This window comes from Kamptonema sp. PCC 6506, assembly GCF_000180455.1.
Classification (GTDB): Bacteria; Cyanobacteriota; Cyanobacteriia; order Cyanobacteriales; family Microcoleaceae; genus Kamptonema; species Kamptonema formosum.
The window spans coordinates 1-55,346 of the sequence record NZ_CACA01000267.1 but is presented as its reverse complement, the minus strand read 5'-3'; the positions used below and the strand labels follow the sequence as shown (position 1 = coordinate 55,346).

Sequence of the window (55,346 nt, the reverse complement as noted above, 5' to 3'; positions counted from 1 at the left end):
GGGGAAAATTTTTCCTAATTAGCCATTAGCAATTACCCATTAGCAATTACCCATTAGCAATTACCCATTACCAATGCGCCATAATTCATCTACCAATTTCCTAGAAATAGCTGAATATATATCCATAGCGGCCTCAATCTTTGGATTAATTGCGGCTGCGGTTCTCGCTCAGAGTATTTATGCTATCGTACCCATAGTTTTATCACTTTTACTGAACCTCATTAATCGCAACAGATTACAGCGACAAACAAAGACAACAGCAGCCTCCACAACCGATCGCCTCAACCAACATAGAGCTTTAGTAGAGCAACTGATGGAACAGTTAAAAACACCAACTTTATTAGCTACCGTCAACCCCCAAATAGAAGATAACGAGCGAAATGTTGAGCCAGTAGAAAATTTACAATCTATAGTTTCAGCAATTAAGCATTTGCGCCAACGAGAAAATATTTTAGAGCAAACTATTAAACTCGTGCAAGCTGAGTTAGACATCATCAGCAAACAATTCAAGCAGCGACCAGAATTAGAGCAAATTGACAGTTTAACTACAGTAATTCTCGACTTGCAACAGTTTATTAATCAATTGCCACAGTGGGGAAATTTGCAACAACGGCAGTTAATAGAACTTCAAGCAAAAGTAGAGAATGCCTTAGCAAATTTATCTCAAGAACTGGGTAATATACCTAATCAAGTTGAGAGCGCTGTGCAACGTCAAGTGCAGGGAATTAATCAGCAAAATTTAGATCGGTAACGCCGCCAACAGGCGCGGTAAAATCACCCCCAAGATGGCGGCGTTACGTAATCGTGCGTAAGTCCTGTTTAATTAAGATTCAGACAAAACTTTGGCAGCAGCGGCAATACCGGCACCAGAACTAAAGCCTTCATAACCTAATTCTCGGAGAACTGTTTCTAAGGCAGAAATAGCGGCAAGAATATCGCGATCGCACACAAATCCTAAATGACCAATACGGAAAATTTTACCCTTCAAATGGTCTTGACCGTCAGCGAGGAGAATATCAAACCGCTTTTTCATCAGCGATCGCACTTTTTGAGCATCTACCTCTGCGGGTGGTGCCACTGCTGTAATCGCTGGACTTGCGGCCCCGTCAGCAGCCAATAAACCCAGGCCTAAAGCTTTCACCGCTGCATGGGTAGTTTTCATCAATCGCTGGTGACGTGCAAACACATTTTCTAATCCCTCCGCCTTCATCATCCGCAGAGTTACTTGCAGACCAAAAAACATATTCACTGGCGGGGTGAAAGGAGTCGTATTTTTAGCAGCATCTTTGCGGTATTTGCCTAAATCCAGATAAAAACGCGGCAATTTAGCAGTTTTATAAGCTTCCCAAGCTTTGGGACTAACGGCGACAAAACCCAAACCGGGGGGAATCATATAAGCTTTCTGAGAACCAGAAGCAATTACGTCAATTCCCCACTCATCCATCGGTACGTTAGCGGCCCCTAAACTGGTGACGGCATCGACCATAATTAAAGCTTCACCGTGAGCTTTTACGTGGCGGTTGATGGTTTCCAAGTCGTTGAGAACGCCTGTAGAAGTTTCGGAGTGGGTGATAATAACGGCTTTAATTTCTTTGTTGGTATCTGCTTCTAATTTCTCGCGAAATTTTTCTGGATCGAGGGGTTGACCCCATTCTGCGGTGATGATTTCAGCATTTAGGCCGTAAGCTTGGGCGACTTCACCCCAACGTTCCCCGAATTTACCATTATTACCGACAAGGACGCGATCGCCTGCACTTAAGAAATTAATTATCCCTGCTTCCATCGCGCCAGTGCCGGAAACAGTTAAACTTAGTACGTCGCTTTTAGTTTGGTGTAGCCATTTCAGGTTCTCAGTACACTCTGCAAAGATCGCATCAAATTCGCTGCTACGGTGGCCCATCGGGTGCTTGGCCATTGCCAGTAATGCTGCTTCTGGTACTGGCGTGGGGCCAGGAATCATCAGCATTAACTTGTTATCCATGATGTTGTCTGTCCTAATTCAATCGTTAGTAACTATAGCAATCCTAAATCAGTTTTTGCCTAAATTATCGCAACCGCTTTCAGCGGTTAGGGGCTAGGGGCTAGGGGCTAGGGACTAGGGAAGAAGAGGAAGAAGGGAAGAGAATTAAGGGTTTAAGGAAACTAGAATGTCCTAACTACCAAGAAGGTTGCTATATCGTTAAAAAACTTCAATTTATAAATTTTTAATTAAAAATTATTGATGATTGTCATAGCAATTATAATCAAAAATTCCACACTTCTTAGTATTTAATTTTTAATCTTTGAATTTTTAATCTTTAATTTTTACTTCTCCCTCAACTGACTCAGCTTTGATTTCATTGAGTGACCAGAGGTATTCTACTGGTAAGTTAGAGCGTTTGCAACTTTCTTCGAGTTGCTTTTGCTGAGCGACGGCTTTGCGGAGGGTGACTATCAGTTGTTGGACTTGTTCTTGCTGGGGAGATTTTAGGCTGACAGCAAACAATGTTTTGCGCTCTAGAAGTTGCAGTAATAGTTCATAATGTATGTGGGAAGGAAGGGGAATTTGCTCCATGAAAGGCGATCTACCTCAATTAGCGGAAGAGGGGCTAGGGGCTACGATGCTCAGGGCTAGGGAAGAAGGGTAACAAGGGAATAAAATTAGCTTGTAGGGTGGGCGCTCGCCGCCCAAAAATTGTAACTTATCGCTAATAAATGGTTGTCGGCGAGCGCCCACCTTACCTTTAATTCGGTCTATCTACTTAGTAGTCATTGCGAGTTATAAAGAGAGCAGAAATCTTACTCCTTACGATTGCTTTGCTTTGCTTACAATGAAAAATGGCGATCGCTCTTTTTTCTGCTATTAATTGCCATGACAATCGCAAGAATAGGATTGGATATTACCACCTATTACCAGAATTTTAGCTCTTTGTCAAGACTCTCAGGTGGCTGGGCGGGTAAGTTTTGTTAAAGCTTGGGCAATATCGGGCTGTTTCACTAGAGATTCGCCGATCAGGACGGCTTGAGCCCCAGCACTAACCACGAGGGCCAAGTCTGCGGGTACGTGCAATCCTGACTCGCTTACAACTAAGATATCGCGATCGCGGATTTCGCTACCCCGTGCGGCTAAAAGTTGGCTGGTAGTTTCCAGATTGACGGTAAAATCTTCGAGGTTGCGGTTGTTGATGCCTATGAGGTTTACGCCTTCTATGGTCAATACGCGATCTAGTTCTTCGAGGGTGTGAACTTCGATTAGTGCACTCATCCCCAGAGCTTTGACAATTTTGACAAAATACTGTATGTCTTTGTCAGAAAGGATGGAGGCGATTAGCAGTACGGCATCGGCTCCTCGGACGCGGGCGAGGTAAATTTGGTAAGGGTAAATCAGGAAATCTTTGCAAAGTAGGGGCACTTCAACGGTCGAGCGAACAATTGCTAAGTTATCGAAACTACCTTGAAAGAATTTTACATCGGTGAGGACGGATATGCAGCTAGCGCCGCCTTGTTGGTAGGCAAGTGCGATCGCGGCGGGGTCAAAATCTTCTCTAATTACGCCTTTACTGGGTGAAGCTTTTTTGACTTCAGCAATGACAGCGGGTTTAGTTTTGCTATGGCGCAGTGCGGCTAGGAAATCGCGGGGAGGGGATATTTTAGCTGCTTGTTTTTGGAGCTCGGCTAAGGGAGTGCGATCGCGCATCTGGGCAACTTCTATTTCTTTTTGCCAGACTATTTCTTCTAGGATGTGGCGGGGTTTGTCATCGGGTACTGCTACCTGGTAGCTGAGGTAGAGTACGGACACGGCTGGGTTGGGGCGACGGCGGCGGATTTCAATCATAGATATTTAGTTTACCAGGCGATCGCAACAGGTTTCAACGTATTTCTGGACTGGACTTTTATCGTCTGGCGGCATATTTATGTCGGGCGATCGCACTGGTTAAGTTTCGTCTGGGAATTGATGAGTCTAGCGTTGATGAGTTTGGTCAAAACTTATGCACGATCGTAGTACGACCCCTTTCTAAACGCAGTGACTTGACCTCTAGGATGGCGGCGTTACCTCAGTAATGCGTAAGTCTTGACCAAGCTGGCCCCAAATCACCCTAAAATTCCGCCCTCAACCATATCTTTACAAATCTTCATCTAAGTCTATGCCGATATATCGCGATATGTCGTATAGTAAAGAAAGTTGATTTTGGATTCACTTAGATATGTTTAGACGCTTTCGTTTTGACTTTCCGACACTTGTATCCGCAGGAGTCAGTGAAGAGGATCTATCGTTTATCAGTTATTGGTTCCAGCATGGCAAAGAGCGTGGTAGGCCTCATCACGGCCATCATGGCAAACACTTTGGGGATCAAGGATTTGGTCGTGGGTGGGGAGATGAACACCGGACTCGTCGGGGAGACATCAAATTCATCCTGCTGGAATTGTTATCCGAGCACCCGGCTCATGGTTACGATCTGATCAAAGAAATGGAAACCCGCAATGGTGGTTTCCGTCGTCTCAGTCCCGGTTCAGTATATCCAACACTCCAAATGCTGGAGGATGGTGGCTATCTCAACAGCACACAGGAAGGCGGTAAGAAGATTTACACCATTACCGATGAGGGTAGACAACTCTTGGCAGAGCGTACCCAACAGGAAAATTCAGACTCTCCTTGGGAGGCCTTCAAAACCGTAATGATGGGTAAACCCCAAGAGTTAATTGAGTTGCGAAATGTAGCAACAGAATTAGGTGCTGCTGTCATGCAAGTTGCTCGCGGTGGCAATGTGGAGCGAATGAGTCGGGTGCGCGAGCTTTTAGACCAAGCTAAACGAGATATTTATGGGATTCTTGCTGAGAAATAAGTGAGACAGTCTTCTTGGAAGCTGATTGAATTATTCCCTGCGAAATCTCCATATCTTAGGCGCGGGCACCCGCCTTCGCTTCACACACTGGCCAGTTTCAGCTTGAAACTGGCCACTTATCAATCGGTGACAATCACATTGAAAGCGGGATTACTATTTTCAGTTATTTGTTCGATAGTAAATCGCACCTCTTGTCCGTAGGAAATTTCCAGCGTATGACTATCTGGATCGCGGATATAAGCCCAATAACCAACAGGAGCGCCCCAATCATTGGGCCCTTCTAAAAGAATTCCTTCTGACTGAGCGCGATCGCAAAGTTGCTTAACTTCATCGCGACTTTCACAAGCAATACCCAGGTGAGACTGAGGCAAAAGAGATCCTTCTACTCGCTCCGTTTTAATTAACACGATGACAAATGGTCTAGTTAAATCGCTAACCCAAGCTACATCTACTTGAGACATCCGATCTATCCGACGATGGACTACTTGCATTCGAGCGTACTGGGTATAAAAGGCAATGCTTGCATCTACATCTTTAACTGCAAGTGCAATATGTGTAAAACCTAAATCAACCATAGTATAGAGCCTCTGAATTAGCTAAAAATATTGTGGTTTAGGATTTGATTTCTAAGAATCTGCAAAGTTAATCTCCTCAACGCCACCTTGTAGGGTTGCTATTAGGAGAATTAGGGACTATGAATGGGACTAGGAGAGGAGATGATTTCAGTGGGAGTTTCGTTCCAGAAAGATTTAATAAACTTTTTTACATCTGATGGCCAGAGATAAAATACTACGATGGCACCGATTAAACCGAAGAAACAACTATGAGCCACAATTTCAAATATCTTAGGATTCATATTTAAGGTTCCTCCAATAGTCAGTAGATGGTTGTATTTAATATAGCACTATTTTTTTAGAAGAGGAGCAGATCAATATCAAGATTCTAAGACAAATACATTTTGATTAACAGTGATTCTCATTCATCATACCTATTTTTGATTTCAGAAAATTAACTTCACTGTTTAGGAAATCAACTTAAATGTTGAAGATGCGATCGCGATCGCATACCTGTAACTTATTATAATCCGAGATTATCTATTAGTTTTTCTATGGCATTACTTTTTGTTTCTTTATCGGGTAGATAATCAAATACCTTCTGTAAAAGTTCTATGGACGCATTTTGAGCAAACCAATCTTCACCAGGACTTTCCTGAAGATTTAAAAAATACTTTAAACGTTCCTCTATCGCTTCTTTATCTCCTTTATCCAATTGTCCAATTCTGTCTGACCAATTTCCTTGTAAGTCTTTAAAGCAGTTAGCATCAACAGTACATATCTGATGTACTAGAGCAAAGGAATTTGCAGAAAGACCATTTTTGCTTGTAGAGTTAATCGGATATGCTGTTGGTAAACCTTTATAGGTTTCTTGTGAAGTTAATGGAATCACAGTGAAAGTTTGTATATATTCAACATCATCTTGAAATTGGTCACTTGTCCAAATAATATAAGGGTGCTCTCCTCGGAACACCCTACTGGAATTAATTATCTGGGTGCAAGAGTTAGTTTTGCATTCAATTTCCCCTGGCTCATTTAAGTCATAAATATGATTATGCCCTAGTTTGCAACGAATAGATACTCTATAGGGATTGATAAAATAAATCCAACCTTGGCGCGGTTTTTTCCCAGCCACTTGCTCACCCCAATTCACCGATTAACTTTTCTCTTTCTTTAAAAAGATTTAGCCGCACCTTTTCCTCTGGCTTATGGCTATCTTTAACCTCAAGCATTGGAGCAGTGCTATAAACGTAATCTAGTAACTGATTTACTTTATCCTGTCCTGCACCAGCCCATTCTCTTCTGATGTTGTCAAGCATTAGCTTCAGACCTAAAGGCAACTCCAAGTCATTCACATTACCCGAAGTAACAGCGAGTTTAATTAATATCGTTTCTCCCTGTAATTCTAGAGAAATATCTTTGCCATCCATTTGATTTAAAGCTGCATCTATGTCTTCGTTCCAAGGGCCATAGTGATAATAACGCCAATTTAGCTCAGTAAGCTGCTTTCCTGTCCACTTGACAGAATAAAGATCGGCTAAATACAAAAACTTGATTAACTGCGTTTTTGTGATATAGCCTTTTGTTGCATAGACAAAATACTTGATAATAGTTTCCAGCATGGGTTTCCTTATTTGTAATTAATTTTCAAAAAAAAATATGCCGATAATTGATGTTATAATTTTTTCATTCAATTTAACTTTAGTCTCCTTATAATTATCATACTATCGGAACTATAACTTGGCTACAAAGATTTATGCTTCTTATAATAATCATACTATCAGAATGGTAACTTGGCTGTGAAGATGGCGCAACTTGATATGCTATCCAAGCTGCCGATCGCAAGTGCTAAAGACTGAAATCAGCTTAAGCGCTCAAATCTGCTACCAGCAAATTCCCCTGGGAACAGACCACCCAAAACCGAGAGCCCTAACCTCTACAAAATCCCCAAAAAATCCCCCTCAACACTTGACAAAAAACACGATTTACCCATTCTGCCCAAAACAGCCCCAAAAATTATTACTCAAACTTGTAGCGCAAACTACGGGTTTTCAATTGAACCACGCAATCCTACAATGAAGGATGGCATTACTAAATGTTAAGACTGTTTCCGATCGCGGAAAAATAGCATACTAAAACAGGTACTCATGGTATCCACCGCAGAAAAAACAAACGTCGGCTACATCACCCAGATCATCGGCCCCGTTGTAGACGTAAAATTCCCCACCGGCAAACTGCCGCAAATCTATAACGCCCTCCAAATCTCAGGCAAAAACCAAGCAGGTCAAGATATTTCCATCACCTGCGAAGTGCAGCAACTCCTCGGCGACAGCCAAGTGCGGACTGTTTCTATGCTCTCCACCGACGGTCTAGTGCGCGGTATGGAAGTTGCAGACACTGGAGCTCCCATCCAAGTACCCGTCGGCCCCGCCACCCTCGGCCGGATTTTTAACGTTATCGGCGAACCTGTAGACAACCTTGGCCCTGTCGGTGCTTCGGAAAGATTACCCATCCACCGCAGCGCCCCCGCTTTCACCGAATTAGAAACTAAACCTTCGGTATTTGAAACAGGCATTAAGGTGATCGACCTTCTCGCACCCTACCGTCGCGGCGGTAAAATCGGCTTGTTCGGTGGTGCAGGTGTGGGCAAAACCGTGATTATGATGGAATTGGTGAATAACATCGCCAAGGCTCACGGTGGTGTATCAGTATTTGGTGGCGTGGGCGAACGCACCCGCGAAGGTAATGACCTCTACAAAGAAATGATCGAGTCAGGGGTTATTAACGAAGAAGACCGCAGCAAATCCAAAATTGCCCTAGTTTACGGTCAAATGAATGAGCCGCCTGGAGCTCGGATGCGTGTAGGTTTGTCCGCTCTAGCTATGGCTGAATATTTCCGTGATGTCAGCAAACAAGACGTGCTGCTGTTCATTGATAATATCTTCCGCTTCGTGCAAGCTGGTTCTGAAGTATCTGCTCTACTTGGCCGGATGCCTTCTGCTGTAGGCTATCAGCCAACTCTGGGCACTGACATGGGTGACTTGCAAGAACGGATTACCTCGACTAAAGAGGGTTCCATTACTTCAGTACAAGCCGTCTACGTACCCGCAGATGACTTGACTGACCCCGCACCGGCGACAACTTTTGCTCACTTGGACGCTACTACCGTGCTTTCTCGCGGTTTAGCTTCTAAGGGAATTTATCCAGCAGTTGACCCTCTGGATTCTACTTCGACGATGTTGCAACCTGCTGTCGTTGGTGAAGATCACTATGCGATCGCTCGTGCTGTCCAAGCTACTTTGCAACGCTACAAGGAACTCCAAGATATTATCGCCATTTTGGGCTTGGATGAATTGTCTGAAGACGATCGCTTGACGGTGGCCCGTGCCCGTAAGATGGAGCGTTTCTTGTCTCAGCCTTTCTTTGTGGCAGAAGTGTTTACCGGTTCTCCTGGTAAGTATGTGAAGCTAGAAGAAACGATCAAGGGCTTCAAGATGATTCTGTCTGGTGAGCTCGACGCTTTACCCGAACAAGCTTTCTATCTCGTCGGCAATATTGACGAAGCGATCGCCAAAGCTGAAAAGATGAAAGCTTAAGCTAATGGTTAACTGTTAACTGTTAACTGTTAACTGTTAACTGTTAGTTGTTGGTTGTTGGTTGTTGGTTGTTAATGGTTAGTTGTTGGTTGTTAGTTGTTCTTAGAATTAAAGATAGCTAATGACAATGTCATTAACAAAAATAAACTATTAACCACTAACAACTAGCTAACAACTAGCTAACTACTAACCACCAACTACCAACGACTAACCATTAACCAATAACAACTAACCAATAACCAATTTATGACATTAAAGGTGCGCGTAATTGCCCCAGATAGAACTGTCTGGGATTCTAGTGCTGATGAAGTAATTCTGCCTAGCACTACTGGTCAACTAGGTATTTTAAGCGGTCACGCTCCTTTGCTGACAGCTTTGGATACTGGCGTGATGCGCGTGCGCCCCGGTAAAAACTGGGTCGCGATCGCACTCATGGGCGGTTTTGCAGAAGTCGAAGAAAATGAAGTTACTATCCTTGTCAATGGAGCCGAAAAAGGCGAAACCATTGACAAAGAAGCCGCTCGTACAGCTTACACTGAAGCCGAAGCCCGTTTCCAAAAAGCTGATAATGGATCGGCACAAGAAAAAATTCAAGCCAAGCAAGCTCTGAAACGAGCAAGAGCACGTTTTCAAGCCGCAGGTGGCATGATTTAACAAAGTTTGAATATTTCCCAAGTTAGCCCCTGTTGAAGATAACGGGGGCTTTCTGGATTATCAAGACGAACAACGCGATTTAAGAGGGGCTAGGGGCTAGGGGAAGAAGGGGAAAAGAGGGGTTACGAGAGTTAAACAAATTCAAAGCCCAAATAAAGCACAAAATACTAAGATCAAAATTAGTAGAACTAAAGCTAATGTAAGGGTATTTTTTGTTCTCCTATTTAGCAGCAATAGTTAAGAAATTACCAAAAGCTCCGATTGTATGGTACTTTTTACCCACAACTTCAGTGGTGTAAATACTGAAGATGATTAAATTCTGGCGGTGCGTTGAATTGTCAATTAAAAGTTCTATAGTACCGCGTTCCGAAGTTAGTACACTTTTACAAGCGCCAACTAAAGTTTCTGCAAAACTGCCTAAAAATTCAGGTACGCGAGACTCTTTGCACATAGACTTTTGCAGTTCTGTTGCCATTGCGCCTGAAGCATAACTGAGATATTCTTCTCTGGGAGGATTAGTAAATCCCATCACCACAGCAACAATCGCCAGTACGATCGCGCCTTTCCCAAGATTGTGGCTAGAATTAGATGTCTCTTTGCGATCGTTAAAATCTTTATCACTAATCATTTTTACCTTACCTAGTTAAGTTGTACTTTTTTTGACTACACATCTCTGAAGACATATTTCAGGATTCAGATTACGCATGACAATATCCGTTAAATCAGCTAGTATAGCAACTGCCAAGGTGGTTAGGACGTTTTGAGTTCCACCAAACTCGCTGATTCTATTCCCTTCTTCCTATTCTTCCTATTCTTTCCCTTCTTTCCCTAGCCCCTAGCCCCTAGCCCCTAGCCCCTAACCGCCTTGGCGGTTGTAATTCCTCAGCGCGACTTATAACGGTTAATCTCGCGTTGTAACTCCTCAATTTCACGCCGCAGCGCCTCCGTTTCGCTGCTTGGTTGCTCTGATTTCACATCAACTGCACCTTCAGATACCGCCTTTTTATAGTTTCCCAAGCGAATTTGGCGATATTCTTCAGAATTTGCCCAATCCCGGAGATAGCGCAAGCGTTCCACTGGAAAAGGATGGCTCAGCATCACACCCTGTCCGCCATTGTAGAGTAAAAATTTATAAACTTGGTTGAGGTTATCTTGGTCTAGTTCTTGATAGTTATCAGATTGGCGAATAAACTCTTGCAAACTGCATTCGTGAGCGTATTTAGTGCTAACTCCCGAAATTTTCATCATCGTATTCATTACGCAGTTAATATCATCTGTCACTAGCAAAGCAGCACGGTCGGCTGATAATTCTGCCTTCCGCCGCCACTCATAAAAGGCGAAAATTAAACCGCTATTGACGATATTTCCGATACCAAAAGTGACTTCACCAATCATTGAGGCAAGGTTCATCGCCCACATCGCCATTTGAGTTAAAATTGGATGACCGCACTTAATATGTCCCAATTCGTGAGCGATAACTGAGCGCAGTTCTTCCTCATTTACTAAGTCTAAAAGACCCGTATTTAATACAATATAGGGATTATTTTTTCCGAGAGCATAGCTGTTAACTTGGGGATTTTGGGAAACAAATAAAGATGGCTCTGGGAAGATATCTAAATCTTGTACGCATTCCCTAAATATATGATAAATGCTGGCATATTGGCGCGGCCCAACTTGAATGCTATTGCCCATTAGATAAACAAATTGCGGCCGCTCATAGACGAATTCTACAAATTGGCTGGCAATCATGTCAAATCCAGGGACGCTGCGTAAGGCTTCTTCTGCTTGTCGGTCGAGGGGATGCCGAAAAGCTTCGCTAGAAATTCCAGGGTAGGTAGGCATGATCGAATTTGGGAAATTACATTAAATATATCTCACTCTTGCCTCGATCCAGCTATAATTATAAAAATTAGGGTTAAATATTCTTGAGAAATATTAACTAATTTATAGAGAAGGCTAAAGGCTGAGGCGATGACAAAAAATCGGCGGCAATTCTTGCAATACATGGTGACTGGAACGGCGGGAAGCGTGGCAATTGGGTGGCTTTTTCCCGCAGCTAGTCAAAGCGAAAATGTTGACCTGGAAAAGCTCTGTTCTTCGTTTCCCCATAATTCCCAGTGTGAAAATTATTTGCCGGGAGTAAGAGCCGCAGACAGTGAGGGAAAACCAATTGAGGTTTCTGAATTCCTTGCTGATGCGAAAGCTGGGATTCCTGTACTGGTGAAAGGATTGCCAAAAGTTGCTTATTTGGTGATTAATGAGGGGCCAAAAATTGCGGAATATGGGATCAATCCTGTGTGTACGCACTTAGGTTGTACTGTAGAGTGGAAAGCAGAGCGATCGCGCTTTGAGTGTCCCTGTCACGGTTCTCAGTTCGACTCTCAGGGACAAGTCACTAAAGGCCCAGCGAAGCGTTCCCTACCGCTGGTGACAGTGGTAGTTCAAGCAAAATCAAATCCGTTTGGTGGAAAGAAAACCTGCGATCGATCCGCGCGAAAAAATTAAAAATTAAAAATTAAAAGTTCCGAAACTAAATTCTAGCCGTTGCTGACAAATGTGCCAGATATCAGTTACAATTGTTTTCCTGGTAGAGGCGCAATTCCTCGCGTCTTTCGATCGCGTCTAACCGACAATTGGGAGGTGCAGTATGGCTATTTTACGACTAGAAGACGGTACAACTTATACTGACCTGAGCGACATTTCCCGCGAACTCGCTCAACTTAACATTCAGCTTAACCACTGGCCAGTTGGTGAAGATCCAGAAATTCGCAATTTGCTGGCACAAGATGTGCTTAACGACAGCGAGAAAGAGCAAGTTCTAGAAGCTTTAGATGGCTATTTTGAAGAACTGAAGCAAACTGCTGGCTATCATTCCCGCGATTTAATTGTACTGCATCCAGAGGTTCCCAATTTAGATACCATGCTATCTAAATTCGATCGGTGCCATACCCATGCTGATAATGAAGTCCGCTATATTGTAGCAGGTGAAGGCATTTTTGGGTTTGTGCGTCCCGGTGGCGATCAAGTGGAATTGACGGTGCAATCTGAAGAATATATCAACGTTCCTGCTAATAGCGAACATTGGTTTTATTTAACAGCTAGTCGCAGGATTAAAGCTATACGCTATTTTAATGGTACTGAGGGTTGGGTACCGGAGTATACCGATACTGAGATTCGTTCTAAGTTAGCGGCTGTTTAGAGTTTAAAGCTATTAAGAAATTGGGCAATATTAAAAATTGCCCGGTTTCAAAATTTGTTGATAAGCTTGGATGGTTTGCTGCGCGATCGCATCCCAACTGTAATACTTTCTCGCATACTCTCTCCCGTTTAACCCCCGCCGTTTGCGCTCGTCGGCATCTAGGAGTGCTATGGTAATTAGAGATGCGATCGCATCCACTTCCAGAGGCCCAACCCAACCCGCTTCAGCTTGCTGTATATCTTCCCAAATATGCACGCGATCGGAGATTACCACAGGCGTACCAGCGGCCATCGCTTCAGCTACAGCAATACCAAAGTTTTCATAATAAGAAGGTAGCACAAATAAGTCAGCATTTTGCAATAAATATGCCTTGATTTCTCCTGTAACAAATCCTGTCATTGTTGTATGTTTTACCAAGGGTGAATTTTCTATTTGTTCCTTAATTTTCATCTCATAATCTGCATCTTGGGGATTAGAACCAGCAAGGATAAAGTTAAATTTGATTCCTTGTGCTAGGATTTTTTCTAGTGCGGGAATCAGCAGATTTAATCCTTTTTTAGGTTCAATCCTGGACATAAATAATATTTGAGGAATTTGTGCGTCTACCAAGTTCAGAGAAAACTGGTTAGCAAGGGATTTAACAAATAGGGTATCAGTGCTAATTTTAACGCCCAAAGGAATTACTAAGTCTTGCGGTAACGGTATTTTACCTGCGGTAGATATTCCGAATCTTTCTGAGATTTTCGCCTCTTGTTTACTGGTGAAGTGAATAGCAGCCGCGCCTGCTAAATTAGGTCGTTCTAACAAGGCTGCATAAATTTGTTTAAGTTGCTTTTTCTTGCGTAAGTCTGCGGGGTCAAGCATACCGCAGGGACGGATAATATAGGGGAGATGATGATATCTAGCAATGGTAGCAGCAGCGGTACTTATTGGTGAGAATAGAGCATGAATATGGGCTAGATCGAATTCTTTAATATGGTTATTTAACCATTGCAATAAACTCAGAGAAAATTTATATCGACGGAAGGGCGAACAGCGGAAATAAATAATGTTATATCCGTCTTGCTGTATTGGTTGATTCAGGGGAACATCTAAGGGAGTTTGACCGATATCTCCGTTAGAATCTGTGGTGAGGATTGTAACATTAATACCTTGGTTAGAAAGGGCGGCTGATAGTCCGAGTACCATTTGACTAGGGCCGCCGTAGACGAGGGAGATTGAGGGGACAATTTGAAGGATTCGCATTTTTTAAAATCTGTTGATAGGTAGTACCTGTTGTGTTATTATAGAACAGCTAGTAACATTCACAAATTATGTTCGTTTTTATTCTCAGGAAAATGTATGTTAATCGGATTCAGCATTGGCAACTACAAATCCTTTAAAGATATTGTCACCTTCAGCATGGTAGCTTCGCCGATTACTAGCGAAGAAAAAAAGGTTGATGAAAATAATGTATTTGAAGTTAACGAACAACTAAAATTATTAAAAAGTGCAGCAATTTATGGGGCCAATGCAAGTGGTAAGAGCAATTTTGTGGCGGCTATTAAGTTTATGAGATCCTTTGTTCTGAACTCATCGAAAGAGGGACAAATTTCAGAACCTATTGATGTTGAACCTTTCCGGCTAAGTACACAAACAGAAAAAGAACCATCTTTTTTTGAAGTTGTTTTTCGCTTAGAGGGAAAAATATATAGATACGGGTTTGAGGTAAATATAAAGCAGGTTATTTCTGAATGGCTATTTTATCAGCAGAAAACAAAGGAATTTAAGCTATTTGAACGCAAGTTAGATAATTTTCAGCTTACCACTGCTTTTAAAGAGGGTAAAGGAATCACAGACAAGACTAGAAATAATGCTTTGTTCATTTCTGTTGTTGCACAATTTAATGGCAAGATAGCACAAAAAATTTTGATGTGGTTCAGAGGTTTAAAATTAATTTCTGGACTTCACGATTCAGGATATCGCAATTACACAATCCGTAGCTTTGAAAAAAAACAGCATAAAGATGATATTCTGCGCTTCGTAAAAAAACTAGATTTGGGGATTGAGGATATTGAAATTGAGACACTTACACCGATACAATTACAAATGCCATTATTTGAAGAGCTTATAGCCTCCGATCGCCGGGAGGTAAAAAAGATTAAGACAGTTCACAGAAAATACAATTCTGAAGATCAGCAAATTTCCAATGAAATTTTTGATCTTAACGATAATGAATCAGAAGGGACTAAAAAGTTGTTCTATTTAGCGGGCCCTTTGATTGAAGCATTAAAAGCAGGAGACATTTTATTAATAGATGAACTTGATGCAAGATTTCATCCATTAATTACCTGTGCGATTATCAGTCTATTCAATTCTAAGGAGACTAATCCCAACAACGCACAACTTATATTTACAACACATGACACAAATCTACTCAGCAACAACTTGTTTAGAAAAGATCAAATATGGTTCACTGAAAAATACAAGCATGGTGCAACTCATCTTTATTCTTTGGTAGAGTATAAAATAAGTAAAGATGCTTCTTTAGAAAAAGATTATATTCGTGGAAAGTATGGGGCAATCCCTTTTATTGGTGACTTAAGCCGTTTGATAGGTCAAATTAATGAGTAATAAACGTTCATCAAAAAAACGAGAAAAAGGATCGTCCAAAAACTCATATAATACCTATTTTAATAGGTCTGTTGAGACAAAAGAACAGAGAAAATGGTTTTTAATAGTTTGTGAAGGAGAAAAAACTGAACCTAACTATTTCAAAAGCTTTCCGGTAAACAAAGAGGTGATAAATCTTGATATTCAAGGAGACGGGTTAAATACAATAAGTCTAGTAGAAGAAACAATCAAGTTGAAAAAAGAGGGAGAATATAGCGCTGATAATAATGACGAGGTGTGGTGTGTATTTGACCGCGATTCATTTCCTCCACAAAACTTTAATGCTGCTATAACTCGTGCTCAAAGCAACGACATTAAAGTGGCTTATTCCAATGAGGCTTTTGAACTTTGGTACTTGTTACATTTTAATTATTATGATACTGCGATGTCTCGTAAAAACTATAAAAGTATGTTAACTAATTTATTGGGGCATAAGTACGAAAAAAACTGCCCGACAATTTATGATGAACTGAAAGATAAACAGGAAAAAGCAATTAAGCACGCAAAACGGCTTTTGGAGGCATATAATCCGCCCAAACCTGAACAGGATAATCCTTCAACAACAGTACATTTGCTAGTGATAGAACTAAACAAATTTATTCACTGACTATTAATCCATTAAACAACAGTTAAATTATTTAACATTCTAACAAATCCTGATAAAAATCTAACAACTGCCTAGCCAAGGCGTGATTAGTATAATGAACCATCACCCTTTCATAACCCTGCTTACCTAAATCCGCCGCCAACTCCGGCAGTTCCATCAATTGTATCAAACAATCTCGCAAAGCCTCTACATTTCCCTCTGGAAAAACTAACCCTGCATCCCCAATTACATGAGGAATTTCCCCACAATTAGAAGCAATTATCGGAACTCTACAAGCCATCGCCTCAATTAAAACATGACCGAATTGTTCTTTCCAACCAACAGCAGTTAAAGTTTTAAACTTATAACTCGTCTCTGATGGCAATACTAATACGTTCATTAAGTTAATATATTCGGGAACCTGATTGTGAGAAACACTTTCTACCCAGATTAATCTGTCATTTATTCCCCATTCTATTGCTTTATCAACTAGATGCGATCTCAACTCTCCCCGCCCCACTAAAAGCCATTTCCAATTACGTTCTTTTAAACTAGCTAATGCTTTAGCCAGCGTCAACAAACCCTTTTCTTCCACAAATCTACCCACAAATCCTACCACAAAATCTGTAGACTTAATCCCCAATAAATCAGACAATTCAGCATTTTTAGAAGCAGGGATAAATAAGCTTTCATCTACGCCTAACTGTGGCATCACTTTAATTGTCTCTTGGTATCCCCGCTGACGCAATATTTCAGCCCCAGCTAAATTTCCAGCAATAATTCCGTCAGTATACTTAAGGTTATAAGCTTCTAATAAAGAAACTGGAAACTTTAATTTATAAGGCAGATTCCACCAAGTAAAAAATATATTCTTTGCCTTCAAACCTAGCAGTTTATTGAGTATAATTAACTGAGTGTAGGCAAGAGACTTTGAACCCTGTTCTACTTGGATGATTTGCGGTTTAAACTGCCGCAATAACTTAATTAAATCTGTACCAAATGTGAGTAATGCTTGATTATTTTGACTAAAATTTGACAGCGGTACTACCTTAAATGAACCTTCCTGATAAAATTGTGTCTCAATAATCTGATTTTGCACTCCTCCTGGCTTCCAACGTCGCGGTACGACAATTATCACCTCAATACCTGCTTCTAGATTGGCTAAAATCTTGAATTTTTCACGGTTTATATCTACAATGTAGGTGTGACTGACAACTAAAATTCTCATCTTTTAGTAATAGGTGATTGGCAAGGTTACTTGCCAACTAAGTAGTCGGACATAATTAAACGTAGGGTGGCGCTCGCCGCAACAAGCCTGTAAATCATAGCAGAAGATAGTTGTAGGCGAGCGCCCACCTTACAATTACAATTTGCTCGCTAATTGCGTAACCTAGAGTAAATTTGGCCATCAGTCCAAAGGGACATAATTAATGTGAAAATAGCGCTAATAAACCCAAGTATGTAAAAAAATAATCGAGTTATAATCTTGATCGGAGAACCGCTTTTACAGCAAGGCGGATGTCCTAAAACGTGACAATCAAATAACTTGGCAAAAAATCGTAAATTTTGAACAGGCGTTAAATTTTTTAACCCCATTAGGAAGTGATTGTGATAGAATGTAACTTGATAGTTGATCGAACGCTGACTAATATCGTGACAGCCGCCAGTCTCTTCTCCTAAGTGAATTAAATAGGCTTCTGGCTCGTACCAAATTTGATAACCTATAGCTTGTAACCTCAAACAAAAATCCGACTCTTCCCGCACTGCACTACCCATAAATCGCTCGTCAAATCTTAATCCGTGTTCAATAAAAATCTCCCGACGAAAGGACATATTGCAGCCTCTAGCTGATAGTACTTGCTGGGGTTTCACTGTATGTACTAAGTCAATATGATACCAGCCAATACCTGCATCCATTGCTTCTGTTGGCAAATATTCTATTCTTAAGTCGCCCCCAGAATCATCTAATTTCATTCTATCAAAAACTCGCCCTGCTACTGCTCCGATTTGTGGTTTTTCTAAGTAGTTACGAGCATGATTTTCTAGAAAACTATCTGGTAATTGTACGTCATCATCAATAAATAAAATTATATTCCCAAATGCACGCTCTACTGCATAGTTACGAGCTCCAGGTAAACTCGCCCAATTAACTCGAAACCAGCGGATTTTACCTGTGTCTACTAATTCTTTTAAATAGGATTGAGTCTCGTCTTCGTGGCTGCGAGTTTGGTCTACTACTAAGACTTCAAAATGGGGGTAATTTTGTTTGACTACATCGGCTAATGTATCGCGCAAATGTACTTCGCGGTTGTATGTTGGTATGACAACAGAGATGGGAATGGGGAATTTATAATTGGAAATTGGTAATTCGTAAGGGTTCATTGTTATATTTTGGTAATTGCTAATGGCTAATGGCTAATTGCTAATGGCTAATTGCTAATCGCTAATCGCTAATTGGTACTTATTTTATAACCCTTCTTGAAAAGCAGACTTGATTGATTCTTTTAAAGCTATAGTCCGACTGGGGTTGAAACCTCCGCCTCATAGTGAAAGCAAAAAAATTCTTACCCAGCCTGTGATTGAGTCCTTTATTAACAATGGTGAAATATCTCACACGACTTATACGCTGGACTAAAGAAACCGGGTTTTTTAACAAATCTCTGGGTTCTAACGAAGTATTTTCGTAAAAAAACCCGGTTTCTAGGCCCCAATTAGCAATTAGCGATTAGCAATTAGCAATTAGCAATTAGCAATTAGCCATTAGCCATTAGCCATTAGCAATTAGCCATTAGCAAAAGGCGATATGTTGCTGGACTGCTACCACTAAATTTTCCGTCCAATGGTTTACTAATTCGTCACTGGCTGCTTCTACCATAACTCGAATTAATGGTTCAGTACCAGAGGCGCGGACGAGGACTCGTCCTTGTTCTCCCATTGCCTTTGTAGCGATCGCGATCGCACTCTGCAAGGCATCGCACTCTTGCCATCTCATCCGTTTCTCTCGGTCTTCAACTCGGACATTGCGTAATAGTTGCGGGTAGGTTTGAAAGCTACCATCCACTAATTCTGCTAAAGATTCTCCCGACTTGCGAACCAACGATGCTAAATGCAAAGCGGTTAACAAACCGTCGCCGCTGACACCATAATGAGGGCAGAGAATATGACCGGATTGTTCGCCCCCCAATTTCGATCCTGTACGTTCCATTTCGGCGTGGACGTACTGATCGCCGACGGAAGTTCTAATTAATTTGCCGCCTGTTTGTTCCCAAGCACGTTCAAATCCTAAGTTAGCCATTACTGTAGAAATAATCAAATTTTCCGGCAATTTCCCGGACTGGCGCAACCTTTGGCCCCACAGATAAAGAATATAATCGCCGTCAACGGGTCTGCCTTTGGTATCAACGGCTAAAACTCTGTCAGCGTCGCCGTCAAAGGCAAATCCTAAGTCTGCTTGATGTTCTAAAACTGCTGCTTGCAGGCAATTAAGATTAGTTGAACCGCAGTTAACATTAATGCGATCGCCATCGGGATTGTTGTGCAAGCAGATAACTTCTGCCCCCATTTCGGCAAAAACTTCGGGGGCGATATGGGCGGCGGCCCCCCAAGCTAAGTCTAAAACAATTCGCATTCCTTGCAAATTCACTTCTGGCAAGAGCGGGCCGTGTAGCGATGCGGCGTAATCTTTGATTAATTCCGATCTGTGGTAGTGGTGTCCCCAAACGGAGCTCGCGATCGCGACATTTGCCCCACCCCTGATTCCGGCTTCAATTTGTTGCTGTACTGCTGAAGGTAGTTTGGTGCCCCCCGGCCCGAAAAACTTAATGCCGTTGTCCTCTGGGGGGTTGTGGGAAGCGGAAATCATCACTCCGCCTACAGCATGGGAAACGCTGGCGAGATAGGCGACGCAGGGGGTGGGGCATAGTCCCAAGTTCCATACTTCTAAACCGGCGGCGGTTAAACCTGCTGACAAGGCCATTGCCAGCATATCGCTGGAGTTTCTACTATCTTGGCCAAGAATGACTGGGCCCGGTTGGGAAGCGCGATCGCGCAACACTTGGCCCGCCCAAAAACCGATTTGCAACGCTAAGGGGGCCGTTAATAATTCCCCAACTTTGCCGCGAATGCCGTCTGTCCCGAATAGCGGCGTATTCGGTAGGGATATACTGTTTGCTGCGCCTACAGTTTCTATGCTTTTAGCTGGCTGTAGCGAGTTAGCAGCTTTAAGCTGGTAGCTGCGACGGCGCGAAGGTGTCTGTACCATAATCACTCCTCTAAACAATCACACACACACACTGGAGGATAACATTTCCGGACTCTAGATATAACGTTTAATAGTAATAGCGGTTGCCTGACCGGTTTTTTCCCAGCTAAATTGGGCGGATCTAGCTAAGCCAAGGCTGCGAAGGCGCGATCGCAATTCCAAACTATCAGCAATTGCCTGCATTGCCTCAGCAATTTCGCCAATATTGTAAGGGTTTACTAACAATGCCGCATCGCCTACGACTTCTGGCATCGAGGAAAGGTTGGAAGTAATCACGGGTGTACCGCAGGCCATTGCTTCGAGGGCCGGGAAGCCGAAACCTTCCCACAAACTGGGAAAAATAAGTGCGATCGCCTGATTAATTACTATTGGCAACTCAGCCGCAGGAACGTAATCTAAAAATCTTACCTGTTTCTCTAAACCTAATTCTACAACCTGAGCTTTCAGTTGTGGCGTATAAAGTCGATCGCCGGGGCCCGCCAGCCACAGTTCAAGATCGGATTTATGCGGCAAAGTGGCAAAAGCAGAAATCACCCGCTGCAAATTTTTATAATGGTCATGACGACCGATATAAAGGAAGTAATTGCTAGTTGGCAAATCGAGAAAGCGAAATTTATCGGGATTGTAAGCCAAAGGAATAGGTGTAATTTTATTATCCGGTATTTTGTAGAAATCTGCAATATCTTTGGCTGTCGCTTGCGAGTTACAAATTATATGTTCTGCCTGGGATAATACTTGTGGTATATAGTAGCGGAAATAAGCCGTTAAGCGCGAAAACCGTTTAGGAAAGCGCAAAGGAATCAGATCGTGGGCCATCGCTACGTAGCGGCATTTAGAAAATAACGGTGCTTCAGGAAGGGGGGAGAAAAGTAAACTTGCTTGCTGGTTTTTATAAATTTGCGGTAGTTGAAATTGAGTCCATAATAAGCGTCGTAAGTGTCCCTTACTTCCTTGGGCAGGAGTCATGTTATCGGGAACTGGATAGCAGGTATAACCTGGGATTGAATGGGAAACTAGGAGGGTAGGATTGAGAGATTTTAGGTAGGGGAAAACGTTAGTTGCGTAAGTGGAAATTCCTGTAGGTTCTGGAATTAGGAACGAGAGATTAATCAGCAGTGGATTGACCATACTTATAAATAGTTAGATTCAACATTTGTAAGGTCGCCTTCCAGACGGAAATTTACCACCTGGAAGGCGGCGTTATGATTTTTTTACAATACATTAATACCCCTTTTAACTCATTAACAGATATCTTATTATTAGTTGGCAAAGAAATCAATGCTGATACCGTTATCCGACTCAACCTATAAAGTAATACCAATTTACTCGTATGTTTTTCTAAAGTCAAGAGATAACTATAAGTGCTATGTTTAATCTTTGCATCTGGCATAGTTACCGTAATAGACGAAGGCTGATGAACCACAGATATTTCTTTAGTTAAACCGATAATATGTCCCTGTTTAGCATAGCGTCTACAAAAATCAAAATCTTCATAATATAAGAAGTAATCCTCATCAAATTGAGGACAGCAACTAAAATTTCCTAAGTTAATAATTAAACTACAACCCGTTACCCAGGTCATTTCTATATAAGGCAATACCTCTAATTCAGGTGACAAACAATTATCAGCAATAATTGTGCCATTGTCCGCGAAAAATTGCCCATTCCCAAACCAAATTTTACCCGTAGGCTCGTAAACTATTGTACCTAAGATTGAAACCTCTGGATAAGTCTCAAAGAACAGCGATGCTTGCTTAACAGAACTTTCCACCAAATAAGCATCAGGGTTAATTAGCCAGATAATAGCTTCTGAATTTTGACTATAAATCCAGTTTAAACCTAAGTTACAAGCTTTCCCAAACCCTAAATTATCCCCAGCCTCAAGAATGAATATAGATTCAGACTTGAGGCTATGAATTGAGTCATCATCAGGAGAGTTATTAACGATAATAACTTGAGAGTCAATATCCCGATCTAGGAGAATAGAACTAACTAACTTTTCTACAAGTGAAGTTGAATAATAATTGACAGTAAGAAAGTAGATCACGTCAGTTCAATTAGACTATCATCGCCGATCATAAACCGTAGAGCTTTAGGGCGTGCGGGGGCAGGAATTAGTTGAGCACGTTGTCCAATTACACTATCAACAATTCGCTCCTTAATACCAACAATTTTAGCTGATTGTAATATTACACTATGTTCCAGGTCAGCATCAATTAAAGTTGCGCGATCGGCAATACTACTGTAAGGGCCAATGAAAGAATTTTCTATGTGGCAGTTTTCGCCAATAACAACCGGGCCGCGAATGGTAGAATTAATTATCTGACTGCCTTTGCCAATTTGTACCCGTCCAATGATTTTAGTGGTAGCGTCTATTTCTACTTCTACTGCTGGAATTATACAGCTATCTAAGATGATTTGGTTAGCACTTAGCAAGTCATCTTTTTTCCCAGTATCCAACCACCAACCATCTAAATTGCAAGCTTCTACTCGCTTTCGTTCGTTGATGAGTTGTTGAATAGCATCTGTGATTTCTAGTTCCCCGCGAGGAGAGGGTTCAATTTGCGAGATTGCATCGTGAATAGTCTTAGAAAAAAAGTAAATCCCCACGAGTGCTAAATTAGATGGTGGCACTTTTGGTTTTTCTACTAATTCTAAAACGCGCCCGTGTTCGTCTACTGTAGCGACACCAAAAGCACTAGGATTAGTTACAGGTCGCAGTAAAATTAAAGCATCAAGATTGTTATTTTTAAAAGTCTGCAAAAACGGGTCAAGCTGACTTTGAATTAAGTTATCTCCCAAATACATAATAAAGGGAGAATCTCCTAAAAATGGCTGAGCAACTTTAACAGCATGAGCGAGTCCAGCAGGTGTTTCTTGGAGAATATAGGTAATTTTAGCACCGAAGCGATCGCCATTTCCAGTTTTAGCCTTCACCTCTTCCCCAGTCTCAGGACTAATAATAATCCCAATATCTGTAATCCCAGCCGCGACAATTCCCTCAATTCCATACCAAAGTATCGGTTTATTTGCCACTGGTACGAGTTGTTTTGCACCTGTGTAAGTTAGGGGACGGAGGCGCGTACCTTTACCGCCAGAGAGGATTAATGCTTTCATATTTTCCAGGTAATAGTATCAGTTTGAGTGCGTGACGCTGATCGGGTTAACAGGTTCCCCAAGTTCATATTTTCCCACAGATTAGGACAAAATATCACTTGATTTTAGCCAAAATTACCGTCCAAGGTAAAGGGGACTTTAGTTTAATAATCTCAAATTTGGTTTGCACTAATTTTATAAATCCTCTTTTTGACCAGTGTTGAATGTGTCCGGGACTGTTCCCAAATTGAGAAAAGTGAGCTCCCCGGATAAAGTTTAATGTTCTAAATATCGGCTCTCGCGGTACACTCAAAAGGCAGTAAGGTGAAGCAACGTTGTATAATTTTTCCAGTCCCAGCATCGGATTGTCTAAATGTTCTAAGACTTCGCAGCAAACAACAATATCCGAATGGTCTGTTTCAGGCGTTAACTCATAGATATTCTTATTTTCAAAAGAGACGCGGGGAGAGGAAATAGCATCTTTGGCAATATTCAAGATCGTATTAGATATGTCAGTACAGTGAATTTTAGCCTCAGTGTTGTCAACTAAAACTTTAGTGATATGACCTTCTCCACATCCGACTTCTAAAATAGTTTGAGGATTAATTTGTTTGACCATTTCAGCAATTGTGTCAGCAAAATGCTTTAATAATAATTGACCTATCGGATTTCGCATCTGATATTTATTCGATCCTGTTCCGACAACAATACCATTTTCAATCACAGGACTTTTCTGCCTTTGCTTAATCATTAAATACCTCTCTTTTTTCGTAACGCCGCCCTCTGGGCGGTTTAATTAATTACCGCCCAGAGGGCGGCGTTACACTAATTTTAACAATTTTGATCGAGAACTTCCGCAATCTGCTTGTCTACATAATCAGCATCGACATTGCGAGTGATTAACTCTGCTAAGATTCCCAGAGATATCAATTGTACTGATAATATTGTACACAAAATCCCAAAAAATAGAAGAGGGCGAGTGCCGATAGGCCCTAAGTGCATACCACCTAAGTTCAGAAACCATACTATTATTAAGTAAGTCAGCGATAGAAAACCAATTGAACCAAAAAATAATCCTAATCCCCCAAATAAATGACCTGGTTTGTGTAAATAGTGAGTTGTCGCTAAGACAGTTAAAAGGTCAATAAATCCCCTTGCGTAACGTTCCCATCCATACTTTGAGTAACCGTGTTTTCGGAAATGGTGTTCGACAATAACCTCACCAATTTTAAAACCTAGATTGTTCGCTAAAACCGGAATATAGCGGTGCAATTCGCCGTAGACTTTGATAGAATCCAAAACTTCTTTACGATAAGCTTTAAATCCGCAATTTATATCATGCAATTGTACACCTGTCAGGATTGACGTAACTGTATTAAACAGCTTCGATGGTAAGGTTTTAGAAAGCGGATCGTTCCGTTTTTTTCGCCAACCAGAAACTAAATCGAATCCAAATTCTAAATGCTGTAAAAAGTTAGGAATTTCTGCGGGATCGTCTTGTAGATCCGCATCTAGGGTAAAGATAATTTTACCCGTTGATTTGCGGAAACCAGCGGAAAGGGCAGCAGATTTTCCAAAGTTACGTCGTAACTTAATCGCCTTAATTATACTAGGATGTAACTCAACTAACTTGGTAATTTCTATCCAAGAACGATCGCGACTACCATCATCTATAAAAATGATTTCGTAATTATCAATTCTTTCTTGTAACATTACCTCACTAATTTTATCAAACAAGATTTTGAGGGTAGCTTCTTCATTGTGAACGGGAATCACGAAGCTAAGTTGTTTTGGTAAAGTGTTATTGCTAATCAAGGTTAATTCTTCTGTAAAAATTGGGAATTACGCAATGCTATCCAACCTTCGCGGTTTTGAAATGAGGTATAAGCTGTCAACATTTTATCTGCCGATGATATCTCAATATATCCCCTCCAAGCCGAGAATTCGTAGGATGGGCCAAATATTTTAACTAAATCTGGACGGGGAAAACCTGACATGGCAAAACCTCTGACAACATTTTCTTGATTGAGAATGGCGATACATTTAACCTTATTTTCTGGATCTCCCACCCAACCTATGACTCTAGCTGCTGTGGGTGTAAATTTAGTCACTGTATCGAAATATCCCGGCACTCCATCTTTGGGTGATGATAGCAAATTAGGATTGATTTTTTCATCTATTGCTGCACAAAAGTTATGCTGTTTAACATCGCGATTAAAAGGAACTAAATTGTTAGCTTTCAAGGCATCAACCAACCCAATAAAAGCTGCTGGTTTGTTGCCTACTCTTTCTTTAATCAGGCTGACATCAGTTATTCCTAGCTGAAGTGACAGTGCTACTAATGGCTGATAAGTTGCTCTATATGCGATCGCATCTGCCGTCTGTCCCCCTATCCTATACATTGAAATAATAGCAAAAGCCACAACTGCTAGTAGAATTATCAGCAAACGCCCTTGAATTTTAGCAATTAATTGCCATTCCCACAGCCACAATGTTGTTAGTATAATTAAGCTCATCCAGAATAGAGCAGGCAGAGAAGCATAGCGAGAGGCTGTAGCCTGTTCTACACCAAATCCCGAACGGCTGACAGCGGCCATAAATGCAGTTGCGATCGCATAAATTTGAATAGATAGCCAAGGCACCCATTCTATCCGATTAGGATATCTTTTCGACAACAGCCAGTAAACTCCAAAAGCTGTGGTAGCGATCGATCCCGCTATCCCAATTATCAACGAAATAGTAACGTTTTCGCTAAAAATACCTCCTAAATAAACTGGAATATAGGCGATCGCATCGGCAATGTTGAGCTTAGCTAAGGACGGGCTAGTTGAGGGAGTTTTGTATGTGAGAAAGTAAGTACCCACAACTAAAATAGCAGCAGTAATATATGAAATAATAATTTGGCGAGACAACCTTAGTAGCACTGGGAAAATACACAAAACAGGCCATAATGCCAGCGATGTGCTGTAACTTATAGAGGCTAATAGCGCAGAAATAATGCTGCTAATTGCCCATTTAATATACTTTGGTGTAGAGATATCTCCTTCGTCTATTGCCATCACCCGCCGGGGGTTAAAACCCCCGTCTAATAGCCGAAGTCCTCTAAAGAGGACTAAAGATTTATATTGTTTTTCAGTCCTCTTCAGAGGACTTTCGCTATTAGACGGGGATTTTAATCCCCGGCGGATATTGGAAACAGCGAGAGATGATGTTTCCGCAATTTTTGTCAAGCAAAACATAGAAGCTATCGCAAATAAATTAGCACCTATCCATGGCACACCACTAAAGCCACGCATCCAATTGTGGGCAGCAGCAGGTGTGAAATTAAAGATAGAAATACAGAGAATCAAGAAGATAAAGAGAAATGGTGATTGCCGCATCCTTAAAGGTAGCATCGCAATTAGTATATGACACTGAATCCAAGCAAAAATCCAGGTAATTAAGGATAAGCCAATATTTGAACCTTTGGTAACAATAATATTAAGGGCGTACAAAATTGAGGGAATCAGTAGAAAATGCTCGTTTGCCCGAAATATCCAGTTGAAAGGATTAGTAGATAAGCCCTCAACTGAATAAAAATTCCAAGTAATCCACCAATAGTCAAAATTAGATAACTCTCCTGACTGGGATATCAAGTACAAAATATAAGCCGCTGGTATCAAGATAGCAATAATTGCTGAGGCAATCAAAAGAAACTGTGAATTCTGTTTCATCTCGCCTCTCTTGCTAACATTTGTCTGAGTCCTTCCCGCCAGTGTGGGGGATGACTCCCCAAAACTGCTGATATTTTTGTAGACGAAAGAACAGAATAAGCGGGGCGTTTTGCGGGTGTCGGATATTCAGGAGTGGTAATAGGAATTACGCGCTTTACTTTAAGGGAGAATCCTAGTTGTTTCGCTTCTTCAAAAATGGCGACTGCAAAATCATACCAACTAGCAACTCCGCTGTTAGTGTAATGGTAAGTCCCGAAAATTTCAGGTCTAATACTGGAAGTAATTTGAGATATTGCCGCCGCAAGATCGCCAGTCCAAGTAGGACTTCCTATTTGATCTGCTACCACCCGAATTTCTTCCCGATCCTTTCCTAATCTCAGCATAGTTTTGACAAAATTGCCTTTGCCACCATTACCATAAACCCAAGCTGTTCTGATAATAATGTGTCTATCTAAAGCCTTGATAATTGATAACTCGCCAGCTAATTTAGACTTACCATAAACACCCAAAGGGTTAGTAGTATCTGTTTCGCAATAAGGATAACCCTGGCTACCACCAAATACATAATCTGTAGAAATGTGAATTAATGTCGCTCCTAATTTTTCACATTCTTCTGCTAGAATGCCAGGGGCAATTCCATTAACAGCATTTGCCAATTCTGGTTCGCTTTCGGCTTTATCTACAGCAGTGTAAGCAGCACAATTGACAACTAAATTGGGTTTAATTTCTCCCATTAATTGGTGGATGCTGTCTGGTTGGGATAAGTCGAAGAAAGTGCGATCGCCAGCAATAACTTCACCTGCCGATAATAGGATTGGTTCCAATTCTTGAGCGAGTTGTCCGCCGCTACCTGTAAGTAAAATTTTCATTATGAGAAAACTTCCGCTGTTTTCAAAGTTTGTCCCGATCGATCTTTTGCCGATAATATAGGTGTCGCATCTCCTAGCGGCCACGCGATCGCTAAATCGGGGTCATTCCACAGAATACACCTTTCGTGTTCAGGTGCATAGTATTCTGTAGTTTTATATAGCACCTCCGCTACCTCCGAGACAACTAAAAAACCGTGAGCAAACCCCGCCGGAACCCACAATTGCCGCTTATTTTCGGCACTTAGCAAATAGCCAACCCATTGCCCAAAAGTTGGAGAATTTTTCCTAATATCCACCGCCACATCAAATATTTCTCCCATTGCTACTCTTACTAATTTACCTTGAGGTTGCTGCATCTGATAATGAAGGCCTCGTAGGACATTTTGAGCTGATTTAGAATGATTATCTTGCACAAACTCGGCTTTAACTCCCGTTTTTTCGGCAAAAGCGCGATGGTTGAAACTTTCAAAAAAGAACCCGCGATCGTCACCAAAAACGCGAGGTTCAATTATCAAGACTTCTGGTATTTCAGTAAATACAATGTTCATGATTCTAGAAGAAGTGGTAAACTGAGTAGCAATCCTAATAGTATCAGGCTTTAGGCATTTTTGACGCAACACTGCATTTTTAGGCAGCGGCAATTCACCGTAACCAAGTTACCAAAGTTATTTTAGTATGAAACCAGACGAATATCTAAAAAAGTTGTATGCCAATCGTTTTGATGCCAAACAGATGCGATCTAAACTTGGACTCTGGAAAATTTTAATTGACGATTTTTTACAAAAATATGTTTCCTCCGATTCTAGTATTTTAGATATTGGGGGAGGTCACTGCGAATTTATCAATCAAATCCAGGCCAAAGACAAATACTTAATCGATCTCAATCCTGATTCTCAACTATTTGCCAATACTGATGTCAAAGTGCTTAACTTGGATATTTTAAGTGTAAATCAACAAAAATTACTGGCTTACGAATTTGATATAATTTTTATTTCCAATTTTTTTGAACATCTACGCAATAAAGAAGAGCTAATTGAAATTCTCTCCTTTTGTTTAAACTCTCTCAAACCCCAAGGATCTCTCTTAATCGTTCAACCCAATTTCAAATACTCATTCAAAGAATATTACGATTTTATCGACCATCAATTACCCATAACTCATCTATCACTTAAAGAACTTTTACAAACCGTAGGTTTTAAAATAGACTTAATTATACCGAGATTTTTACCATTTTCCACAAAAGGCAGACCAGCCTCACCTCTGCTTCTAAAAATTTACCTAAAACTGCCCTTACTTTGGCAATTTTTTGGAGGACAAATGTTTATCAAAGCTTCCAAAATTTTCACTCCTCCTCCACTATGATTTTAGCACTACCATTTAACTTAACAAACTCCTTACCGTCAGGATTATACACCCAAGCGTTGATTGTTGTTTCGCCAATTGGAAGATAATTAGCTGACAATGTGATTCCCCATCTCGCTTGCTTGTAGCGATTAGAGTTTAAAGCCTTGGCAACATCATTACTATCTAAGTTTACATAAGCGCTGGCAAATAAAGATTTCTGATTGTTGTAGGAAAACAACGCGATTTTTGGCTGTTCCAATTTATCAGGCAAAATCGCCCACCCAGCAACTCGTAATGTACCGCTTTTTTTGATAATCAATGGCTTTTCTGTTGTCGGTGGATTATCAATATAACCGTAAATTTTATTAGGGTTATTAGTAAAAACTACATCTTTTGCTAATTTTCTAAAACCTATTTTATCAATAATTTTTGCTCCTTCCCTCACTAATTGCGTTTTTTCAGTCATTACCCATAAGCAGCTATCGGGTGAATTATCGAAAAAAATTGATGATTCTAGATAGTTGATTAACTCTAAGCAAGTTTTACTGCCTTGTCTGTAAGAAAGTGCAGCTTGAGATTGCGCGATCGCTTGTTGTGAATTAAGAAATATTATACAGATTAGGATTCCAGCAAATACTTTATATATAAGTTGTGACAGCCTTACTTTTACTATATGATTTTCTTTGTTAAACAGTAGCCATAACTGAATTATAGCAATCAATAAAAATATCGAAACTGTTGTATATCTTGACGATTCTATAGCATGATTAGCTCCAAATCTTGCCCTCCCAACCGTAATAAAAATAGCAGATAAAACTGAAAACAAACCTAGCGATAGCCAAGGCGCAGCATCGCGATCGCGATCGTAGTTTGCTGTAATAAAATTTTTGATAAAATGAAATACAAAAAATACAAAAAGTAAAAATATGATTAAGCCTACTAAGCCAGAGATAACAGGTAAACGTACAATTGGAGAACCCAATAGATTAAAAAAATAGTTTACTGTAACTAGCGGTTTTTCCAACAGTGAGATAATACTAAGCTGACGCTTCGGATGATAATCAATAAGATATAAGGTACAAGTTCCTACAAACAGGAGTATCCAGATCGACAATCTTTTTCTTATCTGTGCAATACTTCCCCCAACAGCAACAACAGAAGGGATTACAGCCAACCAAGATAATAAACCCTGTGCCAGTGAGAAACTAGCTATTCCACAACATATAGCAGCAATAGATAATCTAAAGTTAGGCAATAATTTACTCTCGAAACTCAGAATAAAAATGGCAATCGTCACGCATAAATTTACTAAAAACCAAGCCAGTTGAAACCCCCATAGCCAGTTTTCATGCTGAACCAAAGAGAACACCCACAGGCAAGTTAAAAGATTAGCTAAATGAAACAAACTATCCCCTCGATTCTTAGCTTGACTGGAGGATAACTTGTACATAGCAGCAAAAGTTACTATAGAAAAACAAATGCTTAAACAAATTTCATAATTAATGTTCCAGTTAGAAATAAAAGCTAAAATTGTAATAATTATTTTTGGGAATACAATTCGGTGGTTGCTATGTAAAGCCCAAAAATCTTCAAAAGTTGCATTGCCAACAGCTACTTTATCAAAAAGACTAACTAATCTCCATTGATCGTGGACAGGAAAATTGACGCTAAAACTAGCTACAAACCCCATCAGTAAAGCAAGTGGAATCAGATAGATAATCAATAAAGCAGTTTTTTTCATCAGTCTGCGTTGCACCCTTCGATCGTAACGCCGCCCCCGGCGGTTATTTACCACCAGGTGACAGCGTTACGATGGTCTCCCTAATTATCAATTCAAAACCTCAGAGTCAAACCTGAAAACATTACTTGACGTTCTTGAAAGTATCAAGCTTTCCGGTAAACCTGTCAACAAACATCTGCAAGACACTACGCTTGCCGATATTAATATTAGAACTAACAGCCATTCCGGTCTGCAAGGCAACCTCAACTTGATTTTCCTTACCCTTGTTCAAAGTAAAATTTTGACTCTTCAACTTGATTGTAGTTTTGAAGGCATAGTATTTGCGAAGTTCAGTAGGGGCTTCAGCATCCTTACTAATCTTTGTAACTTCACCCTGTACCGTGCCAAACTCCATCGCTGGGAAAGCTTCAACATTAACCTCTACAGGTACGCAGTCGTAGGCATTTAAATCTAGTTTTTGCCTATTTACTTCCTTTTCAGGGCAAATACAGGCTTTCCCTTTTTCACAATCAATCTTCTCTCCATCTAATTCTTTGCCGTTATATTTTTCCAACTTTTCCCGTTTCCGGCGCAAGGAATCCAAGACCAAAGCTACATTACTGTTTTCCAGATAAACTACTGCTTCAATCCCATTTTCATCAGGCAGAATTTTTAGCAGTTTCTCAGTTTGTTGTGCTTCATAGTAAGCCTCCTTACATCTTTGCGGCCGAGGTTCCCCTGGCTTAATCACAGAGGTAATCACGTATTGACAGACATCATCATTCTTCAGCTCTAATTCAGCTTTCTCTTTCGATGAAGGTTTGAGATCGTAGATAATCCCCGATATAGGAGCCTTCATTAATTGAGTGTCGCGAGTTTGTTGAGCCTTTTCCAACTGAGCGTTTACCTCAGACAGTTTTTTCTGGTTTTCGAGTTTTAATCTACTGAGCTGAGAATCGCTACTGGCAATCTGTTTTTGGTTGTCAGCAATTCTGGTGTAAAGCTCTCTAGCCCAGGCATCTTTAGTATTTTGCAACTGTTCCTGTGCGCGGTTAATTGACTCTACAATGCGTTCTTGTTCCCCCTTCTGGCGCTCTATCTCTGCTTGAATTTTCTGGAACTCACCTTCGCGGGCATTGATTTCACCTCTGCGCGAATTGATTTCACCTCTGCGGGTGTTAATTTCGCCTCTACGCGAATTCATTTCACCTTCGCGTTGCTTAATTTGATCTTGCTGTCTGAGAACTTCACTTTCACTTTTCAATACTTCTTGATCTTGGCGTTCTTTTTGAAGTTCCGCGATCGCACCTTCTTGCACCAGTGGGGCAAGCCGATCGAGAATGTTTTTCTGTGACTTAAACACCTCTTGAGATTTCGTTAATTGTTCCTGAGCCAATCTTCTTTGCTGCTCGGCAGATTTTAATTGCTCTTGGGAATAATTTAATTGCTGCTCGGTATTTTCTAATTGTTTCTGAGCATAATTTAATTGTTGGTTGGCTATTAGCAATTGATCTCTAGCTGCTGTTTCAGCATCCACAGCCTGCTTCAATTGTTTTTCCAATTCCTGAACCTGTCCTTGAGCCGCTGCTACGCGAGACAGATATTCAGAGCGATAGTTAATGTAAAGTCCTTGTTGACTTTGGTCAAAACTGCCGCCACCTCCTCTATTTAGGTACAGCTCATCAATCAGGGCTTGCAAAACTTGATTTTGCGAAATTAAGCTCTGCCGATCCTTAATACTTGATTCGAGATTAGATGGTAGAGGGCCTTGAATTCTGCCGTTGACAACATCCTCATAAAATTTATTTTCTTTTTCCAGGGCATCTTTAACTTTCTTGACAGAATCTAAATCAGCGCCAGGAGCAGTAGGGCTAAAGGTAAGTAAGGGTTGATTTTTCTCTACGCGATCGCCATCTTCTACGTGAAGTCTAACCACAGCTCCCGTTGTCGGTGCTTGAATATCTCTGGAGCCATCTTTTAGTTCCAACTGACCCACTGCTGGGACAGCTTGCTCAATTTTAGCAAGATAAGCCCAAACTAGAGCCGAGGTAGTCATCAGCATAATCATCCAGAGAAATACGTGCGACCAAATGGCAGGTTTCTCTAGAATTACGGGTTGTTCGGAAAGTATTACCGATTTCATGGTTAGTTGTTAGTTGTTAGTTGTTAGTTGCTGTTGTTAAGAGTTGCTCGGCGCGAAGCGTTGCGAGGAACGAAGTAAACTGAAGCAATCTCTCAAAACTTTACTGAGCCGCTTCCTGTTGTTGGAACAGACAATAGTAACGACCTTTAAGAGCCATTAATTCATCGTGGGGGCCTTGCTCCACCACAGAGCCTTGATCCATCATAATAATCACATCAGCATTTCTGACTGTAGTTAAACGGTGGGTAATGAAAAACACCGTTCTGCCTTGAAAAGCTTCAGCTAAGTTATTACAAACTTGACGCTCAGAGTGATAGTCGAGGGCGCTCGTGGCTTCATCCAAAATCAGTAGCTTGGGGTTTTGAAGCACAGTCCGCGCGATCGCAATCCGTTGTTTTTGACCTCCAGACAGCGAACCGCCCCGTTCTCCCACCACCGTATTGTAGCCAGCAGGTAAGCCCATAATGAAATCGTGAGCCACCGCTATTTTCGCAGCCCTGATCACCTCATCATCACTAGCATCAGGATTGCTCAGGGCGATATTTTCCCGCACTGTGGTGTTAAACAGCAAGGTATCTTGCAGCACCACCCCGATTTGACTGCGAAGCGAATACAGTTCTACCTTGGCCGTATCATAATCGTCAACGAAAACACGACCACTTAGAGGCGCATAAAGACGCTGCAACAACTTCATCAGCGTACTTTTACCAGACCCGGAACCGCCAACAATCCCCACAAAACTGCCAGCAGGGAATTCTAAATTAACATTCGCCAATTGTAGCGGCCCACTCTCACGAAAACGGAAAGAAAGCTCTTCAAATCTCACCGAACCTCTAATCGCTGGCATCCCGATATTGTTCCGGTCTTCCTCACTCGTCTCCGTCGGCGAGTCAACGACATCTCGGAGCATATCAATAGACATCGAAACTTCTTGGAAACTCTGCCATACGCTCACAAAACGTAGTAGTGCTCCAGTAACGTTACCAGTAATAATTCGGAAGGCAATCAACTGACCCAAAGTCATCTCATTTTTTAACACTAAGTGGGCTCCCACCCATAATTGAGCCAAGTTGCCCACCTGATTTAAAAAACTACTAAAAGTACCAGCCGTCGTACCTGTAAGAATTGTCTTGAAACTCGCCGTGACGTATTTAGCATAACGGCCCGACCACTCCCACCGAGCTTTCAATTCAATATTTTGAGCCTTAACCGTTTGAATCCCGCTGACGACTTCCACTAAATAGGATTGGGCATCAGCAAAGCGATTATTTCTATTCTTGATCAGCCGTAATACCATCGGGTTAATCAAGACGATCATCAGACCCAATACTGGCACAACTGCCAAGGAGACAAAGGTTAGCTGCACGCTGTAAGAGAGCATAACGGCGATATAAACCACCGAAAAGATCGCATCTAGCACCACTGTCAGAGCTGTCCCCGTCATAAATTCGCGGATCTGACCGATCATGCTGAATTTATATACCAAGTCTCCCACCCGCCGATTGTCAAAGTACCCTTGGGGAAGCCGGAGCAAGTGGTCGATCACTTCTGCGCTAAGTTTGACATCGATGCGGTTGGTGGTATCTATAAACAAAAAGGTACGCAGACCATTGAGCAACCCTTCAAATAGGGCAACTCCAAGCAAAAATGCCCCCAGGACATCCAAGGTGTCAACGCTGCGCTGTCCCAGTACCTTATCAATAATAATCTGGCTGATTAGAGGGTTAGCCAAACCGAATAGCTGCACGAAAAACGAGGAAAGTAAGACCTCGAAAAAGACTGTTTTGTGTTCCGAAAGCGCTGGAACAAACCACCAAAAGCTGAATTGCTCTTTTTGTTCAGCTTGGGGAGCCTGTAGTAGCAGGACTTCTCCGCCTTCACCCCAGATTTCCCTAAACTGTGCTACCCGCTTGCGGACAATGCCTTGTTCGGGCACCGCCATCACCAATTCTTGCTCGGTGATGCTGTAGATAATGGCAAAGCTTCCATCCCACTTGATCATCAGCGGAGCTTTCAACCGATTGATGGCATCAGCCGGCACTTGCGCTAATTGGGGAACAATGCCCATGCTTTGGATGATGGCACCGCAGGCTTGCAAGGTAATTGAGCCTGCGGTTTTGTACTGATTTTCTACAGCTTTGCGCGTGACATCCCGACGAAATCTGACCCCAAAATACTTGCTCAACATTTGGAAGCAGGCTAGGGGAGCCTCGATCGTTCCTTTTCCCCGCACAATCGGAAATTTTGACGGTACGGCGGGATCGGGAGTCTGGGGGGCCGCCAGTTCGGGGGCTGCGGGTACTGCGGAGATATCTAAGGGGGCTTTTAAGGCTGTCTGAGAGCCATCAATGGCGATCGCTTGCTCTTGGGAAATTACGGCTTCCCGGAAGCCTACTAACCTAGCTCCTCTTGGGCCTTCTACTTTTAACGATCTGTTGGTTCCGTCCAAAGACAGTCGGCTACCTGTGGGAAAGTCCCCAATAACACCGCTGCTAACTAGCCAAATCCGGTCAGGGTCAAGTTGGTTGGCGAGTTCTTGACTCTTTTTCTGACCGTTGGGTAAGTTGAGGACGATCGCATCGGCCCAAGATTGCTGGGTCAATTCTTTCAGGTTGGATGTCCCATCCGCTCGCCGCTGTAATTCCAAGCTCCACAGTTCAAAAACTTCGCTCAAGGAACAGCGATCGCCAAAGGCTTCTCTGAGTGCCGGCTCCGTTTGTACGAAGCTCAAGAAATCTTCTGCTGATAAAATTATGGCAATCACATCAGTGGAAGCAAGGGCAGTTTCGCAGGGGACTCCCCGCAACAAGGAAGCCCAGCCAAGAACTTCTTTGGGCCCCACCAACCGCAAACTTACCAGGCGCTGCGATCGCTGGTCATATCCCAATTGGCGGGCCTGACCTTGAAAAATAATCGCCACCTGAGTCGGCATTCTTTCCCGTTCTAACAAGGGTTGCCCCGTTCGGTAGCCCAGGAGTTGACATTTCGACACTAAAGCTTGCAGGGATGCCTCCGAAAGTCGGTCGAACGGAGGTGTTTCTGCCAAAAAAGCTTGAATCTGGGACAGGGAAACTGCGGAAGAGGTCATGATGCTGAAGATACTGAGGATCGGAAGGGCTGTAGCGGGGCAATTTGTGATAACTGTTCGGAGACCCAGGTTTCAAATAGTTCGTTGATTAAATGCCGCCGCATCGAATCGTCGAGCTGAGCTGGCATGAACTTATCTAATCTGATAATCACCATCCATTCTGCCAGAGCGCGGGGAGCCCACAGTTGCCCGGATTGGCTGACTGACAAAAGTTTACTAATTGCTGGGTGTGGTTGTGATAAGGAAACTGGCCCCAATCTTCCCCCAGTCTGAGCTTCCGGGCCTTCGGAGTAGTCGCGGGCTACTTCCTCAAAGGTCTGTTCGCCTTCAGCGATGCGGAAGTAAAGTTCGTGGGCTAGTCCTGGATTTTTGGTGCGGATTAGGGAGTATACTACGCGGTCTAGGTGGGTCTTGCGACCCAAAAAGTAGTTATCTACTTTGCTACTCCAAGTTTCCTGCTTAAATTTTTCTATAAGTACGGGCCGAATTGCCATTTGAACGAGTTCCTCTTCAGTTAGGTCTTGACTTTGCAGCCAAGCCGCTTTTGCTTCTGAGGATGTCAATTGGTGCTGCGCGTGAAACTGTTCGAGGGCTGCGCTGCGCTCTTCTTCCGTACAAGTATAGGACGCGATCGCTTGGTCTTCGATCGTCCCCCGCAAAAATTGGGGCATCAATTGATACCGCTTCAACAGTGACGGGATATCCTGGGCTTGCAGCAATTTATCACCTATTTGAAAAAGTCCTGTCATTTTATAATCTCCAATTGAGGTTGCACTACCCTTTTAAATTTAGCTGTGGAAGTAAAAGAGCGACAAGCCACCTCGATTTTCAGATGATAGCAGAACGCTAAGGGGGTGAGCGCTGTCGTTGCCAAATACCAGGGGGCGGCTTTGGTCTCGGCATACGCTGCGGGTGGTGCTAGCTCAAATCAAGTAGGGTTTGATCTAATCTATAGGGGCAATTCTATACTCACCTGTGACGCTCTACCCTCTAAGGGGTTCCCTCTACCTGCCTTTGCGATCGCCATAGTTGCTCAAATAGCGCTCCCATCTGAGCCGAGTAAGCGCGGCTGTCTAGAAATTTGGGGTTTTGTGCCATTTTTTGCTGGATGTGCTGCCGAGCGCGATCGCGCAATACTGGGTTAGTTCCCAATGCTACAGCTATATTTATATAAGCATCCTCCGTATTTGCTATTAATTCAGGAAGTTGCAATTCTCTCAGTATTGCCCCGGATTGTCGCGATCGCGCTGTTTGTCCTTCCTTAACCACCGTCGGTATTCCCACTAACAGCGGCTCTACCATTGACGTTGCACCCGCGTAGGGGAAAGAGTCTAAATAAACATCTGCTAGCTTCAAACATTCTCTGAAGTCGGCACGATTTGGCAGCACTTTAATTACAACAATGCGTTTTTTGTCAATACCTTTTTCCGAAAAAACTGCTCGTATTTGGTTGAAGAAAGGAATTATCGGATAACTCTCGCCATCAGAGCGAAAAGGATGTAAAACCAAAATAGAATTCGGTACAGCCGCAATAATTTTAGCCCAAGTTTCCCTGAGTTCAGGGATAATCTTAAATGCTCTAGCACCCGACATAAAAACCACTGTTCCCTCGGATGCTCCCCAACTACTTCTAGTTGGGTGAACCTTAGCAATTTCGGAGGGTACAGGATAGCTAAAACAAATCCCAGAGCCATCCACAGCGATTAATTTTTCCCGATATTCTTCTGGGGCATCGACTACGGGCAAAGTCAATTTTCCAGAAATAAAGTAGTCAATATTGCGGATGCCAGTAGTTGTAGCTGTTGGCATTGCTGCCGCTACTTGTACCCGCGCCAGTCGGTGTAAGGATAATAAGAAAGTAGGTTTGCGAGCATCCGCCCAATTTGTCCCTATTAACAGAATATCCAAATCATCTGAACGAATTGCTTGTACCTGACTTGGCAGAGATTCTGGTAGTTGAATCTGCTTATTTGCCAAATTTTGACAGTAATCACCTAGTTTACTGTCCTGGATATTAAAATTATACAATATAATTTCAAATTTAGTTTTATCTAAATATTCAAAAGCAGCAAGTGCGGCAAAAGTTTCTTTTTGAGTGCTAACTTCTTCCAGTAAAATGCCGAGACGAATCTTGTTTCTGTCTGAGGCTATACGTTCAAATTCCCAGTCAATTTTGCACCCCAAATTTCTGAGCGTAAATTCAATAATATTTGCTCTCTGAGTACAGATATGTCGAAGATTTTTATCGCTACAATACAAAGAAGAAAAATTTGCATTTTTGCTCACAAATAAAGCCAAATAACGCCAGAATTCAGCAGCAGTATCTTTGAAAATATTTTCATGAATATAATCTATCAAAGCTTGCATATAATCGGCATACTTCTCTGCATCTCCGATCTTATTAAAACAGGAAACAATCTGAAAAATAAAACTTAGAAAATCGTTGAAAAACCACTTGGGAATCGCAGCATTTTTATAGACAAATGGTAACTGATAAGCCTCACAGTAAAGCATAGCGGCCAAATAGCGACCGATGTTATTACCTAGATCGTTACCTTGAGATAAAAAGGCAGATATTTCATCTACAAACCTCTGTTCTTCCTCATTTAAAAATTCATTCTTAATACCGCTTTTCATTAACAGATTATGAGCTTTACCAATTTCACCCGCATAAGTCTTTTCCACGTTAGATGCTGGCAAATTAAACCATCTTTGAGCGATTTGCTTGCGAATTTGCCGAAGGCGAGAGAGAGTAGATTGATTAGTAGGAGATTTTTGATATTGTTCAACTAGCTTTGATAGTTCAGATAAAGAAAACTGGGATTTCAAAGCTAATTTTTGTCTGATTTTCTCTTTCAATTCTTGACTCAAAAAACTGTAAATATCGCTGTACAACATTTTTTCATAAAGTCTGCGGACATCTTTGTTGTTTTCACCAGCAGCGAAGTTTTTCCAAGTTTGTTGCCCTGCATGAATCCGCAAAGAAGATAACTTTTCATCCACAAAGCCAATTTTATAATTTCCCATGATTCTAAACCACATATCTAAATCTAGATATTGAGATAACTCAGCATCAAATAACCCAATTTTACGAAAAACATCAGCAGCAATCATCACTGTACTAGGTTCGCCAATTTTGTTAATGGGATTATTCATCCAATTAGGATCTAATAACAGTTCAATTCCCCGTTGAATTGGTTTTAAATTCGACCAACTTTTGTGCAAATCTTTAATCGATTGAGAAGCAGCCAGTAAAAGTGGATTCGATTTAGCCTCTTCTCCAATAGCAATACCGCGAGGTGAGAAAACCATACCAATTTCCGCATCTTCTTGAGCCAAAGCTACCATTTTTTGAATGCAATCTGGTTCCAGCAAGTCATCATGAAATAAAAATTTTATGTATTCACCTTTTGCCTGAGAAATACAGAAATTCCAATTCTGAGCTAAGCCATAGTTACGATGGAGAACAATGCGGAAATCAACGGCTGTTTTAGTTTGAAAAGACTGAGCAATTGCTACAGTGCTATCGCTTGAGCCATCATCAGAAAGAATTACCTCTATATTGCTATAAGTCTGATTTAAAGCACTCTCAATGGCTTCAGCAATAAAGGTTTCTCCATTATAAGTAGGAATGCAAATACTAACTAGAGGCTGTGTTTTTTCAACTGCTTCTTCCCAAGAACTTTTGTCCTTAGACAAGTGTCTCCTTACCTCTACTGAATAAGATTTTTTTGGCTCTCTTGGCGGTTGAGAAAAAGTAGTAAAATTATTGGTTGTTTTGCTAATATATTCTAGTCTATTCCTGATTTTATTGCCAATTAGCTGAGGGCTAAGTAAAGATTTGATTTCCTCAGCACCTCTGGCTCCAACTTCCTTGGCTTCCTCATAGTTATTAAAGACATATTGCATCAAATTAGCGGCATCTTCTATATCGGGGTTTGCCCAAATATTTCCTTTCTTATATGGGCCAAAATCTGCTGCGATCTCCTCTAATTTATATCTTACTAAAAAACTGTTGCCTACATTCATAAACTCACTATTAGATGAATAGGCAGTGGCGATTGTTGGCTTTCCAAAAAACATCGCTTCAGCCATTGTCAAGCCAAAGCCTTCACAGCGGTGGAGGGACACATAGCAGTCACAATTGTAAAGCAGAGCATTAACTTCATTTTTTGATAAATACCCGTCTATATGTTTAATAGATTGGCAATTTTCTATGGCAGAATTTAGTAACTCTCGCTGCTCAGGAAAATATTCCGAATTACAAGATTTGATAACCAATAGCACCTCTTGATTTGACTCGCCAAAAGCTTGTTTAAATGCGCTAATTGTAGCCGATGGATTTTTGCGTTCTATCCTGCTAAAAAAATCGAATAGAAACAGAAATATAAATTTATTTTTGGGCAGTCCTAGTGCTTCCCTATCCAAAGAAGGCGTAGGTAAAGAAATGCTAGGCATGATTTTAATAACGGGAATAGGAGATGCCATCGAGATTGCTTCAATACAGTGATTGCTATAAGTCCAAATTTCGTGAAAATAATTAAATTTTGAAGTGAGTTCTGGAGGGAATGCTGTAAGTTCCCAGGCCCAAAACCCGATATTATAGTGTCCTTCCAAATAGTTTTTGCCTGCCGACTTAATAAAATTGTTTACTTCATCAGCATTGACTTGAATTAAGTTTACGGGATAGGGATTTTCTTGAGTGAAATTTTGATAGGTAGTATCTTGTTTTCTGTGGGGACTATTGGTAAAATTATTGACAGCGAAAGGAATGCCAGCCGCCTCAATTGCTCTAATATTAGCTCTAGCACCTTCTCCCAGACCAAATTCTCCATTAATATAGCCGCTGATGTTAATACCAAAATTAAATTGCATAGTTTTTGAGTTTGATAAGTAGAAGGAAGAGGGGAGAAGGATTAAATTATTAGTGCTTGACAAATGTAGCAATCATCGTTGTATACTAACATCCAAATGCTAATTATCTCGTAACGCCACCCTCTGAGCGGTAAAGAAACAGTCCAGAGGGCGGCGTTACGTAAAGCTTTAGTAATCAGGAAATATTTTGGAACTGCTCGATCGCGTGAACCCCGATATCTTTAAACTGCTGCCACCGGATGCTAAAATCATCCTAGAGGTTGGCTGCGGTACAGGAACTTTAGGCGAACAGTACAAACGGATTAACCCCCATAGTTTATATATTGGCATTGAACGCGATCCCCAGAAAGCGAAAATAGCTTCAGAGCGGCTGGATCGTGTCATAATTGGGGATGTAGAACAGCTAGATATTCAAAGTTTTGATATTGCTGAGGAAACAGTCGATTGTTTAGTTTACAATCATCTACTATCATATTTAACAAACCCTTGGGAACTGCTTCGCCAGCATAGCACTTTACTAAATCCAGACGGGCAAATTTTAGCTAGTATTCCCAATGTCCAACACTGGATAAAAATTGTCAATCTCCTGCGAGGACAGTGGGAAAATCTAGAGGGGAAGATACACCACTGGTTTACCATAGAAACTATTAAAGCACTTTTCACCCAGGCAAATTTACAAGTTTATGAGCTGCAAGTGCGGGGACAAAAAACTGAGAGTTTTGTCCAGTTTCAGCAATTACTTACACCGATAGTTCAAGCTTTAGGCTTGGAAGCAGCAGACTTTGCCACCCAGACTGGTGCAGAATATTATATCGTGCGAGGGGGTAAGTCACAGACCTCTCCCCGGCGAGTGTTGATTCAGACGGCGATTATGGCTCCAACGGGATGCGATCGCGTTAGAGTATTAGAACCTGACAGATTTAGTGCCACAATTCCCGGAGTTCGTACTGCTTCTACAGTAAAATCCGCAGAATTAATTTTACCTCTGCCTGGAGAAGAGAAAGTATTTATTTGGCAGCGGACAATCATGTACTATCCAGCCTATATTCCCATCCTCAAACAACTGCTGCAAAATGATTATTTAATAGTGGCTGAAATTGATGATAATCCCATCAGGCGGAAAGAATATGCAGATAATCAATACCTGAGTTATCGAGGTTGTCACTGCATTCAAACTACTACAGAACCCCTAGCAGAATTTTTAAGGAAACTCAATCCCAATGTTGCCGTCTTTAGCAATCAATTGGCATATTTGCCCGCTGAGCGCACCTATCCAGACGATAATTCTATCACCATCTTTTTCGGGGCGCTTAACCGAGAAAAAGATTGGCAACCGATAATCTCGGCGCTAAATCGGGTGTTAGTCGCCCACAAGCACCGGATTCGAGTTAAAGTAATCCACGATCGCCATTTTTTTGATGCCTTGAAAATAGACAGTAAAGAATTTGAGCCATTTTGCAGCTATGAGCGCTATCTAGAAATTATGCACTCTGGCGATATTGCTTTGCTCCCACTCCTTGCCAACCCAGTTAACGAAATGAAATCTGACCTCAAATTTGTTGAATGTGCGGGGAATGGAGTAGCAGTGCTAGCAAGTCCCACTGTTTACGAAAAATCTATCATCAAAGGCGAAACTGGCTTAATTTATCGTTCAGTCGCCGATTTTGAGGCCCAACTCAATTCACTGATTACTGACACCCAGATGCGGCGGCAAATAGCCGCTAATGCCTACAAATGGGTGCGGGAAAACCGCTTGCTATCCCAGCATTATCATCAGCGGCGAGACTGGTACTTGCAAATGCGTGACGAAATGCCGCGCTTGAATGCAGAATTGCAGAGTCGCTTGCCAGAATTATTTACTAACTAAGATGCGAATTCTCTTCACGATTGCCCACTTTTTCAACCCTCACGGCGAAGGAAGACACGCTTCCCAGCGAAATGACCCCCACCCACGCCTAAACGCTTTAACGGCCTGTTTGACAGCTTTGCAGGGACTCTACGGTAAGTCTCAGTCCATGATTCATATTGGTCAATGTGCCACAGTTCCAGTCAATGAATCCCAGACCCACGATATCGATATAGTTGTTTGTACGACTCAAGATTATCACCTAATTTCTCAACTCTCTCTTCCCCCGAAATTGTTCCTGCATAATGCTACCAACGTGGAACCGCTGATGTTGGGATTTGAGTGTCAGGCAGTGATGCGTGCTTGCCTTGATAAATACGACTATTATTGTTATTTAGAAGACGATCTAATTCTACACGATCCTTGGCTATTTGTCAAATTAAACTGGTTTACTCACCACGCGGGTAATGGGAATTTACTTCAGCCTAATCGCTATGAAATATCTCCTCAAGGGTTAGTTCGCAAAGCCTATATTGATGGCGATTTAATCCCACAAGCGACAGCAAAATTTCAAAATGTGCAAGAGCAACCGCAATTTGCTGGTTATGTCATGGAACAGCAGCTTATGTTCCACCGCGCTCTTAACCCTCATTCTGGATGCTATTTTTTGAATGCGGAGCAGATGGCTTATTGGACAAAGCAACCCTATTTTTTAGACGGTGACACGAGTTTTATTGGGCCATTGGAAAGTGCGGCAACTTTGGGGATTATGCGAAGCTTTAGAATTTACAAACCGGCTCGTTCTAATGCGAACTTTCTAGAAATTCAGCATTTCGGTGCTAATTTTCTCAATTTGATTGGTAATAAAGTTAGTTATTCGCAGCCAGCATAAAGGGGAAGCGAAGCAATCCTAAAACCTTGCTATCGTTTAACTTTGCTCGCAATGACATATAAAAAAGCTAGGGATCTCAATCCCTAGCTTGCTGGATACAGCAGAGTTGAATTAAACTCGCTGTACAACCTAAACTATTCAACTAGAACAGAATGATGTCAGACTCGCTGATTCTTGGTCGGTTGTTAAAGTTTGCGAGTGGAACCAAACCGCCAGCACTAACGCCGTTGGTGTCGAAGTACAGATTTCCGCTCAGGTTTTCATAAACGAGGAATTGTGCTGGTGCATTTGCCTCTGCCTGTGTACCCGTAGCCAAGACATCCTCAAGCACGAGGAACTCCCGATCTAGAGGTCTTCTGTTCGCGACCCCTGAAATTGGGAAGCCAAAGCCAGCCCCACCAGGTAAGCCCGTCGAAGATAGAGCGATCCTGTCTTGACCGACCACGAAATCGACAATACCATCGACTTGCGCTGTGAGTGTTCCGCCCTCAAATGGATTGAAGTAAACGAATACATCGTTACCAGAGCCGCCAGTGAGGGTATCAGCACCAGGCCCGCCGATTAGGGTATCGTTGCCGTTACCTCCAATCAAGTTGTCATTGCCAAAGTCACCGTATAGAGAGTCGTCGCCATCGCCGCCATCTAAAGTATCGGTACTTAAGTCTCCTTGAGGGCCACCAATCAGGATGTCATTGCCCGCACCAGTAGTTATGGAATCACGACCATTACCACCAGTAATCAGGTTATTGCCTAAGAAATCGCTGATAACGGTGGGCGTTGTGATGTTGCCAAAGCTGACATTTGTAGCGTAGCTAATAGTGTCATTACCCGCAAAGCTACCAATCAAGCTGTCGCCTGTGGAGGCAAACACTATGAAGTCATTGCCTTCACCGCCGTTGAAGAAGTTAGTCGCACTGCGGTTGCCAATTAAGCGGTCGTTGCCCAGGCCACCATCCAGAGTAATCGGCCCGAAATTAGCTGCAAGGGAGGCATCGATGGTGTCGTCACCGTCTGCACCGCTGGCTTGAGTGAAAACTCCACTCAAGCTATCGCTACCCTCACCGCCAATCATCGTATCAGTTGAAAAGGCAGCTCTGATCGTGTCGTTGCCGCGACCGCCATCTAATAAGCTATTGCCGGCGTAGCCTGGGGTAGAAATGTTAGCTCCTTGGCTGGAGATCCCAGTGGCCGTGCTGGAGGTGATGAAGTCGTTGCCATCACCTCCCAATACAGTGTCTTGGAAAGCGAAACTGACGATCGTGTCATTGCCGTCTCCACCATCGTAGAAGTTCTTGCCGGCTCGAAAATCGCCAATACCGCCATAGAGAGAATCGTCGCCGGCACCGCCGATCAAACTGATTCTTTCGAGACCGATAGTCACAGGGCTGGTGGAGAAAAAATTGGTCTCCAGAGAGTTAAAAACTCTCAGGGTGTCATTATCATCATCCCCTGACGCATAGCTGTTGCTGCCGACAACTCGCAGGGTGTCGTTACCCTTGCCGCCGTACAGGGTATCTCTTTGATTGATACCTGCAATTAAGTCATCGCCCAAATCACCGCGCAAGAAGTTATTGCCTTCATTGCCCACGAAGCCAGCAACACCGCCACTTAGAGTTAAGCCGAGGTTATTGCTGCCATCACCAACACCAGTAAAGAAACCGATGGAGTCATTGCCTTTGCCACCGTAGAGGGAATCTCTCCTCTGTGCGCCGCCAAGCATGATATCTGCGCCCTGATTACCAAACATGAGGTTGGCTTCGGCGGTACCTTGGATGAAGTCGTCGGCATCACCACCATACAATGTGGCGCGGGCTTCAGCGATGATCGTGTCATTGCCTCCATCGCCATAGATATAGGCGGGGGTGCGCTGAGTCCGCAGGGAGTCTTCGTCGTCGCCGCCGTACAGAGTATCGTTAGGGCCAAGGGCTATTAGGGTGTCGTTGTCCCCTTGACCAAAGATTAAACTTCCGCCCAGGGTAGCGGTTCTAATAAAATCAGCACCAGCACCTGCGAATATAGTGTCCGGCCCTAGTCCGGGTAGGTTTAAATCTAGCTGATTAGGATTGTCATCTAGCGTTGTCATACACTTTCACTCCTCTACTTGTTGGTAATCGCGCTACTGCGACTACAGACTCTGCCTAGAAAACCAAATATTTGGATTCCGCTGTAGTTTAACCTTTTTGCCAGTCGCAAGTCTAGCCCACTTTGAGTAAGCGTGTCTAGACTTTCTCTTGAGCCAACTTTTTGCTGGCTGGCTATTGCTGTGAAAGTCTTCACCCTACAATAATCCTCTTTAGATTTGGGAAGATATTTATAGTGGGTTAGACGGGATTGGCAAACTCCAAGTTCCGCAAGCGTTTTAGGTCTTTTGGCTTGGTTCCAGGCACAGCGGTGCCTAGAGGCTAAGGTTTTGAAAGTTAGCAGATGGGTTTGGCTTAGATTGCGGTTTAGCCTAAAGCAGGTCGCGGCTGTTGCTGTTGGCACAGGTAGGCTCGACTTTAGGACTTACGCATAAATAACACATTTTCTAAATCGTTCAGTCGATTTTAAGATATTTCGGCGAAAAAACCTATGAAGTTTATTCTTTAGGGTTATTCTGTAGCCAGTTTGCCAGTCGGTCAGTTCCCCAGTCTGTCAGGGGTTATAGCTAGGGGCTAGGGGCTAGGGGCTACGATGCTCAGGGCTAGGGAAAGAGGGGAAGAGAATCAAATGTTCATTTTCTGTCTGACTATATTTTAAAAGTCTACGCCGCGCTTTAATTCTACTCCGCGATCGCCATAATGTTTGTGACAGAAAACTTCGGAGTGGACGCTGGCTAGGTCAAAATAAGCGTGGGGTTTGTAGCAGCGCCCGGTGATAATGATTTCTGTATCGCGGGGTTTTCGGAGTAGGGCTTCGACTATGGGTTCTACGGGTAAGAGTTCGAGGTCAACGGTGGGGTTGAGTTCGTCGAGGATGATAGTTTTATATAAGCCAGATGCGATCGCAGCTCTAGCTATTTCCCAACCGCGCTCGGCTTCTACATAGTCTAGCTCTTGTTGCTGTCCGCGCCAAACGATCGCATCTCGGCCGCAACGTTGATGATCTACTAAATAAGGATATATCTGTCGCAAGGCTGCGATCGCGGCATCTTCTGTATAGCCTGTCCCCCCTTTGAGCCACTGCATAATTAATACACGATGGGATTGATCTTGGCTAATGCCTCTACCGATGGCCTGTAAAGCTTTACCGAGGGCGCTAGTAGATTTGCCTTTACCAGCGCCGGTGTAAATCTCGATCCCTGTAATGCCGCTAGCTGCGGCGGCGGGGTGATGGTGGGCCTTCATTTCTGAGTGCAAGTCGGCGATATCTAGCAGTGCTTGGGGGGCGGCCCTACCTGTGGCGATAATTTCTAAGTGTTCGGATTTGTGTTTGAGGGTATTAACTATTTCTTCGATGGGCAGTAAACCGAGGTCTAAGACGGGGTTAATTTCGTCGAGAACTACAACTGAGTATAAATCTGATGCGATCGCGCCTTTTGCCACGTCCCACCCCCGCTGAGCCTCTAATCTATCAAAGCGGGTAATTTCTTTGGAGCCGAAATATTCTGCTCTGCCAGTACGCACTTGGTCTATTAAATGGGGAAAGCCCCGTTGTAAAGCTTCTATTGCCCCATCTTCATCATAGGAGCGCCCCGGCCCTTTCAGAAACCGCAGCAGTAAAACTCTTGTGGGGGAGTCAGAATTGATGCCCAAGCCAATAGAGCGCAAAACTACGCCCAAGGCGGCCTGAGATTTGCCTTTACTAGCGCCGTCGTAAACATGAATTTGACCGACTATGCGCTCTGAACGCGCTTGAGCCGTGCGAATCCCTATGCCATTCCTTACCATAGTCAGCAGTTATTTTAGTCTTTCTTTATGGAGGTATATTATCATGTTTTTGCTCTTGGCTTTTGTTAGTTCTTGCTCTTGGCTTTTCTTAGTAAATTATTGAATTAATTTATTTATATTTGTTGGCGGTTGAAACCGCGTCTACACAGACGAAACCCGCCTACGCGGGTTGAAATTTCTATCAGTCCGCGTAGGCGGACTTTGCTTGTGTAGCCGCGATTTTAATCGCCCAATTTTAAGATTATACCATCAAATATGTTTGCTCTTCATTCATCGGCAATACCCGCAGCCTTTGATTTTTTAAATCGGGTTCTAAACCTAATATTTCTAAGGGAGTGACACCTAACAAAACCGCATTCACTCCTTCCGGCAGTTCTAAACAATCAAATCTGCCTTCTCTCCCTTCTACAAAAAGTTCGACATCAGCAAAGATTCGACCTTTTTTGATGCCAGCAGATGTTTCTACATCCCTTTCTCCTACTTGAATTAAACCTAGCTGACTGATAATATGAGCGGGTAAGGAGAGTAATGTTGCGCCCGTATCAACTAGGACTCGATCGAGTGTCATAGTGCGGATTTCATCATGGGAAATGAAGCCGCGATCGGCTAGGACTCGATCGATGCGATTGGTGACAGTTATTATGGTGAGAACTTGACCCATTTGTTTGTCTTTTAAGTTCGGCAGTACAAGTGTCATTTTATTTCACCTCTTTAAATTGGTGTGATTTTTCTATTTTACTTCATTGTTTCTCCATCTTCAAGAGTATAAACATCAGGCTCATCGTGCAGAAATTGAAATGCTCCTCCGCTTTGGGCTAACTGGGTTATTTCCGAAGTTGAAGGATAGGGAATGTTACTAAATAATTTAGCTTTTATTAGCAATTTCTCCTCTTCTGAGAGTGTTTCGATGATTTGTACTAGGGATTCAATGAGTTTTGTGTTCATAGCTTAAAATCTGTGGAGATGTTTTATTTTACTTCAATGTCGATTCAGTTTAGGGTGGATTAGCCGCCATATTGTCAAGGCTACAAATGCAACTATAACAAACGGAACCAAAGGAAAGGCCATCAACCCCGCAACAAAGCACAAGGCAATTTGCCATTTACCTCGTTGTGCAAATTTAATCGCTGATTTTATCCACTTGGGGAAAGGGTAATCATCTAGAGATGTAGCAATTTCCATTAATATCTGAACTGCTTGGGAAGCGGCTGCAAATGCTTCTTTAATTTTGCCAGTCTGATAATACGATGCAGCTAGACATTGAAGGATATTGGCTTCACCTTTGCGATCGCATTTTTCCCGTAAAATTACTAGCGCTTGTTGATAGTAATTAATCGCTTGCGGGTATTCCTTTAAAAATCGGTGACAATTGCCAATATTGCACAGATCGGCATATTTAATTTCGCAATCGCGTATTTCCTGTGCAAGTTCCAGAGATTGCTGATGGAACTGTATCGCTTGCTGGTATTTTTCGAGCGAGTTGTGAGCATTACCTAAATTATTGAGGGAAATAGCTTCACTTCTGCGATCGCCAATTTGCCGTGCAATTTCCAGAGATTGCTGATGGAACTTTATCGCTTGCTGGTATTCTCCGAGGGAGTCATAAACATTGCCTAAATTGCCAAGGGAATTAGCTTCACCTTGAAGATCGCCGATTTCCTGTGAAATTTCCAGAGATTGCTGATGGAACTGTATCGCTTGCTGGTATTGTCTGAGGGATTGGTAAACAATGCCTAAATTAGTGAGGGAACTAGCTTCACCTTGGCAATTGCCGATTTCCCGTTCAATTTCCAGAGATTGCTGATGGAACTGTATTGCTTGCTGGTATTCTCCGAGGGAACTGTAAGCATTGCCTAAACCATTGAGGGAACTAGCGTCACCTCGGCGATCGCCGATTTCCTGTGAAATTTCCAGAGATTGCTGATAGAAATGTATCGCTTGCTGGTATTTTCTGAGGGAACTGTAAGCATTGCCTAAACCTCTATAGGAAGTAGCTTCACCTTGCCGATCGCGTATTTCCTGTGAAATTGCCAACGCTTCCCGATGTAGTTCAATTGCTTCTTTAAACCTCCCTTCAACTTGAAAAATCAATCCCACTCGATTCAAACTACCCACTAAATCAAACTTTAATCCAAACTCTTTTTGCAGTTCAATAGCTTGATACAAATACGCGATCGCCAATTCTCTCTCTTTTCGATAATCTTCCGATTCTCCTCGATCCAATCTAGCTTCATACACCTGCGCTATCCGACTATACAAACCTGCCAACTTAGGATCTTTATCACCATTTCTACTCCGGGTTTGTTCAATTAATCCTTGCAAATCTTCTAGGGATAATAAAAAGTCATTTTGATTAAAATTAGATAAACTAGAATCTTTCGATACATCTTCACCTATTACCGCTATAGATCCTGTCACTGCAACTAGACTAACTTTGATAGCTTCAAACCGAAAAACTCCTTTCCGCCAACTCCAAAAATCCGGTGCTCTTCTGTTAATTTTGCCAAAAATATCATTAGTAATCCACAAGACAATAGGAAAAGGAAAAGCCCGCAATCCTTCCCGCGTCCACTGGAGATAACCAAAAAATTTATCTTGTTCCGATCGCTCAGAATTTCTACTCAAAAAGGATAAATCTTCAGCACCAACAACCGTTAAAACTGACCTACCTCGCTGTTGCAAATACTCATCTATCTCTACCTGGTTAGCAATGGCACTTCTCAAACTAGGTTCCCCTCTGGCAAGTCTCAATCGATAGGGGCGAATATTCCATTTTTCCAGTTCCCCTTCGTAACGCCTAATCAGGCTTTCTCGAAAGTTGATATCATCGCAAACAGCAACCAGTACCGATAAAATTCCCTGACTCGCCTTGATCGATACTAATAACTGGCGATAGCTTTTTTCGTTGTCAATTTTATCTTCTAAAAAATCTTCTGGCATAATCAAATTAATCCCCGACGCTTCAAGAGGTCGCAGACGATGGGGTGGATATCATACCATAAATCATCATTTCTATATTCTAACACATATAAGCCGTGTAGCAAGTCTAAAAAGTTTGTATTGTTTGAGTCGTCAGGTTCATAGTTTTTGTAAGTGGCAGTTAATATCTCAAACTCAACTTTGCCTAAACCGGCGGTAAATTCGAGACGCAACTCAGTTAACGAACGGTTGAGGATTTCCTGATTAATTTTGATATCTTGGCGAGACGGTTTTTCCTCAATTAACAACAAACATTCTTCACAACATTTATTCGCGATGCGGATCATCTCTCGCAACACGCCGCCACTTTTAAAAACGATCTGTTGCGCTATTTCCGGTTCTATCAATCTAGAAGAAAGGCGCTTTTGCAAAATATCCAAGAACAGAAGATTAGTTTGCTCAAGAGCTATAGGGTTAAGTTGCCTATTTTCTCCTTTGGCAAAGAGTTTAGAAACAGGCATGATTTGAATTTTGTTGTCTGTCTCTGTACTGATTGTTGACCGCAAATTGATGTTTCTAACTACTGCAATCGGAATCGTAAAAATCACCCGAAATTGTGGCGAAAGTAACGCCTTAATATTGTCTCTATAAATATTTCCTATTAAAGCTAAATCCAACTTGTCTAAATCATCAATAATCACAAGTATGTCTTTATTAACTGAGTTCTCAATCGCAACGGCGATTTCATTGATTCGCCCGATAAGATCGGCAAAGTTTTTTCCTAATTCTTCCTTAATCTCGGTTCTAGTTACTGCATCTGCTTGCAATTTACCTTTAATGATACCTAACAAGTCAAAGCCGGCACTTGATTCAGCTTTAATCTCATCGAGTTTAGTTTTGGTACGAGTGGCAAACCATTCATAAAATTTATCTTTAATAGATTTGTTAATATTAATTTTTTGCGTTTCTGCTTTCTCCATCAACTGAACTGCAATCGCAAATAAAATGTTAATATGGTTGACATCAGACATTTCAATCATATCTGATATCGAAAAGAAAACTACAAAATACTTTTCTTCCTGCTGTCGGCTAAATTCTGCTAAAAGTGTAGTTTTCCCTGAACCCCGATGTCCCGCAAAAATAATCTTGTTACTATGAGGAGTGCAGGATTTCACCAATTGTTTAAGTCTAGCCGTCACATCCTCACGATAGGGAACCTGAAATTTCTCTAAATCCTCTGGCGTAATCAGCGGCTGAAACTGTAAATTTTGATATGCTTCCTCAAAGTCCGCAACTAAATTATTCTCAGGCATAAAGTTGCACTCCATTTTGTTAATATATCTAGATAATTGTACTATGAAGTTATCCTGAGTTGGGTACAATCAAGTTTACTGACCTGCTACAGCTTTGACGCATGACCCCAGAGCCCAACTCTTCCCCACCTAATCCGATTGCAGAAAGTCCCAACGGTAACGCCGCCAATGTCCCCTCAGAAGAAGGGGTGCTCGTGGCTTCCAAACCAAACAAACCGATAACTCCCAAGCCGACACCTCCTGAACTCAAACCACCGCAACAAACCCCTGCTGAATTGTCCGCCTCAGCCTTCACACTAGGCGCGATCGCGGCCATGATTATCGGATTGGCCAACGATAACGTCTGGATCGGGTTACTCGGTGCGATCGCGGCGATCGCCATGTCTCTGCGCGTCATTTGGCCGAGTTGGGGCCACATCTGGACGCAAGTCATCCCCCCCACCTGGCGCACTCTGATCGTTGCTTGCTTTGGGATTTTAGCGGGAATCGTGGGCTTATTGATGCTGAGTAGTACCAATAACGAACCGGACGGCCCTAACATCCAGATTAACTGGGATGCGATCGGCGCATTGGGCGAATTGATCGGCGCATTAGGGCAAATTCTGATCGCAATTCTGGGCGTTTACGTCGCTTGGCGACAATATGTGATCTCAAAAGACTTGACAATTCAACAAAATAGAATTACTCAGCAGCAAACCATAGACGCTTATTTTCAAGGCGTTTCCGACTTAGCTTTAGACGAACAGGGATTCTTGGAAGACTGGCCCCAAGAAAGAGCGATCGCAGAAGGTCGCACCGCTGCCATTATGAGCAGTGTAGACGCAGAAGGCAAAGCCAAAATTATGCGCTTTCTATCCCAAGCTAAATTAGTTACCCCAATTAAGCGCGATCGCCATTTAGGTCGTCCCATCCTTGACGGAGACGGCGGTTACGCTGAAGATCGCGAATACGGCGTGCGCGTCATCGAAATCGGCGTGATGTTAGCAGGAGCCGATCTCGCTAACATGGATTTACGCTGGACAGACTTAAGCGAAGCCAACCTCGTCAGAGCCAATCTCAGCGGCAGCGACCTCGTGAAAGCTAACCTTTCCCGTACAATTTTATACGACGCGAACCTCGCCAGAGCCGATCTCAAAGGCGCATCCCTATTTTACGGCTCAGTAGAAACCGCTTCACCTCGCAGTCGCACCGATATCCCCGATTACAATACAGGCAAAAACACGGGCGCAGTCATTGAAAATGCTGATTTCACAGGTGTTAAGCGGTTATCTGACGACCAAAGATACTATTGTTGTTCTTGGTGTGGTGAACAATCTAGAAAAACCATTCCCGGTGGCTGCGAAGGTATTCCTAATAAATTAGGAAGATGAATTTATAACTGTTAACTGTTAACTGTTAACTGTTAACTGGTAACTGGTAATTGGTAACTGGTAATTGGTAATATCATGTCCACTTAAATACTTGTCATTGCGAGCAAAGCGAAGCAATCGCAAGGTCAGGACTTACACACGGGGGAGCGAAAACCTTTTTCTGTGTCAATATCTCTCGGATAAATCCCCGATTTTTTGGAGAAAATGGTTTTTTTACAAGTCCTAAAGGTGTTGAGATTGCTTCGCTTCGCTCGCAATGACAGATCGTAAGTAATTTGCCGGAGATGAACCATGTTCCCTAAATATTCCTTTGTAATTCCTATTTATAACGAGGAGGAAAGCCTCGCTGAATTGTATCGGCGAATCAGTACAGTCATGGAGCGAATGGATGGGCCAGTTGAGTTAATTTTAATCAATGATGGTAGCCACGATCGTTCCTTACCAATAATCCGCGAACTTCATCAAAAAGACTCGCGAATTTGTTATCTAAGTTTCGCTCGTAATTTCGGCCACCAGATAGCTGTTACGGCTGGCGTAAATTTTGCACGCGGTCAAGTTGTCGTAATTCTTGATGGTGATTTACAAGACCCGCCAGAGTTAATTTTAGATATGGTAGAACAGTGGCGACTCGGTTATCAAGTGGTTTACGCTCAAAGGACTCAACGTCGCCAAGAAAGCTGGTTAAAACGAATGCCTGCTTATCTATATTATCGCATTTTGCGGCATCTAGCAGATGTGGATATTCCTATCGATACGGGGGATTTTTGTTTGATGGATCGGTGTGTGGTTGATGTCCTAAATAAAATGCCTGAACGTAATCGTTATATTCGGGGATTACGAGCTTGGATTGGTTTTCGACAAACGGCAGTTAAATTCGATCGCGATCCTCGTTTTGCTGGCGATGTTAAGTATACTTTTACGAAATCTCTAGGATTAGCTTTGAATGGTTTGGTATCTTTTTCTAAGGTTCCTCTCCGATTATCTACTTATGTGGGTTTATTTGCTGCCGTTGTTTCTATTATTATGGCGCTTTTGGTTTTATATTGGCGAGTTTTTTACCCGCATTCTGTATTAACTGGTTTAGCAACTATTTTAATGGCTATTTTCTTTTTGGGTGCGGTACAGTTGGTCAGTATTGGCATTTTAGGCGAATATATAGGACGCATTTATGAGGAGGTGAAAGGTAGACCGCTTTACACTCTGGCAGAAGTGGCTGGTTTTGACAATATTCATCATTCGTGATATCGTAGTATAGTAATTTGTGATAATGACATAAAAAATATTTGTTTGAGAACTTAGGTGATGCCGCCCTTTGGGTAGTGACATACCGCCCAGAGGGTGATATTACGAATATCTATGCTAGTTGCTTTATAAATTCTTCTTCCTTCTTCCTTCTTCCTTCCTTCTTCCTTCTTCCTTCTTCTATATGCTACGATTGTACGAGTTTTCATCTTCTGGCAATTGCTACAAAATTCGCCTACTTTTGACACAGTTGGGAATTGCTTTTGAACGCATTGAGGTTGATATTCTCAAAGGGGAAAGTCGCACTCCAGAATTTTTACTAAAAAATCCTAATGGTCGCATTCCTGTTTTAGAAATTGAACCTGGTAAATTTCTGGCGGAGTCGAATGCGATTATGTTTTACTTGGGTGAAGAAACTGATTTTTTCCCGACTGATAAGTTTCAACGCGCAGAAGTGATGAAATGGTTATTTTTTGAACAATACAGTCACGAACCTTTTATTGCTACTTCTAGATTTTGGATTTCGATTTTAAATAAAGCTGATGAATATCGAGAGGCGCTTAATCAAAAACGCGCACCTGGTTATGCGGCGTTAGGTGTGATGGAAAGGCATTTGGAAAAGCATCAGTTTTTTGTAGGCGATCGCTACACTATTGCTGACATCGGTTTGTTTGCCTATACTCACGTTGCTGACGAAGGCGGATTTGATCTAGCAGGATTTC

The 55,346-nt window shown here is 42.2% G+C and carries 47 protein-coding genes; 14 read left to right on the top strand and 33 right to left on the bottom strand.

Going from position 1 to position 55,346, the window contains the following annotated elements; genetic code table 11:
• Positions 1-73 precede the first annotated feature (73 nt).
• The gene (locus OSCI_RS14255) at positions 74-751 is read left to right on the top strand and encodes a hypothetical protein (RefSeq protein WP_007355697.1); all 678 of its coding nucleotides are present in this window, start codon (positions 74-76) and stop codon (positions 749-751) included.
• Between the two features lie 72 nt (positions 752-823).
• On the opposite strand, the gene OSCI_RS14250 is transcribed toward OSCI_RS14255, so the two are convergent.
• The 3 genes from OSCI_RS14250 to trpC all read right to left on the bottom strand — a co-directional run bounded on the left by OSCI_RS14250 (position 824) and on the right by trpC (position 3,814).
• The gene (locus tag OSCI_RS14250) at positions 824-1,981 is read right to left on the bottom strand and encodes a pyridoxal-phosphate-dependent aminotransferase family protein (protein WP_007355696.1); all 1,158 of its coding nucleotides are present in this window, start codon (positions 1,979-1,981) and stop codon (positions 824-826) included.
• A gap of 309 nt (positions 1,982-2,290) precedes the next feature.
• The gene (locus OSCI_RS14245) at positions 2,291-2,554 is read right to left on the bottom strand and encodes a DUF5340 domain-containing protein (RefSeq protein ID WP_007355695.1); all 264 of its coding nucleotides are present in this window, start codon (positions 2,552-2,554) and stop codon (positions 2,291-2,293) included.
• Between the two features lie 366 nt (positions 2,555-2,920).
• Positions 2,921-3,814: an indole-3-glycerol phosphate synthase TrpC gene (trpC, locus tag OSCI_RS14240; RefSeq protein WP_007355693.1), complete on the bottom strand. Its 894-nt coding sequence runs from the start codon at positions 3,812-3,814 to the stop codon at positions 2,921-2,923.
• 370 nt (positions 3,815-4,184) lie between these two features.
• Between trpC and OSCI_RS14235 the strand changes: the two genes are divergently transcribed.
• On the top strand, positions 4,185-4,823 hold the full coding sequence (locus tag OSCI_RS14235) for a PadR family transcriptional regulator (protein ID WP_007355692.1): 639 nt from the start codon (positions 4,185-4,187) through the stop codon (positions 4,821-4,823).
• Positions 4,824-4,942: 119 nt separating this feature from the next.
• Here the strand turns inward: OSCI_RS14235 and OSCI_RS14230 are convergent, their stop codons facing one another.
• From OSCI_RS14230 to OSCI_RS14220, 4 genes are all read right to left on the bottom strand, one after another.
• Positions 4,943-5,398 (bottom strand): VOC family protein, encoded by a 456-nt coding sequence (locus OSCI_RS14230; protein WP_007355691.1) that lies wholly within the window; start codon positions 5,396-5,398, stop codon positions 4,943-4,945.
• Positions 5,399-5,508: 110 nt separating this feature from the next.
• A complete protein-coding gene (locus tag OSCI_RS30745; RefSeq protein ID WP_007355690.1) occupies positions 5,509-5,679 on the bottom strand; it encodes a hypothetical protein in 171 nt (56 codons plus the stop codon).
• A 221-nt stretch (positions 5,680-5,900) separates the two neighbouring features.
• Positions 5,901-6,530: a type II toxin-antitoxin system PemK/MazF family toxin gene (locus OSCI_RS14225; RefSeq protein WP_019487011.1), complete on the bottom strand. Its 630-nt coding sequence runs from the start codon at positions 6,528-6,530 to the stop codon at positions 5,901-5,903.
• The gene (locus tag OSCI_RS14220) at positions 6,517-6,999 is read right to left on the bottom strand and encodes a type II toxin-antitoxin system antitoxin SocA domain-containing protein (RefSeq protein WP_007355688.1); all 483 of its coding nucleotides are present in this window, start codon (positions 6,997-6,999) and stop codon (positions 6,517-6,519) included. The genes OSCI_RS14225 and OSCI_RS14220 overlap by 14 nt, the downstream gene beginning before the upstream one ends.
• 525 nt (positions 7,000-7,524) lie before the next feature.
• Here OSCI_RS14220 and atpD point away from each other — a divergent pair.
• Positions 7,525-8,973 carry a F0F1 ATP synthase subunit beta gene (gene atpD, locus OSCI_RS14210; RefSeq protein WP_007355687.1) on the top strand — a complete coding sequence of 483 codons (1,449 nt, stop codon included), beginning with the start codon at positions 7,525-7,527 and terminating at the stop codon, positions 8,971-8,973.
• A gap of 246 nt (positions 8,974-9,219) precedes the next feature.
• On the top strand, positions 9,220-9,627 hold the full coding sequence (gene atpC, locus OSCI_RS14205; RefSeq protein WP_007355686.1) for an ATP synthase F1 subunit epsilon: 408 nt from the start codon (positions 9,220-9,222) through the stop codon (positions 9,625-9,627).
• 220 nt (positions 9,628-9,847) lie between these two features.
• Here the strand turns inward: atpC and OSCI_RS14200 are convergent, their stop codons facing one another.
• Together OSCI_RS14200 and OSCI_RS14195 are read right to left on the bottom strand one after the other, a co-directional pair.
• Positions 9,848-10,255, bottom strand: coding sequence for a DUF4359 domain-containing protein (locus OSCI_RS14200; protein WP_007355685.1), 408 nt, complete (start codon positions 10,253-10,255; stop codon positions 9,848-9,850).
• 254 nt (positions 10,256-10,509) lie between these two features.
• Positions 10,510-11,469: a M48 family metallopeptidase gene (locus OSCI_RS14195; protein WP_007355684.1), complete on the bottom strand. Its 960-nt coding sequence runs from the start codon at positions 11,467-11,469 to the stop codon at positions 10,510-10,512.
• A 129-nt stretch (positions 11,470-11,598) separates the two neighbouring features.
• Here OSCI_RS14195 and OSCI_RS14190 point away from each other — a divergent pair, with 129 nt between their 5' ends.
• Entirely contained in the window at positions 11,599-12,132 is a 534-nt protein-coding gene (locus OSCI_RS14190; RefSeq protein ID WP_007355682.1) for a Rieske 2Fe-2S domain-containing protein, read from the top strand.
• Between the two features lie 142 nt (positions 12,133-12,274).
• Positions 12,275-12,826, top strand: coding sequence for a 1,2-dihydroxy-3-keto-5-methylthiopentene dioxygenase (locus OSCI_RS14185; protein WP_007355681.1), 552 nt, complete (start codon positions 12,275-12,277; stop codon positions 12,824-12,826).
• Positions 12,827-12,856: 30 nt separating this feature from the next.
• On the opposite strand, the gene hpsP is transcribed toward OSCI_RS14185, so the two are convergent.
• On the bottom strand, positions 12,857-14,071 hold the full coding sequence (gene hpsP / locus OSCI_RS14180) for a hormogonium polysaccharide biosynthesis glycosyltransferase HpsP (protein WP_007355680.1): 1,215 nt from the start codon (positions 14,069-14,071) through the stop codon (positions 12,857-12,859).
• Positions 14,072-14,167: 96 nt separating this feature from the next.
• Here hpsP and OSCI_RS14175 point away from each other — a divergent pair, with 96 nt between their 5' ends.
• Both OSCI_RS14175 and OSCI_RS14170 read left to right on the top strand, forming a co-directional pair.
• Positions 14,168-15,439 carry an AAA family ATPase gene (locus OSCI_RS14175; RefSeq protein WP_007355679.1) on the top strand — a complete coding sequence of 424 codons (1,272 nt, stop codon included), beginning with the start codon at positions 14,168-14,170 and terminating at the stop codon, positions 15,437-15,439.
• Positions 15,432-16,085 carry an RloB family protein gene (locus OSCI_RS14170; protein WP_019487008.1) on the top strand — a complete coding sequence of 218 codons (654 nt, stop codon included), beginning with the start codon at positions 15,432-15,434 and terminating at the stop codon, positions 16,083-16,085. Before OSCI_RS14175 ends, OSCI_RS14170 begins: the two co-directional genes overlap by 8 nt.
• A 31-nt stretch (positions 16,086-16,116) precedes the next feature.
• Here OSCI_RS14170 and hpsO read toward each other — a convergent pair whose 3' ends face one another.
• The 11 genes from hpsO to rfbC all read right to left on the bottom strand — a co-directional run bounded on the left by hpsO (position 16,117) and on the right by rfbC (position 28,551).
• On the bottom strand, positions 16,117-17,292 hold the full coding sequence (gene hpsO, locus OSCI_RS14165) for a hormogonium polysaccharide biosynthesis glycosyltransferase HpsO (RefSeq protein ID WP_007355677.1): 1,176 nt from the start codon (positions 17,290-17,292) through the stop codon (positions 16,117-16,119).
• Between the two features lie 149 nt (positions 17,293-17,441).
• Positions 17,442-18,446, bottom strand: a complete 1,005-nt coding sequence (hpsN, locus tag OSCI_RS14160; protein ID WP_007355676.1) for a hormogonium polysaccharide biosynthesis glycosyltransferase HpsN — start codon at positions 18,444-18,446, stop codon at positions 17,442-17,444.
• 406 nt (positions 18,447-18,852) lie between these two features.
• Positions 18,853-20,325: a phosphoglucosamine mutase gene (gene glmM, locus OSCI_RS14155; RefSeq protein WP_007355674.1), complete on the bottom strand. Its 1,473-nt coding sequence runs from the start codon at positions 20,323-20,325 to the stop codon at positions 18,853-18,855.
• A 54-nt stretch (positions 20,326-20,379) separates the two neighbouring features.
• A complete protein-coding gene (locus OSCI_RS14150) occupies positions 20,380-21,453 on the bottom strand; it encodes a glycosyltransferase family 4 protein (protein WP_007355673.1) in 1,074 nt (357 codons plus the stop codon).
• Positions 21,454-21,505: 52 nt separating this feature from the next.
• The gene (locus tag OSCI_RS14145) at positions 21,506-22,372 is read right to left on the bottom strand and encodes a glycosyltransferase (RefSeq protein WP_007355672.1); all 867 of its coding nucleotides are present in this window, start codon (positions 22,370-22,372) and stop codon (positions 21,506-21,508) included.
• Positions 22,369-23,442 (bottom strand): glucose-1-phosphate thymidylyltransferase, encoded by a 1,074-nt coding sequence (locus OSCI_RS14140; protein ID WP_007355671.1) that lies wholly within the window; start codon positions 23,440-23,442, stop codon positions 22,369-22,371. The genes OSCI_RS14145 and OSCI_RS14140 overlap by 4 nt, the downstream gene beginning before the upstream one ends.
• Positions 23,443-23,536: 94 nt before the next feature.
• Positions 23,537-24,172, bottom strand: a complete 636-nt coding sequence (locus OSCI_RS14135; protein WP_007355670.1) for a class I SAM-dependent methyltransferase — start codon at positions 24,170-24,172, stop codon at positions 23,537-23,539.
• Between the two features lie 80 nt (positions 24,173-24,252).
• Positions 24,253-25,236: a glycosyltransferase family 2 protein gene (locus tag OSCI_RS14130; RefSeq protein WP_019487007.1), complete on the bottom strand. Its 984-nt coding sequence runs from the start codon at positions 25,234-25,236 to the stop codon at positions 24,253-24,255.
• A gap of 2 nt (positions 25,237-25,238) precedes the next feature.
• Complete coding sequence (locus OSCI_RS14125; protein WP_007355668.1) at positions 25,239-27,134, bottom strand: hypothetical protein; 1,896 nt, start codon at positions 27,132-27,134, stop codon at positions 25,239-25,241.
• Positions 27,131-28,003, bottom strand: a complete 873-nt coding sequence (gene rfbD / locus OSCI_RS14120; RefSeq protein WP_007355667.1) for a dTDP-4-dehydrorhamnose reductase — start codon at positions 28,001-28,003, stop codon at positions 27,131-27,133. The genes OSCI_RS14125 and rfbD overlap by 4 nt, the downstream gene beginning before the upstream one ends.
• Positions 28,003-28,551 carry a dTDP-4-dehydrorhamnose 3,5-epimerase gene (gene rfbC, locus OSCI_RS14115; protein WP_007355666.1) on the bottom strand — a complete coding sequence of 183 codons (549 nt, stop codon included), beginning with the start codon at positions 28,549-28,551 and terminating at the stop codon, positions 28,003-28,005. Before rfbC ends, rfbD begins: the two co-directional genes overlap by 1 nt.
• Positions 28,552-28,678: 127 nt before the next feature.
• On the opposite strand from rfbC, the gene OSCI_RS14110 reads away from it, so the two are divergent.
• Positions 28,679-29,365 (top strand): class I SAM-dependent methyltransferase, encoded by a 687-nt coding sequence (locus tag OSCI_RS14110; RefSeq protein WP_007355665.1) that lies wholly within the window; start codon positions 28,679-28,681, stop codon positions 29,363-29,365.
• Here the strand turns inward: OSCI_RS14110 and OSCI_RS14105 are convergent.
• From OSCI_RS14105 to OSCI_RS14085, 5 genes are all read right to left on the bottom strand, one after another.
• Positions 29,346-31,088, bottom strand: a complete 1,743-nt coding sequence (locus tag OSCI_RS14105) for a hypothetical protein (RefSeq protein ID WP_007355664.1) — start codon at positions 31,086-31,088, stop codon at positions 29,346-29,348. The two genes, OSCI_RS14110 and OSCI_RS14105, sit on opposite strands and share 20 nt — an antisense overlap.
• A gap of 121 nt (positions 31,089-31,209) precedes the next feature.
• Positions 31,210-33,210 carry a biotin/lipoyl-binding protein gene (locus OSCI_RS14100; RefSeq protein WP_007355663.1) on the bottom strand — a complete coding sequence of 667 codons (2,001 nt, stop codon included), beginning with the start codon at positions 33,208-33,210 and terminating at the stop codon, positions 31,210-31,212.
• 100 nt (positions 33,211-33,310) lie between these two features.
• Entirely contained in the window at positions 33,311-36,298 is a 2,988-nt protein-coding gene (locus OSCI_RS14095; protein WP_007355662.1) for an ABC transporter transmembrane domain-containing protein, read from the bottom strand.
• Positions 36,295-37,047 (bottom strand): peptidylprolyl isomerase, encoded by a 753-nt coding sequence (locus tag OSCI_RS14090; RefSeq protein WP_007355661.1) that lies wholly within the window; start codon positions 37,045-37,047, stop codon positions 36,295-36,297. The genes OSCI_RS14095 and OSCI_RS14090 overlap by 4 nt, the downstream gene beginning before the upstream one ends.
• 241 nt (positions 37,048-37,288) lie before the next feature.
• A complete protein-coding gene (locus OSCI_RS14085; protein WP_007355660.1) occupies positions 37,289-41,173 on the bottom strand; it encodes a glycosyltransferase in 3,885 nt (1,294 codons plus the stop codon).
• Positions 41,174-41,360: 187 nt separating this feature from the next.
• Between OSCI_RS14085 and OSCI_RS14080 the strand changes: the two genes are divergently transcribed.
• Together OSCI_RS14080 and OSCI_RS14075 are read left to right on the top strand one after the other, a co-directional pair.
• The gene (locus OSCI_RS14080) at positions 41,361-43,040 is read left to right on the top strand and encodes a methyltransferase domain-containing protein (RefSeq protein WP_007355659.1); all 1,680 of its coding nucleotides are present in this window, start codon (positions 41,361-41,363) and stop codon (positions 43,038-43,040) included.
• A 1-nt stretch (position 43,041) separates the two neighbouring features.
• Entirely contained in the window at positions 43,042-43,911 is an 870-nt protein-coding gene (locus tag OSCI_RS14075; protein ID WP_007355658.1) for a hypothetical protein, read from the top strand.
• Between the two features lie 142 nt (positions 43,912-44,053).
• On the opposite strand, the gene OSCI_RS14070 is transcribed toward OSCI_RS14075, so the two are convergent.
• The 6 genes from OSCI_RS14070 to OSCI_RS14045 all read right to left on the bottom strand — a co-directional run bounded on the left by OSCI_RS14070 (position 44,054) and on the right by OSCI_RS14045 (position 52,012).
• Positions 44,054-45,994, bottom strand: coding sequence for a calcium-binding protein (locus OSCI_RS14070; protein WP_007355657.1), 1,941 nt, complete (start codon positions 45,992-45,994; stop codon positions 44,054-44,056).
• Positions 45,995-46,646: 652 nt separating this feature from the next.
• Complete coding sequence (locus OSCI_RS14065) at positions 46,647-47,780, bottom strand: cob(I)yrinic acid a,c-diamide adenosyltransferase (RefSeq protein ID WP_007355656.1); 1,134 nt, start codon at positions 47,778-47,780, stop codon at positions 46,647-46,649.
• A 241-nt stretch (positions 47,781-48,021) separates the two neighbouring features.
• On the bottom strand, positions 48,022-48,477 hold the full coding sequence (locus OSCI_RS14060) for a hypothetical protein (protein ID WP_007355655.1): 456 nt from the start codon (positions 48,475-48,477) through the stop codon (positions 48,022-48,024).
• A 38-nt stretch (positions 48,478-48,515) separates the two neighbouring features.
• Entirely contained in the window at positions 48,516-48,725 is a 210-nt protein-coding gene (locus OSCI_RS14055; protein ID WP_007355654.1) for a hypothetical protein, read from the bottom strand.
• Between the two features lie 33 nt (positions 48,726-48,758).
• Positions 48,759-50,720 (bottom strand): tetratricopeptide repeat protein, encoded by a 1,962-nt coding sequence (locus OSCI_RS14050; RefSeq protein WP_007355653.1) that lies wholly within the window; start codon positions 50,718-50,720, stop codon positions 48,759-48,761.
• 2 nt (positions 50,721-50,722) lie between these two features.
• A complete protein-coding gene (locus tag OSCI_RS14045; protein ID WP_007355652.1) occupies positions 50,723-52,012 on the bottom strand; it encodes an ATP-binding protein in 1,290 nt (429 codons plus the stop codon).
• Positions 52,013-52,113: 101 nt separating this feature from the next.
• On the opposite strand from OSCI_RS14045, the gene OSCI_RS14040 reads away from it, so the two are divergent.
• Entirely contained in the window at positions 52,114-53,382 is a 1,269-nt protein-coding gene (locus OSCI_RS14040) for a pentapeptide repeat-containing protein (protein ID WP_007355651.1), read from the top strand.
• Between the two features lie 291 nt (positions 53,383-53,673).
• Positions 53,674-54,624, top strand: a complete 951-nt coding sequence (locus tag OSCI_RS14035) for a glycosyltransferase family 2 protein (RefSeq protein WP_007355650.1) — start codon at positions 53,674-53,676, stop codon at positions 54,622-54,624.
• A 53-nt stretch (positions 54,625-54,677) separates the two neighbouring features.
• Here the strand turns inward: OSCI_RS14035 and OSCI_RS30740 are convergent, their stop codons facing one another.
• The gene (locus tag OSCI_RS30740) at positions 54,678-54,833 is read right to left on the bottom strand and encodes a hypothetical protein (RefSeq protein WP_019487003.1); all 156 of its coding nucleotides are present in this window, start codon (positions 54,831-54,833) and stop codon (positions 54,678-54,680) included.
• On the opposite strand from OSCI_RS30740, the gene OSCI_RS14030 reads away from it, so the two are divergent.
• Positions 54,809-55,346, top strand: a 538-nt coding sequence (locus tag OSCI_RS14030; protein WP_039962317.1) for a glutathione S-transferase family protein, incomplete at its 3' end; no start/stop codon positions are given. The two genes, OSCI_RS30740 and OSCI_RS14030, sit on opposite strands and share 25 nt — an antisense overlap.

What these genes read in the sequence shown, in the direction of transcription:
- OSCI_RS14085 (WP_007355660.1), bottom strand. Translation starts at nt 41,173, where the DNA reads ATGCAATTTAATTTTGGTATTAACATCAGCGGCTATATTAATGGAGAA.
- atpC (WP_007355686.1), top strand. Translation starts at nt 9,220, where the DNA reads ATGACATTAAAGGTGCGCGTAATTGCCCCAGATAGAACTGTCTGGGAT.
- OSCI_RS14235 (WP_007355692.1), top strand. Translation starts at nt 4,185, where the DNA reads ATGTTTAGACGCTTTCGTTTTGACTTTCCGACACTTGTATCCGCAGGA.
- hpsO (WP_007355677.1), bottom strand. Translation starts at nt 17,292, where the DNA reads ATGAGAATTTTAGTTGTCAGTCACACCTACATTGTAGATATAAACCGT.
- OSCI_RS30745 (WP_007355690.1), bottom strand. Translation starts at nt 5,679, where the DNA reads ATGAATCCTAAGATATTTGAAATTGTGGCTCATAGTTGTTTCTTCGGT.
- OSCI_RS14175 (WP_007355679.1), top strand. Translation starts at nt 14,168, where the DNA reads ATGTTAATCGGATTCAGCATTGGCAACTACAAATCCTTTAAAGATATT.
- OSCI_RS14220 (WP_007355688.1), bottom strand. Translation starts at nt 6,999, where the DNA reads ATGCTGGAAACTATTATCAAGTATTTTGTCTATGCAACAAAAGGCTAT.
- OSCI_RS14040 (WP_007355651.1), top strand. Translation starts at nt 52,114, where the DNA reads ATGACCCCAGAGCCCAACTCTTCCCCACCTAATCCGATTGCAGAAAGT.
- glmM (WP_007355674.1), bottom strand. Translation starts at nt 20,325, where the DNA reads ATGGTACAGACACCTTCGCGCCGTCGCAGCTACCAGCTTAAAGCTGCT.
- rfbD (WP_007355667.1), bottom strand. Translation starts at nt 28,003, where the DNA reads ATGAAAATTTTACTTACAGGTAGCGGCGGACAACTCGCTCAAGAATTG.
- OSCI_RS14245 (WP_007355695.1), bottom strand. Translation starts at nt 2,554, where the DNA reads ATGGAGCAAATTCCCCTTCCTTCCCACATACATTATGAACTATTACTG.
- hpsP (WP_007355680.1), bottom strand. Translation starts at nt 14,071, where the DNA reads ATGCGAATCCTTCAAATTGTCCCCTCAATCTCCCTCGTCTACGGCGGC.
- OSCI_RS14195 (WP_007355684.1), bottom strand. Translation starts at nt 11,469, where the DNA reads ATGCCTACCTACCCTGGAATTTCTAGCGAAGCTTTTCGGCATCCCCTC.
- OSCI_RS14255 (WP_007355697.1), top strand. Translation starts at nt 74, where the DNA reads ATGCGCCATAATTCATCTACCAATTTCCTAGAAATAGCTGAATATATA.
- rfbC (WP_007355666.1), bottom strand. Translation starts at nt 28,551, where the DNA reads ATGAACATTGTATTTACTGAAATACCAGAAGTCTTGATAATTGAACCT.
- OSCI_RS14060 (WP_007355655.1), bottom strand. Translation starts at nt 48,477, where the DNA reads ATGACACTTGTACTGCCGAACTTAAAAGACAAACAAATGGGTCAAGTT.
- OSCI_RS14100 (WP_007355663.1), bottom strand. Translation starts at nt 33,210, where the DNA reads ATGAAATCGGTAATACTTTCCGAACAACCCGTAATTCTAGAGAAACCT.
- OSCI_RS14190 (WP_007355682.1), top strand. Translation starts at nt 11,599, where the DNA reads ATGACAAAAAATCGGCGGCAATTCTTGCAATACATGGTGACTGGAACG.
- OSCI_RS30740 (WP_019487003.1), bottom strand. Translation starts at nt 54,833, where the DNA reads ATGAAAACTCGTACAATCGTAGCATATAGAAGAAGGAAGAAGGAAGAA.
- OSCI_RS14200 (WP_007355685.1), bottom strand. Translation starts at nt 10,255, where the DNA reads ATGATTAGTGATAAAGATTTTAACGATCGCAAAGAGACATCTAATTCT.
- OSCI_RS14055 (WP_007355654.1), bottom strand. Translation starts at nt 48,725, where the DNA reads ATGAACACAAAACTCATTGAATCCCTAGTACAAATCATCGAAACACTC.
- trpC (WP_007355693.1), bottom strand. Translation starts at nt 3,814, where the DNA reads ATGATTGAAATCCGCCGCCGTCGCCCCAACCCAGCCGTGTCCGTACTC.
- OSCI_RS14065 (WP_007355656.1), bottom strand. Translation starts at nt 47,780, where the DNA reads ATGGTAAGGAATGGCATAGGGATTCGCACGGCTCAAGCGCGTTCAGAG.
- OSCI_RS14140 (WP_007355671.1), bottom strand. Translation starts at nt 23,442, where the DNA reads ATGAAAGCATTAATCCTCTCTGGCGGTAAAGGTACGCGCCTCCGTCCC.
- OSCI_RS14110 (WP_007355665.1), top strand. Translation starts at nt 28,679, where the DNA reads ATGAAACCAGACGAATATCTAAAAAAGTTGTATGCCAATCGTTTTGAT.
- OSCI_RS14075 (WP_007355658.1), top strand. Translation starts at nt 43,042, where the DNA reads ATGCGAATTCTCTTCACGATTGCCCACTTTTTCAACCCTCACGGCGAA.
- atpD (WP_007355687.1), top strand. Translation starts at nt 7,525, where the DNA reads ATGGTATCCACCGCAGAAAAAACAAACGTCGGCTACATCACCCAGATC.
- OSCI_RS14150 (WP_007355673.1), bottom strand. Translation starts at nt 21,453, where the DNA reads ATGGTCAATCCACTGCTGATTAATCTCTCGTTCCTAATTCCAGAACCT.
- OSCI_RS14105 (WP_007355664.1), bottom strand. Translation starts at nt 31,088, where the DNA reads ATGAAAAAAACTGCTTTATTGATTATCTATCTGATTCCACTTGCTTTA.
- OSCI_RS14250 (WP_007355696.1), bottom strand. Translation starts at nt 1,981, where the DNA reads ATGGATAACAAGTTAATGCTGATGATTCCTGGCCCCACGCCAGTACCA.
- OSCI_RS14095 (WP_007355662.1), bottom strand. Translation starts at nt 36,298, where the DNA reads ATGACCTCTTCCGCAGTTTCCCTGTCCCAGATTCAAGCTTTTTTGGCA.
- OSCI_RS14045 (WP_007355652.1), bottom strand. Translation starts at nt 52,012, where the DNA reads ATGCCTGAGAATAATTTAGTTGCGGACTTTGAGGAAGCATATCAAAAT.
- OSCI_RS14185 (WP_007355681.1), top strand. Translation starts at nt 12,275, where the DNA reads ATGGCTATTTTACGACTAGAAGACGGTACAACTTATACTGACCTGAGC.
- OSCI_RS14125 (WP_007355668.1), bottom strand. Translation starts at nt 27,134, where the DNA reads ATGAAACAGAATTCACAGTTTCTTTTGATTGCCTCAGCAATTATTGCT.
- hpsN (WP_007355676.1), bottom strand. Translation starts at nt 18,446, where the DNA reads ATGAACCCTTACGAATTACCAATTTCCAATTATAAATTCCCCATTCCC.
- OSCI_RS14050 (WP_007355653.1), bottom strand. Translation starts at nt 50,720, where the DNA reads ATGCCAGAAGATTTTTTAGAAGATAAAATTGACAACGAAAAAAGCTAT.
- OSCI_RS14070 (WP_007355657.1), bottom strand. Translation starts at nt 45,994, where the DNA reads ATGACAACGCTAGATGACAATCCTAATCAGCTAGATTTAAACCTACCC.
- OSCI_RS14230 (WP_007355691.1), bottom strand. Translation starts at nt 5,398, where the DNA reads ATGGTTGATTTAGGTTTTACACATATTGCACTTGCAGTTAAAGATGTA.
- OSCI_RS14135 (WP_007355670.1), bottom strand. Translation starts at nt 24,172, where the DNA reads ATGATTAAGCAAAGGCAGAAAAGTCCTGTGATTGAAAATGGTATTGTT.
- OSCI_RS14090 (WP_007355661.1), bottom strand. Translation starts at nt 37,047, where the DNA reads ATGACAGGACTTTTTCAAATAGGTGATAAATTGCTGCAAGCCCAGGAT.
- OSCI_RS14170 (WP_019487008.1), top strand. Translation starts at nt 15,432, where the DNA reads ATGAGTAATAAACGTTCATCAAAAAAACGAGAAAAAGGATCGTCCAAA.
- OSCI_RS14035 (WP_007355650.1), top strand. Translation starts at nt 53,674, where the DNA reads ATGTTCCCTAAATATTCCTTTGTAATTCCTATTTATAACGAGGAGGAA.